General features: G+C 43.7%; 42 protein-coding genes (1 of these 42 only partly in view). 31 read left to right on the top strand and 11 right to left on the bottom strand.

Translation table 11 applies throughout. The features are described 5' to 3' along the window. The 7 genes from A8708_RS26565 to A8708_RS26535 form a co-directional block, all read left to right on the top strand. Window positions 1-2045: the 3' portion of a helix-turn-helix domain-containing protein gene (locus A8708_RS26565; protein WP_068668654.1), read on the top strand. It extends 271 nt beyond the left edge of the window; only the last 2045 of its 2316 coding nucleotides appear in the window; its start codon lies beyond the left edge, outside the window; the stop codon is at window positions 2043-2045. A 211-nt stretch (window positions 2046-2256) separates the two neighbouring features. After that, entirely contained in the window at window positions 2257-3894 is a 1638-nt protein-coding gene (locus A8708_RS26560; RefSeq protein ID WP_068668652.1) for an extracellular solute-binding protein, read from the top strand. A 94-nt stretch (window positions 3895-3988) separates the two neighbouring features. After that, complete coding sequence (locus A8708_RS26555; RefSeq protein ID WP_068668709.1) at window positions 3989-4945, top strand: ABC transporter permease; 957 nt, start codon at window positions 3989-3991, stop codon at window positions 4943-4945. A 16-nt stretch (window positions 4946-4961) separates the two neighbouring features. Then, complete coding sequence (locus tag A8708_RS26550) at window positions 4962-5840, top strand: carbohydrate ABC transporter permease (protein ID WP_068668650.1); 879 nt, start codon at window positions 4962-4964, stop codon at window positions 5838-5840. A 15-nt stretch (window positions 5841-5855) separates the two neighbouring features. Next, on the top strand, window positions 5856-8096 hold the full coding sequence (locus tag A8708_RS26545; RefSeq protein ID WP_239696860.1) for a glycosyl hydrolase family 95 catalytic domain-containing protein: 2241 nt from the start codon (window positions 5856-5858) through the stop codon (window positions 8094-8096). Window positions 8097-8366: 270 nt separating this feature from the next. Next, the gene (locus A8708_RS26540; protein ID WP_068668648.1) at window positions 8367-9593 is read left to right on the top strand and encodes a glycoside hydrolase family 130 protein; all 1227 of its coding nucleotides are present in this window, start codon (window positions 8367-8369) and stop codon (window positions 9591-9593) included. Window positions 9594-9677: 84 nt separating this feature from the next. Continuing rightward, entirely contained in the window at window positions 9678-10724 is a 1047-nt protein-coding gene (locus tag A8708_RS26535; RefSeq protein ID WP_068668646.1) for a LacI family DNA-binding transcriptional regulator, read from the top strand. A gap of 112 nt (window positions 10725-10836) precedes the next feature. Here the strand turns inward: A8708_RS26535 and A8708_RS26530 are convergent, their stop codons facing one another. Further along, window positions 10837-11736, bottom strand: a complete 900-nt coding sequence (locus tag A8708_RS26530; protein WP_068668644.1) for an AraC family transcriptional regulator — start codon at window positions 11734-11736, stop codon at window positions 10837-10839. 132 nt (window positions 11737-11868) lie between these two features. Here A8708_RS26530 and A8708_RS26525 point away from each other — a divergent pair, with 132 nt between their 5' ends. Then, complete coding sequence (locus A8708_RS26525; protein WP_239696859.1) at window positions 11869-14784, top strand: family 78 glycoside hydrolase catalytic domain; 2916 nt, start codon at window positions 11869-11871, stop codon at window positions 14782-14784. A gap of 139 nt (window positions 14785-14923) precedes the next feature. On the opposite strand, the gene A8708_RS26520 is transcribed toward A8708_RS26525, so the two are convergent. From A8708_RS26520 to A8708_RS26500, 4 genes are all read right to left on the bottom strand, one after another. Continuing rightward, on the bottom strand, window positions 14924-16009 hold the full coding sequence (locus tag A8708_RS26520) for a GerAB/ArcD/ProY family transporter (protein WP_068668642.1): 1086 nt from the start codon (window positions 16007-16009) through the stop codon (window positions 14924-14926). Between the two features lie 243 nt (window positions 16010-16252). Next, window positions 16253-17410 carry a Ger(x)C family spore germination protein gene (locus A8708_RS26510; protein WP_068668638.1) on the bottom strand — a complete coding sequence of 386 codons (1158 nt, stop codon included), beginning with the start codon at window positions 17408-17410 and terminating at the stop codon, window positions 16253-16255. Then, a complete protein-coding gene (locus tag A8708_RS26505) occupies window positions 17397-18914 on the bottom strand; it encodes a spore germination protein (protein ID WP_068668636.1) in 1518 nt (505 codons plus the stop codon). Before A8708_RS26505 ends, A8708_RS26510 begins: the two co-directional genes overlap by 14 nt. 110 nt (window positions 18915-19024) lie before the next feature. Next, window positions 19025-20419 carry an MFS transporter gene (locus A8708_RS26500; RefSeq protein ID WP_068668634.1) on the bottom strand — a complete coding sequence of 465 codons (1395 nt, stop codon included), beginning with the start codon at window positions 20417-20419 and terminating at the stop codon, window positions 19025-19027. A 117-nt stretch (window positions 20420-20536) separates the two neighbouring features. Here A8708_RS26500 and A8708_RS26495 point away from each other — a divergent pair, with 117 nt between their 5' ends. The 7 genes from A8708_RS26495 (at window position 20537) to A8708_RS26465 (ending at window position 25240) form a co-directional block, all read left to right on the top strand. After that, window positions 20537-21427 (top strand): LysR family transcriptional regulator, encoded by an 891-nt coding sequence (locus A8708_RS26495; RefSeq protein ID WP_068668633.1) that lies wholly within the window; start codon window positions 20537-20539, stop codon window positions 21425-21427. Window positions 21428-21519: 92 nt separating this feature from the next. Beyond that, complete coding sequence (locus tag A8708_RS26490; protein ID WP_068668632.1) at window positions 21520-22320, top strand: sporulation protein; 801 nt, start codon at window positions 21520-21522, stop codon at window positions 22318-22320. 132 nt (window positions 22321-22452) lie between these two features. Next, a complete protein-coding gene (locus A8708_RS26485) occupies window positions 22453-22932 on the top strand; it encodes a hypothetical protein (protein ID WP_239696858.1) in 480 nt (159 codons plus the stop codon). A gap of 110 nt (window positions 22933-23042) precedes the next feature. Further along, window positions 23043-23273: a hypothetical protein gene (locus tag A8708_RS26480; protein WP_068668630.1), complete on the top strand. Its 231-nt coding sequence runs from the start codon at window positions 23043-23045 to the stop codon at window positions 23271-23273. Between the two features lie 175 nt (window positions 23274-23448). Then, complete coding sequence (locus tag A8708_RS26475; RefSeq protein ID WP_068668628.1) at window positions 23449-24132, top strand: DUF1361 domain-containing protein; 684 nt, start codon at window positions 23449-23451, stop codon at window positions 24130-24132. 52 nt (window positions 24133-24184) lie between these two features. Next, complete coding sequence (locus A8708_RS26470) at window positions 24185-24520, top strand: DUF1801 domain-containing protein (protein ID WP_068668626.1); 336 nt, start codon at window positions 24185-24187, stop codon at window positions 24518-24520. 153 nt (window positions 24521-24673) lie between these two features. Further along, on the top strand, window positions 24674-25240 hold the full coding sequence (locus A8708_RS26465) for a dihydrofolate reductase family protein (protein WP_068668624.1): 567 nt from the start codon (window positions 24674-24676) through the stop codon (window positions 25238-25240). A 140-nt stretch (window positions 25241-25380) separates the two neighbouring features. On the opposite strand, the gene A8708_RS26460 is transcribed toward A8708_RS26465, so the two are convergent. Together A8708_RS26460 and A8708_RS26455 are read right to left on the bottom strand one after the other, a co-directional pair. Continuing rightward, a complete protein-coding gene (locus tag A8708_RS26460) occupies window positions 25381-25950 on the bottom strand; it encodes a hypothetical protein (RefSeq protein ID WP_157265057.1) in 570 nt (189 codons plus the stop codon). 196 nt (window positions 25951-26146) lie between these two features. Then, window positions 26147-28354 (bottom strand): heavy metal translocating P-type ATPase, encoded by a 2208-nt coding sequence (locus A8708_RS26455; protein WP_068668622.1) that lies wholly within the window; start codon window positions 28352-28354, stop codon window positions 26147-26149. Window positions 28355-28588: 234 nt separating this feature from the next. On the opposite strand from A8708_RS26455, the gene A8708_RS26450 reads away from it, so the two are divergent. The 4 genes from A8708_RS26450 to A8708_RS36895 all read left to right on the top strand — a co-directional run bounded on the left by A8708_RS26450 (window position 28589) and on the right by A8708_RS36895 (window position 32396). Next, window positions 28589-29974 (top strand): PepSY-associated TM helix domain-containing protein, encoded by a 1386-nt coding sequence (locus A8708_RS26450; protein ID WP_068668620.1) that lies wholly within the window; start codon window positions 28589-28591, stop codon window positions 29972-29974. An 18-nt stretch (window positions 29975-29992) separates the two neighbouring features. Then, window positions 29993-30475 (top strand): hypothetical protein, encoded by a 483-nt coding sequence (locus A8708_RS26445; RefSeq protein WP_068668618.1) that lies wholly within the window; start codon window positions 29993-29995, stop codon window positions 30473-30475. Between the two features lie 282 nt (window positions 30476-30757). Continuing rightward, entirely contained in the window at window positions 30758-31843 is a 1086-nt protein-coding gene (locus A8708_RS26440) for an alpha/beta hydrolase (protein ID WP_157265055.1), read from the top strand. 430 nt (window positions 31844-32273) lie between these two features. Next, on the top strand, window positions 32274-32396 hold the full coding sequence (locus A8708_RS36895) for a hypothetical protein (RefSeq protein ID WP_275667938.1): 123 nt from the start codon (window positions 32274-32276) through the stop codon (window positions 32394-32396). Between the two features lie 75 nt (window positions 32397-32471). Here the strand turns inward: A8708_RS36895 and A8708_RS26430 are convergent, their stop codons facing one another. Further along, window positions 32472-33821 (bottom strand): MATE family efflux transporter, encoded by a 1350-nt coding sequence (locus tag A8708_RS26430; protein ID WP_068668612.1) that lies wholly within the window; start codon window positions 33819-33821, stop codon window positions 32472-32474. Between the two features lie 311 nt (window positions 33822-34132). On the opposite strand from A8708_RS26430, the gene A8708_RS26425 reads away from it, so the two are divergent. Continuing rightward, window positions 34133-40684 (top strand): polysaccharide lyase family 8 super-sandwich domain-containing protein, encoded by a 6552-nt coding sequence (locus tag A8708_RS26425; protein WP_068668611.1) that lies wholly within the window; start codon window positions 34133-34135, stop codon window positions 40682-40684. 79 nt (window positions 40685-40763) lie between these two features. Here A8708_RS26425 and A8708_RS26420 read toward each other — a convergent pair whose 3' ends face one another. Next, window positions 40764-43478 (bottom strand): MGH1-like glycoside hydrolase domain-containing protein, encoded by a 2715-nt coding sequence (locus A8708_RS26420; protein WP_068668609.1) that lies wholly within the window; start codon window positions 43476-43478, stop codon window positions 40764-40766. 159 nt (window positions 43479-43637) lie between these two features. Between A8708_RS26420 and A8708_RS26415 the strand changes: the two genes are divergently transcribed. The 10 genes from A8708_RS26415 (at window position 43638) to A8708_RS26370 (ending at window position 55400) form a co-directional block, all read left to right on the top strand. Next, window positions 43638-44519 (top strand): helix-turn-helix domain-containing protein, encoded by an 882-nt coding sequence (locus tag A8708_RS26415; RefSeq protein WP_204787642.1) that lies wholly within the window; start codon window positions 43638-43640, stop codon window positions 44517-44519. Window positions 44520-44722: 203 nt separating this feature from the next. Further along, window positions 44723-45673 carry an ABC transporter permease gene (locus A8708_RS26410; RefSeq protein ID WP_068668605.1) on the top strand — a complete coding sequence of 317 codons (951 nt, stop codon included), beginning with the start codon at window positions 44723-44725 and terminating at the stop codon, window positions 45671-45673. A gap of 17 nt (window positions 45674-45690) precedes the next feature. Beyond that, window positions 45691-46560, top strand: coding sequence for a carbohydrate ABC transporter permease (locus tag A8708_RS26405; protein ID WP_068668702.1), 870 nt, complete (start codon window positions 45691-45693; stop codon window positions 46558-46560). A gap of 105 nt (window positions 46561-46665) precedes the next feature. Then, on the top strand, window positions 46666-48258 hold the full coding sequence (locus tag A8708_RS26400) for an extracellular solute-binding protein (protein ID WP_082927819.1): 1593 nt from the start codon (window positions 46666-46668) through the stop codon (window positions 48256-48258). A 154-nt stretch (window positions 48259-48412) separates the two neighbouring features. Next, window positions 48413-49849, top strand: coding sequence for a response regulator transcription factor (locus A8708_RS26395; RefSeq protein WP_068668604.1), 1437 nt, complete (start codon window positions 48413-48415; stop codon window positions 49847-49849). A 92-nt stretch (window positions 49850-49941) separates the two neighbouring features. Then, complete coding sequence (locus tag A8708_RS26390) at window positions 49942-51663, top strand: sensor histidine kinase (protein WP_239696857.1); 1722 nt, start codon at window positions 49942-49944, stop codon at window positions 51661-51663. A gap of 199 nt (window positions 51664-51862) precedes the next feature. Then, the gene (locus A8708_RS26385; RefSeq protein ID WP_068668602.1) at window positions 51863-53020 is read left to right on the top strand and encodes an acyltransferase domain-containing protein; all 1158 of its coding nucleotides are present in this window, start codon (window positions 51863-51865) and stop codon (window positions 53018-53020) included. A gap of 262 nt (window positions 53021-53282) precedes the next feature. Continuing rightward, window positions 53283-54620, top strand: a complete 1338-nt coding sequence (locus tag A8708_RS26380; protein WP_157265051.1) for a hypothetical protein — start codon at window positions 53283-53285, stop codon at window positions 54618-54620. Between the two features lie 13 nt (window positions 54621-54633). Further along, the gene (locus A8708_RS26375; protein ID WP_068668599.1) at window positions 54634-55164 is read left to right on the top strand and encodes a GrpB family protein; all 531 of its coding nucleotides are present in this window, start codon (window positions 54634-54636) and stop codon (window positions 55162-55164) included. Further along, entirely contained in the window at window positions 55161-55400 is a 240-nt protein-coding gene (locus A8708_RS26370; protein ID WP_068668598.1) for a hypothetical protein, read from the top strand. The genes A8708_RS26375 and A8708_RS26370 overlap by 4 nt, the downstream gene beginning before the upstream one ends. 56 nt (window positions 55401-55456) lie before the next feature. Here the strand turns inward: A8708_RS26370 and A8708_RS26365 are convergent, their stop codons facing one another. Next, window positions 55457-56458, bottom strand: a complete 1002-nt coding sequence (locus tag A8708_RS26365) for a helix-turn-helix transcriptional regulator (protein ID WP_068668594.1) — start codon at window positions 56456-56458, stop codon at window positions 55457-55459. Window positions 56459-56603: 145 nt separating this feature from the next. Here A8708_RS26365 and A8708_RS26360 point away from each other — a divergent pair, with 145 nt between their 5' ends. Continuing rightward, a complete protein-coding gene (locus tag A8708_RS26360; protein WP_068668589.1) occupies window positions 56604-57485 on the top strand; it encodes an SDR family oxidoreductase in 882 nt (293 codons plus the stop codon). Here A8708_RS26360 and A8708_RS36235 read toward each other — a convergent pair. Further along, window positions 57402-57671, bottom strand: a 270-nt coding sequence (locus A8708_RS36235; RefSeq protein WP_204787641.1) for a hypothetical protein, incomplete at its 5' end; no start/stop codon positions are given. The genes A8708_RS26360 and A8708_RS36235 overlap by 84 nt on opposite strands.

Genomic DNA, 57671 nt, shown 5'->3' with positions numbered 1-57671 from the left:
CCCTTACAGATAACGATTATTACGATTTAGTCAACATTTCGAATGATTTGCGCGTGTATCAGACGGCGAATGAGTTCATCGAACAAATCTATCTCTACTACAAGAATAGCGATACGGTCATATCCACACGCAACCGGACAGACAGCCGCCAATTATTTCAGATGCTAGATGGACAAACCCTGAAAGGGTACGATGCTTGGAAGTCGTTTCTGGATAATCGCTATGTCCATTCTTATATGCCAGTGACGATACAAGAGGGTGACAATGGCTACAAGGCTGTTTTATTTGCCAAATCCGTTTCATTGGCGAATCGTGATCAGCCAGGAGCCGTGCTCCTGTTTGTCATGAGGGATACGAAACTGCTGGCAAATCTTCCGCCATCTGAAGCGACATCTGTTGCGTTGCTGGATAAAGAAAATCGACTAGTCGCGACTAGCGGCCTTGAGCAAAGACCGGAATTTCTTACGTATGATAAGTTTACTGGTGAAAACGGTCTCTTCTACGGGGATGTCGCCGGTGAACAAGTCGCTGTTTCCTATACCACGTCAGCAAGGACAGGCTGGAAATACATGTCGATGATTCCTGCTGAGCGCTTTGATGATAAAATGAAGTATATGAAAAGGCTCGTCTATGCGAGCATTGGGCTGAGCCTACTGCTAGGCGGGGTAGTCACGTTCCTGTTCCTTCGCAAAAATTATAATCCAATCAATCTCCTCATTCGCAGCTTCTCGATGAAAGCAGGAATTTCATTTGCCGAAGGAACGAATGAGTATGGTTTCTTGCAAGATGCGCTGAATAACACTTTTGCAGAGAAAGAGCAGGTAGATCGTCGTTTGCATCAGCACCGAGATGCCATCCGCTCTCATTTTCTACAGGGGCTGCTGAAGGGGAATCTCGAGCAGGACATACCAGTCCATGAATCGCTCTCAGCGCACGATATACAATTGTCTTCGCCTCATTTTGCAGTTCTCTTGTTCCATATCGATCATTTTGGCAAGTTCCAAGATGATGTTACTGTAGATCCACAGAAAGTGAAATTGATGCAGTTCATACTAATGAATGTAGTGGAAGAAGTGATCGGCGGCCAGCATCGGGGCTTTGTAACTGAAATGGACGATATGCAGGCATGTATTTTCAATTTCAGCACGGGACAGGATCCGGAAGAGCTGCAACAAGTTGCCGATCAGGTGAAATTGTTCTTGCTAGACCATTTCCATGTCCATTTGACTGTTTCTATTAGCGGCATTCATACGGAATTGTTCGGGATTGCCGGGGCTTATCAGGAAGCGTTGTCGGCAATGGCTTATCGTCTTGTTGTAGGTGGTGGAGCGATCATTCGTTACGACGAATTACCGAGTTCCGAAGCGGCCCATCAGGCTGGCAACTATTATTACCCTTTGCATGTAGAGCAGCAATTGATCAATTTTGTCAAAACCGGTGATTATGAGAAGTCGAGCGCTATCATCGAGCAAATTATCGAAACGAACGCATCCAATGCAGTGTTATCCGTCCCACTCGGTAAGTGTCTCATGTTCGATCTTGCCAGTACAATGTTGAAAACGATGAATGAAATTGGCTCTCAAGGCAACAAAACGTCCTTTATCGAGCAGTTTCATCCTGTAGAGCGACTATTTGCCTGTGAAACGATGAAAGAGATGACAGGGGAAATTCTCTCCATTCTTGAGCAGGTGTGCCAATCCATCCAAGCTGAACGTAAACAGGAGCACAGTCCGCTTGGCGAACTAGTTATTTCATTTGTGAAAGCCAACTATGCAGAAGATAATTTGAACATTTCGATGATTGGAGAGAAGTTCGGAATCACACCGTCCTATTTATCCAAACAATTTAAGGCACAGACCGGCGATGCATTGCTTGATTTCATAAGTCGAACACGGTTGGAGGAAGCCAAAAAGCTGCTATCCGAACAATCGCTCTCCATTATGGAGATTGCGCGCAAGGTTGGGTATGCCGATATCAATACATTTAACCGAACTTTCAAGAAGTTTGAAGGCATTACGCCTGGGAAATACAAGGAATTAAAGTGATACAGTATCGGTTGTTGAGAGTCGTACAAGCTTGCTTGCGCGACTTTTCATGTTTTGCACAGTGACTTTGGATTCTGATGATTGCATTCTATGGATTTTAAAGAGGCATTTGCAGTTTTGACGATATTCAAAATGATGCTTAACCATCCATACTGAAGCTACAGTGCTGCAACGAAATCAATCGCACTAGAAGTTTATGAGGGGGATTCACATGAGCAGTCGTTCAAAAAGAAAATCCATTAGCCTGGCACTAAGCGTTGTCGTAGCTTCCAGTATGTTCGCCGCATGTTCCAATGAGTCAGCGAAGTCTTCAAGTGAAACGGGAAGTGCTACAACGAAGGCAACACCTACGGCTTCAGCAGGTCAATATCCGATTGCTACACAAGAGACGTTAACATCTTGGGAGCAAATTAACCCCAACTTGACTACCGTGTTTCCCAATATTGGGGATTCCCCATTTGGTAAGCAATTGGAGAGCGATACTGGCGTTAAGGTCAAGTATACGCATCCTGCAGACGGTCAATCCAAGGAGCAATTCAACTTGCTGATCGCTTCGAACAATTTGCCAGATGTTATTGAATACAACTGGGGCGGTGGCGGAACGGCTGCGTATCCAGGCGGACCGGAGAAGGCAATTGCAGACAAAGTGATTCTTCCTCTCAACGACTTGATTGACAAAAGTGCGCCAAATTTAAAGAAGCTGCTTCAAAATGACAAAGAGCTAGACAAAATGATTAAGACAGACAACGGCACATACTACGCGTTTCCAATGATTCGTCCAGACAATGGACTCGTATTCCGTGGACCGATGCTCCGCAAAGATTGGTTGGATGAACTGAACCTCCCAGTGCCTACAACAATTGATGAATGGTACACCGTATTGAAAGCGTTCAAGGAGAAAAAAGGGGCTTCCGCAGCTTTGACAGCTCAATACAGCAATGAATTGAATATTCAAGATGCTTTCATTGGCGCTTATCAAACAGCGAACCGTTTCTATATCGACAATCAAGGTAAAGTGAAATACGGGCCGATTGACCCGCAATTCAAAGATGCATTGACGTTGCTTCACAAATGGTATGCAGAAGGATTGCTAGATAAGGATTTCGCACTGAATACGGATTCCAAATCGCAGGATACGAGATTGCTCAGCGATGAATCCGGCGCGACAGTCGGATTGCTTAGCGCAGTAGGCAAATGGATGGATACGGGCAAGAAGAAAAACCCGAAATTCCAGCTTGTACCGGCACCATACCCAACGTTGAAGAAAGGCGAACGCGCTTTCATCGGTCAACGTGACTTTAAATACAACCCAGCTGTAAGTAAAGCGGTTGCGGGGGATTCCAAACATGCGGAGCTGGCTGTCAAGTGGATGGATTATGCGTTTGGCGAGAAAGGCAGCATGCTCTTCAATTTCGGTATTGTTGGTGAGAGCTATACGCTAGACAATGGCGTGCCTAAGTTTACCGATAAAATTACCAAAGATCCGAAACTAAGCTTACAACAAATGATTTCCCAGTATACCAAACCGAACGGTCCTTTCTTAGGCGACAGCCGCAAGAGCTTCAACACGTACAAAGAGCAGGATGATGCTGTTGGCATTTGGGAGCAAACAGATGCTGTTAAGCACGTTATGCCGCCTTTCTTGACACCAACTACAGAAGAAAGCAAAGAGTTGGCTAAATTGAGTACAGCAATTACGAGTTATAAAGAAGAAATGTTCGTTAAATTCGTGATGGGCAAAGAGCCAATCGATAAATTCGATGACTATGTAAAACGGATAAATGATATGGGAATTGACAAGGTAACACAAATTTATCAAAAAGCGCTAGATCGTTACAATAAGCGATAATTAGTTTACGGCACATCTTGCGGGGGCGGATCGAGTCGTCCCGACCACCCGCAGGAATGGGTCCGTGGCAGGAGAAGGTGATGCGATGAACACTATGATTTCCAAAACGAAGCCTGTTACAACCGTAGAAAACAAACGGAAATTATTCCATTTCGGGCTATTGCTGGATATACGTAAAAATAAACTGCTTTATGTCATGTTACTGCCTGTTCTACTGTATTATGTTGTCTTTCATTATGCACCCATGTATGGCGCGCTCATTGCTTTCAAGGATTACTCCCCAAGAATTGGAATTTGGGGGAGCGACTGGGTTGGATTCGAGCATTTTGTTAATTTCTTCAACGGTGCGTATTTCTGGAGAACGATTAAGAATACGGTTCTAATTAGCTTCTACCAGTTGTTGTTCGGGTTTCCGGCACCTATTATTTTGGCCCTTTTATTGAATGAATTAAGACATGCTATGTTTAAAAGAATGGTTCAGACCGTGACGTACATGCCGCATTTTATATCTTTGATTGTCATTTGCGGGATTTTGAAAGATTTTACAACGAGCGATGGCGTTATCAACGATATCATTGCCTTCTTCGGAGGGGAACGCTCCACGTTCTTGCTTGAACCAAGTCTGTTCCGTTCTGTCTATGTGTCTTCTGGGATCTGGCAAAATATCGGATGGGGAACGATCATTTTCTTGGCAGCATTAACCGGGATAGATCAAGAGCAGTACGAAGCAGCTAGAATCGATGGCGCTGGTCGCTGGAAACAAATGACACATGTTACGTTGCCAGGGATTATGCCCATCATCATCATTTTGCTTATTCTCGACATTGGTAAGATGATGAATGTCGGTTTCGAGAAAATCATATTGCTATACAATCCGGGTACCTATGAAACAGCAGATGTCATTTCTTCTTATGTGTATCGCGTTGGTCTTCAGGATTTCAATTATAGTTACAGTTCAGCGGTGGGCTTGTTTAACTCGGTCATCAACTTTGCCTTGCTCATTTCCTCCAACTGGTTGAGCCGCAAATTCAACGATACAAGCTTGTGGTAAAGGAGCGTGCAAGAGGATGGTAAACAAGAGAAGCTTTTCAGAGATATGTTTTGATACGATCAATGTTTTACTGTTGGTTTTAATGATGCTGCTTACCGTGTATCCACTTATATATGTATTATTTGCTTCCATTAGTGACGCAGGAAGCCTGATGGGGTACAAAGGCATGTTATGGCGTCCGCTCGGTTTCTCGCTTGATGCTTATACGAATGTATTCCGTAATCCCATGATAATAAAAGGTTACGGGAATACACTATTTGTCGTACTCATGGGCCTCGTGCTGAACATTACGCTCACTGCGTTCGGAGCATACGCCCTTTCACGCAAGAGCTTGCTCTATCGCAAGCCGCTTATGCTGTTTATTATTTTTACCATGTTCTTTAGCGGCGGGTTGATCCCCCTGTACTTGACGGTCAAAGGCGTTGGATTAATCGATTCCTTATGGTCGCTTATTATTCCGACTGCCATCAATACGTTTAATCTCATTCTGATGAAAACAGCATTCGAAGCGATTCCAGATGCGTTAGAGGAATCGGCCAAAATTGACGGAGCGAACGACTTCGTTATTCTATTCCGTATTGTGCTTCCGCTCTCGATGCCCGTTGTCGCAGTCATGTTGTTGTACTACGGCGTAGGTCATTGGAATTCTTGGTTTAATGCGATGATTTTCCTGCAGGAGCGTTCGCTCTATCCATTGCAACTCGTGTTGCGGGGAATTTTGCTCCAAGGGGAGGCAAGTGCCAATTCAGGTGCTTCCGACGACGATGCCGCTATGCTGGCTGCAACCTTGAAATATGCGACGATTATCGTAGCTACAGTCCCCATATTGTTCGTGTATCCGTTCTTGCAGAAATATTTCGTCAAAGGCGCGCTGATCGGAGCTGTCAAAGGCTAAAGGAGGTAGTTAGCGGTGAAAGATAGCAACAACTCGGCTGTGCATATGGATGTTGATTGGGAAACGTACATGGCCGCTAATGATATGGAGTGGGTCGTCAAGCCAGTTAGCTGGGACGAAGGAGCCTTCCTCGGCAATGGCTTGCTGGGCACAATGGTCTACGGTGAGGAACATGCGAGTAAGCGGCATGTGCTTCGCATGGTGACGGGGCGGAGCGATGTGACGGCAGTCCGAATGGATAAGCCAGGCTTCCCGCCTCGCGTTCAGCTTGGCGAACTGGATCTGGAATTAGAGGGGAAGATCTATCATCCCACACAGATGCGGATCAATTTGTGGAACGCTGAATTACTGGCAACGCTGACGACAACGAGCGGTGAAGTCAAGCTTCGCTCACTCGTTCACAGTCTGGACCCAGTAATCGCCATAGAGTTGGAGACAACAGAGGGGGAAAATGGCGCACGCTTTGCATGGTACCCCTTCCCGGACGTCGATCCAGTATTGAAGAACGCAGACGTGGTGAATTTAAATCAATATATACCTCAGACGGAAGTCGTCCATTCGGAAGATGAAGATGGCATTCGGGTATGTACACAGCGCTATTCCGGCGGAGATGGCTGTGTAACCGCATGGAAGGAAGTGCAGGTTTCACCGAATCGCCGGATCTGCTGGTTGTCCATTGCCAGGGGACATTCGGAATCGACCCAAGCGGAAGCTGTGGAGGCGGTGGCCCAGGCTTCGGCTGCGAATTTCGAGGAATGGGTGGAAGCCCACAGGAATTGGTGGCACCAGTACTACCAGCAAAGCTTCGTTTCGCTGCCAGATGGACGTTTGGAAAGCTTCTACTGGATACAAATGTACAAGCTAGCTTCAGCTACGCGAGTAGACAAACCCTTGATTGATAATCAAGGTCCTTGGCTTACATCGTCGCCTTGGCCAGGTGTCTGGTTCAATATGAATGTACAGATGAGTTATTCGCCTATATATACAGCCAATCGTTTGGAGATTGGGGAATCACTTGTTCGTTCCTTGCATGCGAATAGGGAACAGTTAATTCGCAATGTGCCTGAACCGTTCCAACACGATTCAGCTGGCTTAGGACGAAGCTGCTCATTTGACCTACAAGCAATTGTAGACGATGAGGTTGGTAATTTAACGTGGATCTGTCATAACGTATGGCGTCACTATCGATATACCATGGATGATGGCATGCTGGAGGAAGTGTTATATCCTATACTCAGGCGGAGTGTGAATTATTATATCCATCTGCTGGAAGAGGGAGAGGATGGATGTTTGCATCTGCCTCCGACGATTTCTCCCGAATATGGCTCATTCATGCGAACGACGGTTGCGGACTGTCACTATGACCTTGCCTTGCTGCGGTGGGGGTGCGAAACTTTGCTTGCGATATGCAAGCGGTTGAAGATAAGTGATTCACTCCGTTCGAAGTGGGAAGATATTCTGCTAAAATTAGTTCCACTGCCCGTTGATGAGACTGGCTTTATGGTCGGTCGCGATATGCCGCTCGCTTACGGGCACCGTCACTTTAGCCACTTGCTAGCCATTTTCCCATTGCATCTGATCAGTGGAGAAACAGAGGAAGAGCGGGCTTTAATTGCTACTTCGCTGCGTCACTGGTTGGCCAAAGAAGGCGACCTGCGCGGATTCAGCATGACGGGCGCGGCATCGATTGCCACTGTTCTCGGACAGGGGGATGAGGCGCTGCGGTTATTGCAATCGCTGCTGCATATCATCAAGCCGAATACGATGTACAAGGAAGCGGGACCGGTCATCGAAACGCCGCTGGCAGGTGCAGAATCCATTCAAGATATGCTGCTTCAGAGCTGGGGCGGCAAGCTGCGTGTATTTCCAGCTGTGCCAGAAGCGTGGACAGAGCTAGCCTTCCATAACTTGCGAGGGGAAGGGGCCTTCTTAGTGAGCGCAGTTCGCAAGGATGCTGTCACACAATGGATCCGAGTAAAGAGCTTGGCAGGAGAGCCATGTTTGGTTAAGACGGGTTGGCAAGGACGGATTCGATGGAACATCATCGGCGTGGATGGTACAGTACGATTATCTGGAGAAACGGTTGTTGAGGAAGAAGTCTCGCTGGCTTTGGAGAAAGGTGAAGAGGCTGTACTTTATTCCAGCGAAGAAGTTCCTGATCTCCGTGTGCGACCGGTCGGGGGGCGAAACAAAGTTGTACGCTACTTTGGCGGACATAAACCTTGGCGGTTGTATGGTTTTCATGGCGGTGAATAAGGAGATATATAGATAGCAAGACGTAGACCCCCAAAGATAGAGATGTGGGCCTACGTCTTTTTGTTGTGTTTTATTCACTAGGATGGGCTTCTAAACCAAGAAAGCCCGCCATAAATTCGACCTTACCTACGTTGTCAAAACGGTTTGAGCAGGACTGTCTTTCTATATTTATTTGTTTCATTAAACAGTTGAATAAACAATTAGGTTATGTTAAATTGATAGGGAAAGTACGCTCATAAGCTCTTCATAACTTACCTATCAGGAGGAAATATGAAACCACAATTTCGTTATTTGGACAAACCAGTACTTGAACCTGTTCCGGGGTGCGATTGGGCGGATAAAATGGTCTTAAACCCAGCAATTATTAAAGATCCTGATTCTAATCGCATACATATGTTATTTAGGGCTACTGGACCGTGGCCGCAAAAAAGAAGAGAAGGATGCCACGATCCCTATCCCATTTTCCTTGGATATGCAACGAGTGATGACTTGGGTGAAACGTGGGATGCAGATTTCTCAAGACCTGCGTTGGCGCCTGTCATGGGTTATGAGGAACATGAACTTTATACGATGGATATCAACGGTAATCGGGTAAGGAACTATGCGAATGGTTGCATAGAGGACCCGAGAATTTTTACAGTGGAAGATGAGTTGTATGTGACAGTAGCCTGTCGTTCATTTTCACCAGGGCCGTATTGGTTATTAGATCAAGATCCGCCGATTCAAACGAGATATGAGTATGTTCCTGATTGGATTCATAGTGCGAGCGATGAGGATCCGTTTATTAAAGCGGCGCGGGCCAACGAGACCGTGACTGTGTTATATAAGCTACATTTGGATAAGCTTAAAAATAGGTTGTATGAGGAAGTATTTGAGTATATGGGACCATTAACGGAAGGACATGTTAGCGATAATCGCGATGTTTTCCTTTTTCCGAATAAAATGAAGATCGATGGCAAAATGCAATACGTGATGTTGCACCGACCCATGAACGTATTACCTTTTGACCAAGGAGAAACGGTTAAGAAGCCCTCCATCTATCTAGCAGCGGCAGAGGCAATTGAAGATTTCGCAACGCCCAAAGCAACACATCGCTTATTTGCTTCAAGCATTTTTGATTGGGAAGAGAATCGGGTGGGAGCAAGTTGGCCGCCAATTCAGATTAATGAACAGGATTGGTTAGTTTCCTATCATGGGAAGAAGGATATTTACTTTGGATATACACAGTCTTTCATGATTGTTCGAGAGCAAGAGAATGATTTTCCAGTGGTCATCAATCGCTGTTCCGACCGTTTGATGTATGCAGAGAGAGCGTGGGAGATGCCATCGGATTATCCTACGCCATGTTTGTTTACAACGGGTGGAATTGTAATCAATGGGGAGTTAATCATGTCCTATGGCGCTGCCGACCAAAAAATAGGCATGTCCTGGGTCAATTTAGAGGAATTGATCGCATATGTACGTACATTTGATGAACATGGAAACAAGATCAGCTAGCGAGCACATATACAGGTGAGAATTGCTTTAGGTGTCCCCTGCAATTAAGATAAGAATAACGATAGGAACGGGGGGACACGGGTAGTGAAGAAGATAACGCTTCAAATGATTGCTGAAACAGTTGGGGTATCTAAAGCATTAGTCTCCAAAGCGCTGTCGAATGACCCTGCGGTTAAAAATGAAACTAAAGAGCTCATTTGGCAAACAGCTACAGAAATGGGATATCGGTTTGATAATCTCCGCAAATCGATTAGTTATAGCAAGACGGGAAATATCGCTGTATTGATGCCACAGGCTTATTTGGATGATATCGAGTATTGGGGCAAAATTATTCGGGGAATCGATCGTGAATTGGCGACCAATGAGTTGAGTATGATGCTATCCGGTGTTGATATTTCACAGGATCCTGAAGAGTCGTTGCCTCGAAGTATCCATGAGGGGAAAGTGGATGGCGCCTTGCTGTTGGGCCATATTCCCGAAGCTTTTATGGAAGCCTTGGAAGCCAAGGATGTCCCTTTCGTCTTGGTCGACGCCAACGTTCATAATGGCAAATATGATCATATACTCGCTAATAATTTTCTTGGCGCATACGATGCGACAAGCTATCTCTTGCATGCTGGTCATCGTCATATAGCATTCGTAGGAGATAGCGAAACGGCTTTGAGCTTTAGAGAGCGAGAACGTGGGTTTGAAGAAGCTATGAAGAACTTTAAGACGCAAACGGTGGAAGATGTCGAGAGCTATTGGGTTCGGGGTGTTGGAGTTAGTGGAAGAGGGAATTATGTGGATACCGCATTTCCGGACATATTGCGAGAGACGATTACCGCGAAGAAAGTGACGGGGTTCTTCTGTGCCAATGATCGGTTGGCGATCGAGACACTCCGATTATTGAATGATTGGCATTTAAAATGTCCAGAAGACTACTCCATTGTTGGATTTGATGACATCTCCTTATCCGAATTTGTCACTCCCATGCTGACGACCGTACGCGTACCCAAAGAAAGTATGGGCTCGCGAGCGGTCCAGTGCCTCCAAAAACGGATTCAGAATCACCAACTCGTTACGGAACAGGTGCTGCTGACGACGGAATTAGTTGAGCGTGATTCTGTTGGAACGACAAGTGATTTTTAAGTGAAAGCTTGAGGAGTAGGGAATGACAATCAGTTGTGAACGATGTGACAAGAGTGTCCCCAAGGCCATGCGTATGGCCTTGGGGACACTTTTTGTATTTGTATGAAGGAACTTAGGCTCTTGTCCAATCAGTGCTCGGATAAGATTGGCGGCGATATGCAGCAGGTGTTACTCCGGTACTCTCTTTAAACACACGATAAAACCTTTTGGGATCGTGAATTCCAACGGCTGCAGCGATATCGGTAATGGACAGCTCGCGGTTGAAGGGATCAGCCAATAGATGACAGCTGTGGTTGATACGCTCATGAGCTAGCAGCTCCGAAAAGGATTCACCACTATGTGCTGTAATCATTCGTTGTAATTGCCTTGTCCCAATCCCAACCTCTTTAGCTAGGCTAGCTAAGGTAATCTTGTCTCCTAGACGGCTTCGAATCGACCGCAACACGGCGTCCATTCTGTTTTGATTGGGTGAAGTTGGGGCTTCTTTGCGCTCTATGGCACGTTCCATGACGATGAGCAGCTGGAGAAGCAGTCCGCACATCATGGTTTCGTATCCAGTCCGTTTCTGTTGGAACTCTACGAATAGTGATGACATCACTTGTTCGAACTCCCCTGAATGTTCTCTTATTTGCAGCCATTGGCCACCATGTGAAACCAAATCGTTGAACCTGTACATGTGATAATGATCAGGCAGTATGGAGGTAAGAAAGTGAAATAATGAGGCGTCGAAGATGCAGTTGCCTATCCGCAGGGGCTTATTGGCATGGGGAGATGAGGGACGGAAGATATGTGAAATGCCAATTGGAATGAAAAATAAATCCCCTTTGCTTACTCGAATCGTCTGATCTCCGATATAGTGAAATCCGATCCCCTCCCACACATAGCTAATTTCATAGAAATCGTGTACATGTTCGGGAAGATCGAAATGTTCGTAAACCTTGTTGACGTATATGGAAAATCCATTCTCAAAAAACTCTTCGCCTTTCTCAACATGCATATCTGGTTTGCGCATAGGAACTCCCTTAATTGGTTTAGGATAATGTCATCATATACCTAGCGAATGTCGTAATCAACCAATAACTTTAGGGGATTCTTTTTTTATAATGAAAGAAGAGATAGGAATGCTAAGTAGGAGGCTAACGCGATGACAATGAGCAATTGGCAAGCCCAATGGATTTGGGGAGAAGGGGAAGAAAGTCCGCGGAATGCGTGGAGATGTTTTCGCAAATCGTTCGAGGTTCCCCATGGCGAGGGGATAAGTAATCCGACTGCTTCGCTAAGAATTACAGCGGATTCGAGATATGTTCTCACTGTTAATGGCACCCAGGTAGGGAGAGGACCAGTTCGGTCTTGGCCATTTGAATTAGCCTACGATACGTATGAAATCGGCCATCTGCTTAAGCCAGGCGAAATGAACACGGTAGCTGTTCTCGTCATGCATTTCGGGGTATCCACCTTTTACTATGTAAGGGGGCGTGGCGGCTTGTTAGCGGAAGTGAACGATTCCGAGGGACAAGTGCTCGCAGCAACGGATGCGACGTGGTTAACATCAGAGCATGAGGGACATCATCCACGTGCTTCGAGAGCGTCATGTCAGCATGGTTTTGCCGAATATATAGATGCGAGTCTCTGGGATTCGTCATGGATGCAGAGGAATTATAATCCGGTGAATTGGCTGCAAGCAGTTGTCCTTGGCCCGGTTGGTATGGCACCATGGACGGTGGTCAAACCGCGGGATATCCCACTCCTGACGGAAGAAATAATCACACCGGTTCGTGTAGAATCACTCGCCAAGATCAAGACATTCCAAGTCACAGCGACGTTAGACATCCGAAACGGTTGGATTGACGGAAGTGAGGTTCACGCGAATCGTATTCAATTCCTCGGATATGCAGCATCATCGCTTGTGTCCAGCAAAGCTGGGAAAGCGACGATTGGATTCTTCCAAGACAGAGAGTGTTTACAAGCCCTATCAGTAAATGGTGAGTGGATCGAGGAGCATCGAATTTACGGTTCAGCACCAGAACGGTATGTGGATGTTGAGCTTCAGGCTGGAGAGAATTTGCTCCTGATTGATGTGTCAAGCGCAATACATACAGGCAAATTACAGATAGGCCTATATGCAGAGGAAGATCTCGTTGTTTCCTTTGAGTCGCCAGCACATTACCGAGAACTTGCGGAATCAGCGTGGTTAAGAATTGGACCTTTCGATGCCGTTGAGCTAATCGATCACCAACGTGTTCGTGCCTTGGAGAGGGAGCATCCAGCCTACCACTCGTTGCACGACAATGTGAGAAGCATTGAAGATTTAAGCGCATATAAGGATTGGATCCAACCTGTAAATCCGAAGTATGTATCTGAGGCAGATGTATTTGCATTAAGTGTATGGAGAAAAGAAAACATTCGATACGCAGTCCCTCCCCAGCTGCAAAATGCCATTATTCCAAACGCGGAAGGGGCTAATGTGCCTGTATTTGAAGGATATGATACAGAGGTACTGTTCGACCTAGGGAAAGAGTACTCGGGCTACTTGGCCTTCGAGGTGGATGCTAATGAAGGCGATATTCTAGACTGGTATGGCTTCGAGTATATGTCAGGTGAGTACAGACAGGACATGTTTGGGCTTGATCATACACTCCGTTATGTGTGCAAGGCGGGGAGACAACGTTATGAAACACCGATTCGGCGAGGTTTCCGCTATGTTTCCATGACTGTACGTGGAGCTAAGCGGCCGATCAAACTCTACAATGTCACCATGATTCAGAGTAACTATCCTGTTGCAGAAGTCGGGCAGTTCACGTGTTCCGACGAACTCTTGAATGACATTTGGGAAATATCCCGCCACACAACGAAGGTTTGTATGGAGGACACTTTCGTAGATTGTCCCGCGTTCGAGCAGGTATTCTGGGTGGGAGATAGTCGTAATGAAGCGCTGGTAAGCAACTATGTATACGGCGTAGAAGATATTATTAAGCGCTGCTTAAGGCTTGTTCCGGGTTCTAAGCACCAAACCCCGTTATTCGCAGATCAAGTGCCTAGCGGCTGGAGCAGTGTCATCCCTAACTGGACGTTTTTCTGGGCGATTGCTTGTGCAGAGTACTACGATCAGACGGCGGATGAAGCATTTGCTACGGAGATGTACGAACATATCCGATTTACACTCCAACATTATTTGATGAACATTAATGAGCAGGGTCTCTTTGCTATCACAGGATGGAATTTACTGGACTGGTCGCCGATTGATCAGCCGAATGACGGCATCGTCACGCATCAGAATATGTTTCTGGTGCATACATTAAGAGTTGGCGCACGCATGGCGCTAATCTCGGGCGATCAGCAGGGAGTTGCCAGATTCGAAGATGCGGCAGTGCAACTAGAGACCGCCATCAATCATCATTTGTGGAATAAGGAGGCATTGGCGTATATCGATTGCATCCATGCGGATGGCAGACGCTCAAGCGTGCTGAGTATGCAAACGCAGGTTGTTGCCTCCTTGACTGGTGTTGCGAAAGGTGAGCGGAAAGAGCAGATTGACAGCTACCTGGTGAATCCACCGGCACATTTTGTGCAAATTGGCTCTCCATTCATGTCGTTCTTCTATTATGAAGCACTTGCGAAATTGGGGAAAGTGGATCATGTGCTCGCGGATATTCGCCATAACTATGGAATGATGATTCGCAATGGGGCAACAACCTGTTGGGAACAGTATCCGAATTTCTTCGAGAATCGTGCGAATCCGAACATGCTTACGCGCAGTCATTGTCATGCTTGGTCTTCCGCTCCGGCCTATTTCTTAGGCAGGGAAGTGTTGGGTGTGAGAAGCCTTGCACCAGGTTGGACAGAGGTTGAAGTTGCACCAGTACCAAGCGGCGTGTCATGGGCGAGAGGGAGTGTTCCTCATCCTGCTGGGGGACGAATCGATGTATCTTGGACGGTGAATGAAAGCAGCAAAACGATGGAACTTTCCGTCAGTTATCCAGCAAGTGTTTCTGTTCAAGTACGCATCCCTGAAGGCTATACGGGCAATGTGACAGAATTGAAACTGCAGCTTCTAGAATAGAGAAAAGCCTTGCCTGCTATGTGTAACGACATAGCGGGCAATTTCTATATGAACGAGTCCTGCACTATGCTTCTCACTAATAAAATTATGCTGAATTTCTAGATAAACGCTCCTGTCATTCAAAGGACGGCGTAGCCGTTTATTGGGGCTTGCGCTTTCTCATCCAAGTCAAAAAAACGAATAGGATGGGAATAATCGCAGTCGGAAGTAAGGAAGAAACAGGCGCAATGGTTGTGTTATAAATAGAAAGGTCACTTAAACGGATAAAGCTATTCTGAGACACAGCGAAAAATAGAAGCCCAACGGGGAGAATAAAATTTCGCGAGTTTTTGAGATGTAACATATGAGCAATCAATTTGATGAAAATATGTTGGAGAACGACAATTTCGAATAATGTAAAGATGGTCCAAATCCCAATTATCATAATTTCTATTCTTTCTAAATATTCCCCGAATTTCACCATTTGAATAACAGAGAAAAAGGGAAACATAATTGTCCCTGCCAAATCTATGCCGAGCGCTCCTAATGTTAAATAAGAGGCTAGCAATAAATAGAAGAATGAGAGAACTAACGCACACAAGCTGCTTGTGAATATCCTATCCAAATTTTTCACGCGATATAGGATAAAACAAAACACGATAGATTTTCCGAACGGAAAATAGAAGGAAAGCCACCCGCCATAAATGACTTCTGATAATCCATGCTGAAATTGGGGAAGTAGTGGATTCGTATCCATTTCTCTTAGAATAAAGAAACATATGATTCCGATTCCCATTATGAAGAAGGGGAGAATCACTTGGGAGGACCGAACGATAGTACTCAGACCAAGGAATGTAGCATAAGTCGTGCATAAGACGATAAAAAGGATGATTTGGTTAGAAGGCAAGCTTGGAAGAACAACCGTCGTATAAAAGAATGATAGGGCTCGACAAGCAGCGCCTTGAATTTCAAGAATGTAGAGCAGATAAATACAGATAAATAATTTGGCAAGTTTGGAACCTACTAACTTATCAAAAATTTCAACCATTTTTAAGGAAGGATACTGTTTCTGAATATAGCACATCAGCCTAATCATGCTAACCGCAATGACAGTCCCTAAGAGATAGGCAATCCAAACATCTTGTTTTAACAATTTAACTTCGTTTAAAAATAAAGTGGAGAAGCCTGACAAATAGCTGAACAATAAAAAACCAAACTGGATATAAGTTATTTTATTGGACTTCATGAATACTCCTTATTTACTTTTAATTGTTCTAGCATATAATCCGAGACCGATTTATACAATTTGGTATAGAAAGACTCTACTGTTGGCAGGGTGTAGTCTCCAAACGGCATACAGTAGCCCATAATAACTGCTGTGAGTAGAAGCATTACTATAGCATCGAGGTTATTCTTTTTCTTCCTTAAATGTAGGAATTGTTGGATACCATAACAGGCAGACAGTAGAAAGATGATACTATTCAACATATCAATTTTCTCCTAAATTTTGAATCAATCCTATTTTCTCAATTTCAACATGGGCATGGCTTTGAATTGGCATCGTTGGATAAACATCATTCCAGTTATTTTTTATCAGATTCCATTCATGCGGATGATGTTGCTTTAATCTTTCGGAGAAGCCTAAAACGTCTACTTTCAAATCCTTTTGGAGATGATTCACGCTCTTCTGGATTAATTTCTCCAAATGCTTGGACGCCTCTTGCTCAAGTTGGTTGATTGTATCTGGATTATTAAAAGGCAGCGGTCCCGTTATTTCTCCTATGGTAGAAGTCAATTGTATATAAATATCTAAGGAGGGTTTACCCTCAATAAATTTACTTTGAATGACCTGATTTTTTACTTTGAAAAATAATGTGACTTTATTGGATTGATAAGGTATTGTTTCAGTAAACATTTGGTTATTCCAATTTCTTTTTCCTCCCAATAAATGAACAACCAGCACATCTGTACCCTTCAACCAATCCGACATTCGATGTTTATTAATTACAGCACCACCGTTTAAGAACAGCACTTCTCTAGTAGTATTACTTTGTTTCGATATACTCAATCTGCCGACAACATAGCCTCTGTACGGATTAATGCTCCAATTAGCAACATCTTGTATAATCTGATTAATACTTTTTCCCCATTCCTTTTCATTTCGAATTTTACCCAGCAAGTCGTTGAAAAGTAAATCTCCAGTTTCAGATTTCATGTTCAGAATGCTTGCAGCCTCGCCATCGTTGATAAAAAGATAACTGGTAAGCCTAACCTGCCGATTCCTTGTTATGAAATCCAAAATTTCATACAAAGAATGACGAGCGGCATTTTCTCCAATGAGAATAAATTTATTGTGTTGCCAGATTAATGTTTTGCCTGCGTGGCTTCGTAGATTCCTAGCAGAATCCAAAACAGAGCTGCCGGTTGCACTGACTACCCACTCAGATAACCCTCCAACTTTATCGGTGCTTTTTGCTGCTGGAAGCAAACAATATGAAGTAAATACATACTTATTTTTCTCAAGGTCATAATCGATGCCTGTTGCTGTAACTAAAGCTATATCGCTAATTTCTGTTCTATCCTGTACACATCCCGTTAATAATAGGGTTATAGAACATAAAATGAAATATAACTTAGTCCTTTTCATAATTCTCCTCAATCTTGTCACTAGATAGTCCTTCATTATTGTGAGAAGCACCTGTCCTGTTTGTATGAACATTTGTATGGGGTCTGTATTTTACGGGAAGGAGTATGTACTTCATCACATTGTTTTTAAAGCTGCTGCCCGTATTGGATACTGCTAAAAAAGGGATACCGAATGTTTGAATAGAGCATAAATGTAAGATAAGTATGAACAAGGACAACGAGAGTCCAAACACGCCGCAGTATGCCGCAAAAAGCATAAGTGGGAAGCGAAGCATACGTATAGCGATAGCTGTGCTAAAAGATGGAATAGCAAAAGAGGCAATTCCTGTCATTGCAACGACAATTACCATGGGGCGGGATACGATGCCAGACTGAACAGCGGCCTCTCCAATGATAAGCGCACCGACAATACTAACGGATTGACCAACTGCTCGGGGAAGACGAAGGCTGGCTTCTCGCAGAAGCTCGAATGATGTTTCCATGAGGAGTGCTTCCACAAATGTCGGGAATGGGATACCTGCTTTTGAGGATATAAAAGTCATCATTAATGGAGTAGGAATCATCTCGAGATGAAAGGTTGTCAAGGCAATATATAGGGAAGGTCCGAACAAAGATAGGAACAGACTGATTAACCGAATAATCCGCAAAAAGTTTGCGAAATAGAACCGCTCATAAAGATCTTCGCTAGGGTGAAGCATTTCAAAAAAAGTGGTCGGGGTAATTAAAGCAATTGGTGTGCCATCCGTTACGATTGCTATTTTTCCCCTAGTTAGGGCTGTAGCCACTCTGTCTGGTCTTTCTGTTGTGAGCAACTGAGGAAAGGGGGAAAACGTACTCCCCTGAATCAACTCCTCAATTTGCGTGTTAGCAATTACAAAGTCCAATTGAATGGAGTCAAGTTTATGCTGTAAAGCATGAAGTTGCTCTAGATTAACTTGGCTTTCAAGATATAAAAGCATGACTTTGGTATTGCTTTTCTGCCCCATAACATACGATTTTGATTTCAAGTCTGATGTTTTTAGTTTCCTGTACACCATACTCAAATTTTTATGAAGATCTTCAGTAAAGCTTTCTCTTGGACCACGAACATTGATTTCGATTTTGGGTTCTTCAATTGGGCGAGTCTCATATCCTGGAAGTAACATTCCGAGAGCCTCAGTGTGGCCTTCAATGAATACGACAAAACCAGCATCAGTCATCAAACTAACGGCTTGTTCCATATGTGAGATTGACTGCATATTGCCTAGTGAATAAATGGCTTCATGCATGGATTCATAACTAAATTCTGACATGTGAAGCACGTCTTCATTAATTTTACGGATCATATGGTGATTCAAACTTTTTTCATCGATAAGAATATCTAAATAGACAATAGAAGCGAGTAAAGTGCCGTTTTCTCCTGTGAAATTACGTATAACGAAAGACTCATTATGGGTGAAGATTTGTTGGATTTTGTGTAAGTTCATGCTTACCGAAGAGTTAATGCTGTCTAACTGTAGTTCCATAAACAAGCCCTCCGTAAACCCTAAGGCACTTTTTAAATGAACCGAATAAGATGAGAAGCAAACGTTTCTCACTAATTATCACCTTGCAGCACCCAAAATATACCATGCGTTTAGTGGGAGTGATCTGTATTTGGGAGCGAAGATGGCGAGCGTTTTCGATTCATAAATATTAAGTACAGGGCAATCACTGTGAGGATCATCCCAAGTATTCGCAAACCACCTGTGTCGAACGTATCTCCCATGACGATGCTAATCAATAAGGAAGAGAGAATGGTGCCCAGATATCTGGAAGTATTAAATAAACCAGAGGCTACTCCAATGATGTCTTTCGGTGAGTGTTGGAACAGCGCGGCTTGCATGCCAACATTGTTCAACCCATTGCTAACCCCGAACGCGGCTAAAGCCAAACATACACTGATCATCGGAGAAGTTGGCTGCCATGTCACGATCCAGAGAGATCCAAGAGTCATCAGAATTGCAGATAGCAGCAGGGCTGGTTGAGGTCCTGATTTATCTATCCATCGACCAGCTAGAGGAGATACGACAAGTGAACATAAGCCCAGGCTTAGCATGAGAAGCCCCGTGTGGAACTCGCTGAGATGACGTACCGTCTGTAAGTAAGTCGGCAATCCGAAAAAGAGTGAGTAATAGAGTGTGTTAACGAGCATGTAGGCGATATTGACCCTTGTCATTGCAGGATATTTGGCAAATGTTCGCAAGGGAATGAAGGGCGTCTGTGTTTTTAACTCATACCGTACGAAGGCCCCCAATGAGACAAGCCCAATCAGACTGACGATAACAATCTTGATGGAGAGATGTCCATAGGATTTGCTTGATAGTAATCCAACGAGCAGTCCGACCAGCCCCACTGTGAAAAGTAGAATCCCGGGCGCATCGATTAATGCTAACCATTTTCGTAGGGATAATTGGCGTGTAAGAGAGGTTGGCTGTTGAACATTGGGGATGAACCTCCATGCTAATACATAGCTCGCCACGATGAAAGGAATGTTTACGATGAAGATCGCCTGCCAATCCCACCAGTGAATCAAGATCCCGCCAATGAAAGGACCAAGTGCAGCAGCTCCGGATAGGAATATCGACATAACCGATAGTGCAGTCGCTTGTTTTTCCGTAATATGAATCCGCACGATCGCCATGCCTACCGCAACCAGCATACTTGTTCCTATCGCTTGCAGAATACGAAACACAAGAAGTAACCCAAAGTACGGCGAAAGTGGAGCTAATAAGGAAGCAATGAAGGCGATAACGAGCCCAGCAAGAAATATTTTCTTGAGACCGAATAAATCACTAGCTTTTCCCATGACAGGTTGTGCAACAGCACTCGCCAAGTAGAATACGAAAATAACCCAAGACACCTCTGTGTAGGCAAGGTGGTATACCTGTTGCATTCTTGCGATTGCAACAGCAATCATTGAAGAGTTCAGTGGATTCAGCAGTACGCCTAAACCGACTGAAATTAATAACCATTTGTTTCGAATATGCATGTCTGATACCCCCTATGTACTGATGTCATCGTACTTGAATTTCATTATTTATTCCAATGACTTCTATGGTATGATTTCATTGATTAGAAGGAATGAATCGAAGGGGGGCGGTACGCTATGGAACTACTTCAATTGCAATATTTCATCACGGTTGCTCGATTGGAACATATGACTGAGGCTGCAGAGAGCTTACATGTTACTCAATCCTCACTAAGTAAAACAATTCAACGCTTAGAGGCCGACCTAGGCGTTCCACTTTTCGACCGAATCGGAAGGAAGCTGCGATTGAATGAATTCGGCGGTAAATTCCTTCGGCGCGCAGAGAAGGCTTTGTTTGAATTGGATCAAGGCAAGCAGGAGATTAGCGACTTGGCGAGTCCGGAACATGGCGCGCTCGAATTGGCGGTAACCGCTGCAAGCGCCATGCCTAATATTCTTCGAGCGTTCAGACGGAAGCGTCCGCATCTCCAATTTCATGTTCAAATGCTGTCTACGCAGGAAATGCTGGCGCTTCTCCATCGAGGAGAAGTCGATTTCTGCTTGTCATCACCCCCCGTTGAAGGCGAAGACATTGTTTGTGAAATTGTGTGCAAGGATCCGATCCTCATAGCTGTTCCTATAGGTCATCGACTGGCAGGCAGAAGCAGTGTTTCCTTAAGCGAACTTAAGAATGAATGGTTTGTTGGAGTTAAGAAAGGCTATGGTACCCGCGATTTAGTAGACAACGTGTGCCATTCGGTCGGATTTGAACCCAAGTATGTGTATGAAGGAAATGAACCTGCAAGATTGAGCGCCCTTGTGGAAGCTGAGATTGGCATCGCCTTCTTACCAAACTCTGCAAGAAACTCGCGAGAACAGATTGCCTATCTCCACATCGAAGATCATGCATTGGTGCGGGAAATTGCTTTAGTATGGCACAAGAGTCGATACATTTCCCGTGCCGCACAGGAATTTCGAGAAGTTGTAGTCTCCTATTTTCAGGAAAGGGCTTTACAAACGAACACATAGTCGTTACTGTGAATATGGGTGGATTTCCCATTGAATGGCTATGTAATTGGTTTCGGTTCGGGGAATATATTGAATAGAGGAGCGGAATTATTATGTCTTTTTTTAAGAAAATGATGGCTAAAGTAGGGATCGGGAATCTGGATATTGATACTCAGTTCCATACGGAGGACTTCATCCCAGGCGAGTTGGTAGAGGGTGTTATTATTGCCAAGGGTGGCAGTATAGAGCAAAAAGTAGACAAAATTTATTTTCAAATTATGACGGAGTACCGCAAGCCCTCGCCCACTCAGAGTGATCCGAATTTTACGGTGAGAGAAACCGTTGTAATAGCCAACATCCTGTTGGGGGAAAGTTTTGTTTTTGAACCAGGTGAATCCATCGAAATTCCTTTTCAATTTGTGCTGCCGCATGAGACGCCGATGTCAATTGGCGTAAGCAAGATCTGGATTCGTACAGGCATGGATATTGACAACGCGGTTGATCCATCAGATCGTGATAATATTGACGTATTGGCACATCCGCACACCGCTGTTATTTTCGAAGCATTGGCGGAATTGGGCTTTCATTTACATGAAGCAGAAAATGAATACTACCCGCAACGCAATTATTACTTGCCATTTATTCAAAACTTTGAGTTCGTTCCCTATCAAAACAGTGCATATCGCAGCTCCGTGGATGAGATAGAGCTTGTGTTCTACCCGAATGAGAACGGAGTTGAGGTTCTCCTAGAATTTGATCGCAAAGCGCGTGGGTTTAACGGACTCTTAGCAGAAATGCTGGATAGGGATGAATCTCATCACCGTTACTTTTTCAGCCGCGAAGAGCTGGAAGAAGGTATTGAAGCAGTTGCATATCAGTTCCGAGGTATTTTTAACGATTTACTGGATAGGTAACGTGATCGTCGAATACAAGGAAATGGATACTTCAAAGTCGCGCCTTAGCGGCTTTTTTGCATAGAAATAGAAAGAGACTTTATAATTGAAGCGTAACGACATACAGAACTTATCCAAGATAGGAGTGAAGAGTTGAATTCCAACAAAAAACGAATGAGTTTAGCGAAGTTTTGTTTATTCATGTTCACTTTTCTGCTTATCAGTGCGTGTAGTCAAGCCGATAAAAATGAAACCATTGAGGTTTTTGCATTGGAAACATTTCAAGATATTCAGAATGACAAAGGACTCTATGTAAAGACGGGTTACAAGATCGTGAATGCCATAACCACGGTTGAGGAAAGCAAAACCCATTTGAAATCGGATATTAAATCTGTTGAAGACTTTTATGATGGGAATGGTACTTATATACAAACGGAAATAATCCATACCTATGCAAACAAATCTAAGCTGTTGCTCACTGAAGAGGGAAATACGCACAGCGCACAACTTCAAGAACCCTCCACAATCCTTACCCCCTCTAATCCTGCTGACAATTTTAAATTAAGCGATATGTCTTCGGAAGAAAAAAAACAGGTGAGAGAACATGTGCTAGCTTTGATGGAGAAGCTATAATGTCAAAGTGATGGCCTGTAGATGAGCACATCGTGTATAATTGTCTTGTAAAGATTATAGCCATATATATCTTGGTATAATGCTGATTTTAATGAATAAAGGGGATATACATGAACGAAGAGGATGTTAAGCAACGTATTAAAGATTATCAGCAAGCAGAAGGAGTGCATCCTCTTACATGCGTCAACAACAGTAAACATGAGAAATTATACCCCAAGGTGCTTGAACAAGGATTAGTACTTCTGTGCCCTAATTGTAATTACAAGCAGACATATATTCCCGATCTCTTTTATGATGAAGGTTTCTATGAGTGGTTGAGGGGCATGAAGAGCTTATTGTAAGTCGAAAGAAATAACGATATCATTAGCAAAATAATTCCAAGAAGCCTCGCAATGTGGTCAAACACGGCAGGCTTTTTTTTGTCCAAATAAGAACATGAATGATGAAATCTATAATTGTATGGTAAAATATAGGGAATTGGGGATTATAGATCTCGTATGGTCTAAGGGGGTTATAATGAAGGAGCTAAACGATAGGAATCTATTCATCTTGCTAGTCATTCTTACTACTGTAAACGTTGTTGTTTATATGATTTGCAGGAATAAAACCTATTTTGATTTCTTGATTTGGAATGTATTTCTGGCATGGATTCCATTTGTTCTGTCTAGTTTGATTGTTTTTATTTACAAATATAGCAAAGCGAAATCAATTGTTCTAGTTGTTTTAGGGATACCGTGGTTGCTTTTCTTCCCGAATTCCCCGTACGTTATCACGGACCTCATCCATCTCACTATAAAGAAAGATTTGTATGTGAATAATGAGAATTTTACGTTCTCGTACTGGGTTGATTTTATAGTAATTAACCTGTTTTCCTGGACTAGCTTGTTACTTGGGGCGATCTCTACCTATCACATGCAATACATTGTATTGCGTATATATAACAAGGTCATCTCATGGTGTTTTGTTAGTATAGCTTCATTTGCAGCTGGATATGGAATTTTGTTGGGAAGAGAATATCGATTGAATAGCTGGGAAGCCATAACGGATTGGGAGAAAGTAACTGGCATTATCAAAGGCAGCTTGACCAGTCAGTCAATTTTCTTTTGTTTGTTATTTGGCTTATTTATTGGGATTGTGTATGTAACGATTTATTTCTTAATTAACGGTGTAAGCAGGACAGTACAGGGAAGCAAGAGTTAAAGCGGAACGATCATAGGCAAAGATCTTATACCAAAATTGGAGGGATTAAAGAATGAATCAGGAAGTTACGGCATACATAGAAAATTTACCAAAATGGCAAGCGGATATCAGTTCGACCCTACGGAACCTGGTACATGAGACGATTATGGGAGTCGAAGAACGCATTCAGTACAAGAAACCGCACTTTCTGAAAAATGGACATTATGCTGCAGTGATTTCGCCTTCCAAAGACGCGATTGCCTTTATGATCATGAATGCAAACGGAATTGACTTTCCGAAAGAATTCGATGGGCCCCCCGAACGAAAGTGGATTAAATTAAAAGAGGGGCATTCTCCTGATATCTTGACTCTATCCGATCTTTTGAAACAAGCCTCTGCCACGTTATAAAAGATGTGAGCATACATTCATGTGCAAGTTTAAAATTTCCCTCTTGAACCTTACGTAACGTAATGATTTATAGTGAACGTATCAACAGGACTACTCACGAGACAACGGCCAACAAATGGAACAAGATAAATTCGAAATCAGAGGAGAAATGACATGAGAAAGCTCGTATTGTTTATGCATGTGTCGATGGATGGATATGCATCAGATTTGAACGGAGCACTAGATTGGATTCCATACAACGGGGAATTACAGAAATATGCGGAAGAGGTAGTAGCCGAAGTCGGTTCTCCCGTTTATGGACGTACAACGTATCAAATGATGGAGGGCTATTGGCCGGGGGTGCTGAAAGATCCGAATTCGTCGAGTCACGAAATCGAACATGCTAAATGGGTGCAGGATGTTAAGAAGATCGTCATCTCCGGAACGCTGGACAAGGCAGAATGGAACAATACGATGTTGATTAAGAACCAAATCGCAGAGGAATTCAAGCTGCTCAAAGAGCAGTCTGGCAAGGATCTCGTCATCTTCGGCAGCCCCGGTGCCGCGAAGACGCTGCTTGAGCTAGGCCTGATCGACGAATTCCTATTGACGATTTGTCCAGTTGTCTTGGGCAGCGGGAAATCGGTGTTCGAAGGCGTCGAGAAAATTAAACTCAAACTATTGTCCAGCCGAACGTTCGAGTCGGGCATTATCGCTACTCGATATGCGCTCGAGAAATAGCCGTGCTGTGTAACATGTTCCATTCTATGTGGAACGATAATTCAGGGAGCAGATTGCTAAGGCAGCCGCTCCCTTTTTGCATGCAATCAACGGACAGGTTATTGTGATGATATCTGCTGAATTTTGCTGGATTATTATACCTATATGGAAGGGTTCCTAATAAGCCGATTCAGAATTCCGAGAGCTAGCAGCATGATCGCGTCTAAGAACAAGATCATGATGACAGGATGATCCTGCGCAATCATAACACCAAGCATAGCTCCCATCATTCCGCTCATCACACCGGACAACATGCCATCGAGTGCAGCTAGCCAACTATGGGCTTGACCTGCAACCATCCCCGCAGCCATGCCAATCGTTACTCCAATGACTGTAGAATAGAACAAGGATTGCAGCCAGATTCCGAATACCGTTCCGCCAATTAGCCCGGTCATCATTGCGACGGCCATAGCTGCCATCATTGCGTTCATTGGACTCAGAGTGCTGCTGTTGGCTCGGATACGCACGATCAAAATTGCCGCCGCAATGCCCATCATTAGGGCGGATATTGCCCCGACACTGATTAATCCCGTAGCAATTCCTAGATTGCTGACGGCAGCTTCGGTTCCTTGACCATGATCATGGTCCGCTGCCAAAGCGAATGGAGCTGGAATTAACATACCAGTCATAACCAACATGCATAATTCTGTCTTTACTCGGCACTTGTTCAATCCTCTACACCTCCGTATCCATCTGCTTCATTCCAAAAGCTATTCTCTCTATCATAATCGCGTACGGGTAAATTAGTCTGACTCCTTAGAGTCATTTTTCATGGGCAAATCCAAAGATTTATTAACAAATAGGCTAGCCCATTCCTTCTGGAATGAGCTGGCCTGTTAGGTTAATTATGCAGCATAATCGAGGGTGTCATCTTGGGGATCTTTTCTGTAGTCGGAGCGCATTAACAACAACCGAAACGGAGCTTAACGCCATAGCAGCGCCTGCGATCCACGGTGTCAGCAAACCCATAAATGCCAATGGAATAGCCAGTACATTGTACACCAAGGCAAAAGTTAGGTTCTGCCGGATGTTGCGCATGGTAGCGCGACTGATGCGAAAAGCCTCAGCAACGCTGCGTAAATCGCCGTGAAGTAAATTGATGTCGGCGGTTTCTTTAGCCACGTCCGTACCTGTACCGACAGCGATGCCGATGTCCGCAGCGGCAAGTGCCGGCGCATCATTCATTCCGTCGCCGACGACAGCTACCTTCTTGCCCTGTTGCTGCAGCTTCTTCACAACTTGCAACTTATCTGTAGGCTTCATGTCCGCGTAGATGACTCGTATGCCCGTCTGTCTAGCAACGGCTTCAGCCGTCCGCTGTTGATCGCCTGTAAGCATGGCTACGTCTAATCGTTGCTTATTCAATTGGCGCACCGCTTGAGGGGAGGTAGGTTTCAGCGTATCGGACACCACGAACACCCCAGCATATTCGCTGTCTATGACAGCATGAAGCACTGATTTCCCTTCACGCATACACTGATCTGTCAATTCGTTATACGCTGCATGGCGAATATGGTGCAGCTTCATGAAGTCACTTGAGCCTACAAGTACCTCGTGTCCTTCCACAGAGGCGCTCACGCCGAAACCTGGCATAGAATGATAAGTGTCAGGCTCTCGTAAGGCTACATGCTGACGAGCAGCTTCCCGTAAAATAGCCCCTGCGAATGGATGCTTAGATTTCATTTCTGCGGAAGCTACCAACCGCAGTAGTCTCATCGTTTGGTCGGTTACCGAATGTATTCCCATGACAGACGGTGTGCCGAAGGTTATTGTTCCTGTTTTGTCCAACAGAACAACATCGATTTCCGCCATTTGCTCCACATACTTGCCTTCCCGAAAGAGGATGCCTGCCTGCAATGCCTTGCTTGTGCCAACTAGAATCGATATTGGTGTTGCAAGGCCGAGTGCACAGGGGCATGCAATGACTAATACAGCGATAGCTTTAAACATGGCTCCCTTGGCATCGCCGGGCGAAAGCACATAGATCCAGCATACGAATGTGATAATGGCCAACATGATCACGGTCGGCACGAAGAATGCTGTCATTCGGTCTGCATAGCGTTGTATGTCAGCCTTCGAACCTTGCGCTTCTTCAATGAAGCGGACAACCTTGGCGAGTGTCGTTTCCCCTTTTGCAGCAGTGACTTGCAAGTCTATTGTGCCTTCAATATTGCGAGATCCTCCCGATACGCTATCATGGGTCTTCTTAGGAACGGGGATCGCTTCTCCAGTCAGATGAGCTTCGTCCACCGTCGTATGCCCCTGCAGTACGATGCCGTCGAGAGGAATCAACTCGCCTTCCTGAACGATGAGGATGTCACCGACGCGGACCGTCTCCAAAGCAACAGACTTCGAAATTCCATCTTTCAGTATCCGCGCCGCTTCCGGTTCGAGCTTGCGCAGTAGATGAATTGCCTGTAGACTTCTCCGCTTAGCAGAAGCTTCCAGCCTCTTACCAAGGAGAACAACCGTGATCATCATGGCGCTGGATTCGAAATAGATGCCATGCGGATCGGGCATTCCCGTCTTCAGCGCATGCAGCGTCATATAGTGGCTGTACATGTAGGCGCAAGTAGTGCTGAGGACAACGAGTACATCCATATTAGCCGTTTTGTTTCTAAGCGATTTAAAGGCATTGGCGTAAAAAGGGCCGCCGATGACAAATTGAATCGGCGTGGCAAGCAGCCACTGGAACCAAGGGGCTAGGAAAAGCTCTGGTATCCAGATTCCCGACGTCCAGCCATAGTGTCGCACCATCGCCCACATGATGGGAAGTGTCAATACCGACGATAGGATTAACCTACTACCAAGGCTACTATCAGCTTCATTGCGTATACCATGCTCCTCATACGTTTTGGCCCCATAGCCCAATTGTTGAATGCGCTCAATAATATAGCTTTCGTTGGCAGCAGCAGGCTCAAGCTGCAAAGTTGCACGTCCTAATGGCAAATTAACTGCAATTGTCTGCACGCCGGACAGTTTGCCAATGACCTTCTCGATTCGTGCAGAGCAGGCTGAACAGGTCATTCCGTCGATTTCCAACGTAACTTTCTTGGGAACCGTCGTTTTACTCAATGAATACGCCTCCCTTGTACAAGTGTGTTCTATTTGCAACTATATGGAATCCATAAGTTGAACATGCTTTTATTTTGAAAAATACCTCTAAAGTGCCATGATAATTCACAAGTGAATCTTTGATATATCATATTTTGATCACATATATAGCTCGACTGAGTCATTCTAAAGTAATCTTCTGTACGATATATTTAGCAGAGATATGGAATCTATTGAAGGAAGAGGTTTAAGGAAATGAATCCTGAGGAACGAACAAAAGGGGATAAACAATCAGGTTTAAGCAAGGCAATTTTCCAATCCGTGTGGAGATGGCACTTTTATGCCGGAATTATTTTCGCTCCTTTTTTAATTATTTTAGCTATTAGTGGCGCTGTGTATTTGTTTAAACCGCAGATCGAGGGGTATCTGTACAAAGATATGATGATCACACGCCAGGTTGGGACAACCCCGATGTCTCCAGCAACACTTATTGAGAAGTCTGAAAAAGAATTTCCTGGGTTAAAGGTGTCATCCATTACACTACCGGATACGATAGACGCCAGTTATAAAATGTCCGTTAACCTAAATGGAACGCCAACTACCGTATTTGTGGATCCCTATAATGGAGAGATACTTGGCAAGTTAAATAGCGACAAGACTTTCTCGGCATTCTTCAAAAAACTTCATAGTGAGCTCGTTGTCGGAGGGACATTTGCGAATCGTCTTGTTGAATTGGCAGCGTGTTGGGCTGTCATATTGTTATTAACGGGCTTATATTTATGGTGGCCGCGTAATAAATCTTCCATTTGGGGGACGGTTCTCCCAAGGCTTAGTAAACCGGGAAGTCGGATATTCTGGCGCGATTTGCATGCTGTACCCGCATTCTGGCTCTCTCTTGTGTTACTCGTCATAATCGCTAGCGGATTATCCTGGTCGGGAGTTATGGGAGAACAGATTAATAAACTAGCTAATGCAACGAATACGAACACTCCTCCTTTTGCCTATAGCTTCGCTGAGAAGCCTAGCTCAGTCACTGTTGCAAAAGATATTGCCGAAGACTTGCCATGGGCAGCAGAAAATCTTCCCGTACCTAAGTCCGCCGCTGGCGGATACGTTCCGATAGGCGTCGATGATATTATGGCAATAGTTCATGATAAAAGCATCGCTAAGCCATATACAATCACTACGCCCATAGACAAGGCAGGCGTGTTTACTGTCTCAACTGCACTTGTTAAACCAGGCAATGATGCTACCCTTCATTTAGATCAATACAGTGGTGCAGTCCTAACAGATGTCCGCTTTGCGGATTACGGAATTATGGCAAAAGTCATTTCATATGGCATCGCCTTCCATGAAGGCAGACTTTTCGGTCTAGCCAATCAACTTCTGGGTTTGGCGGCGTGTTTAGGTCTTATTATGATAGCAGTAAGCTCCTATGTCATGTGGCGTAAACGAAAACCGAAAGGACTGGGAGCTCCGAGCAAACCAGATAATACCAAAGTTACAGTAGGTGTAATCCTTATCATGCTTGTTTGTGGGGCTATTATGCCGCTTGTTGGACTATCTATTCTCATTGTTCTGTTGCTCGAAATTCTTATTATTCGCAGAATACAACCATTACGCAATTGGCTTTCGGTATAAGGGGTGAATATACAAGGTATGAATAAACGGTTACAACGTGTGATGCTTTGGGGATTTATATTGCTTTGGAGTGCTGTATTACCTGGGTGTACGGCTAAGATTGCTGAAACTGGTGAAAACGGACTTCGAGCTCATCTCACGGTAGATATGCATCTTCCCAAACAACTTGAGTTGAACACTAAGAGAGACTACTCCATTGAGATATTGAAGAACAATGAACCTCAAAAAAATGCAGAACAAGCCGAATTTGTTTTTTGGCCAGAAGGGAATAAAGAAGCTGCTATAACGTTGAAAGCTACTGAAACGGCTCCTGGCATGTATTCAGTCTCACATTCTATCGAAAAAGAAGGCATCTATCTTGTTCAATCTAGAGTAAGCGTAAAGAATGAAAAAGTTTATCCGATCAAGAGGTTTGCCGTTGGTGCAACAGCTGTGGAACAGCTCATTCAGATGGAAAGTGCGAAAGAATCTAGTGAAGATTCCCACAGCGGACATCATTAATGTTTATACTGGAAGTGCCAATGAAAGTAGGTTAGAGCCATAGAATCGGAATCAGGCAAGGGGGACTTCCCCTTGCCTTTTTCTGTTTAGGCGAGAGGAGTAAATGCAAATGGAAACAAGTATGCGATAAAGGTTGATGAATGAAAATCAGGTCAATTCTTTAGTAGTATAGGTAAAATTAGTTCATTCAATTTCCAATATATAGCATATAAAATCAATGTTATAACATTTACTTTTCAGGATGGAGGGTTAAATTTGAGGATTAACAAGAGAACATTGTATATGTTTAATAGTATTTCTGCTTTGTTGGCTGTTCTGGGGATAACAGTATTTATTATCTCATGCAAAGTTACTTCTTGGGCTAAGACTATAGAGCAAATAAAGCTAGGGGATTTAGAAATATTCAAGGTACATACACTTACAATTAATATCTTCGCAGGTTGTTCCATTATTCTTTTTATACTTACAACTCTTTTGTTATTAAGAACAGTTCGAAGAAATTCAACAAAAGTAATAACCGTACTATCCTTAATTTTATCTATATTAATTGGCACATATGTAATCCTTTTTCTCTTTTTATACCAAAATCTCGACGAACTTATTAGAATTAATCATCTTGTTTACCAGCCTAAACAGATAGATCAATCTACTGCTGAAAAGATTAAGTTACTTTACACTGATGTTGAAGAAATTAAAATCAACACACCTGACAATACAAACTTGTACGGATGGCTTATAAAGAATTCGAGTGTTAAAGAAGCACCGCTTCTTATCTATTTTGGCGGATCTAGCGAAGAAGTGTCTGATATGATATCGATTGTTGACGATTTAGATGGATGGTCTGTAGCACTAATTAATTATAGATCGTATGGACTGAGTGAAGGACAACCAAGTATGCGAAGTCTTTACAATGATGCCAATTCTATTTATGATTATTTTTCAAAAAGAAGTGATATTGATACTAAGAAAATTGTCTCGATGGGATACAGTCTAGGAACGGGAGTCGCTGTGAATTTGTCAAGTGAACGCTCAACTGTAGGAACAATCCTAGTTTCCCCGTATGATAATTATTCGAAGTTAAAGGGTAAATCACTATCAAACGCTTTACAGCTACATAATATGTTTCCGTTGTCTTATTTTATTGGAGAATCTTATCATTCTATCCAAAAGGCTTCTTTAATTAGAACTCCATTGCTATGTTTAGCAGGTGACTTAGATAAAAATATACCAATAGCATATTCTAAAAACCTTGTAGCGAACTGGGGAGGAGAGAAGACAATGAAGACAATGTATCGTGATGATCACTACTTCATATTTAGGAGCGGAGAAGCATGGAATGAAATTAAGAGCTTCCTTAAGGTACTATAATGTAACCTGCATGGAAGTTGGAAGCCTTCCGGATTAAAGTCTAGGAGGAATATGGAAACAAAACGGCGAATAAAGATGGATCTGTAATTAATTGTATAAAAAGGAGGGTTTTGTGGATTGTGGATCATCACAAAAATTTGCTATATGGCGTTTTAGCCGGAGTAATTCTTATATGTTTGAATAATCCGATCGCACTTCATACCATACAAAGTCTCTTCGAAAGCATGTCGATCGCTTATATAACAGTTAGAGGCATACTCTATATTTTATCTTTTATTGGTATTCTAACAGTAGCGTATTGCACAATTGAATTAATTATAGTAGTGCATAAATTTAGAAAGCAGAGATGATCGTTAATCAGATGAAAGAAAAGTTTTTAACATATCGGTGAATATTGCTTTATGAAATGAGGGTTTCTATTGCACTTTGAATGGAGTACCGCAATTTTCCAACTGTTATCAGTGGCAATCATTATTCTTATTTTTATATTGATATTCAAATTATCCAGAAAAAAGAAATCGTAGCTGTTATTGCGCCAACGCTCATGTTCTGATCATAAATAAACGTAATGAGACTGCCGTGAAATCGAACGGCAGTCTCATTGCGTTATCGGGAGAATATGTCCTATCTAAGCCATTTCCTCCTTGCTCACCAATACTTTTTTCTCCCATGCTCTGCTTCGCCAACGCAATAATAACAGCAGCCCTCTGACACCTTCATCCATGATGAACACGCACCACATTCCTACCAATCCGTACCCCAGATGGACACCCACCCAATAGGTTAGCGGAACGCACAGCCCCAACATGACACATGAACCGATTAGCAGAATGAATCTCGCGTCACCAGTAGCACGCAGTGCTTCTCCAATCACAATATTTAAACACCGAACAGGCTCTAGGAGGAAACCGTAGGTCAATAAAAAGGCCCCTAATGCAATGATTTCAACGTTATCCGTGAACATACCGATCAGTGGTTTTCTGAACAAAACAGTTAACGTAACCGCGGCTAGTGAAAGAAATAGACTCAGTCGTAAGCTACGAAATAATTGTCGGTACGCTTCTTCCTTTTCACCTGCACCAACTAATCGACCTATGATGATTTGCGTCCCACGTCCCAGTGAAATGGCTAGCACCATGATGAACGTCATTATGTTTTGCGTATAAATACGCGTGGAAAGCATCTCTGCACCCAGCTGTGTAATAAAATATGTCGTCATCAATTGACTGATGGAATATATAAGCTGGCTCCCGGCAGTGGGAATACCGATGGTTAATATCTTTTTAATTTCTGCAAATCTCGCTTTATAAAAGTCGCTAAAGGATAAGTTCAATCGTACGATCTTTGTTAGAATCATGCTATAAATAACCAGTCCAAGTAATTGACTGAATACGGCCGATATGGCGACACCAGGGACGCCGAGCTTTGGAAAGCCGAATGGACCGAATATAAATAAAATGCTGCCGGTCAAATTCACAAGGTTGATTCCCAAGCTAACCGCCATGGTATATCTGGTGTAACCGTGCACTTGCGTTATGGCGGCGATGGTCAGATTAATAGCTTGAATAAATAGGGCACTTCCAACAATCGACAGGAATATTCGTGCCTGCTCCAACGTTTCTGGTTCCAAACCGAAGGGTTGCAGCAACTGTTTACTGAAGCAAACAATACACACACTGATGAAGAAGCCGAATATGCAATTGAGCGAGATGGCGCCAGCGGCAAATTTTTTGACATCTTTGGTTTTATTGGCACCCAAATATTGAGAGATAACGATAGCTGAACCAGTTGATATGACTTGAAGCAACAAAAAAAGAAAAATGATGAGTTGATTGCTGACGCCAACGGCGGCAACAGCTTGATCCGACACATGACTGACGATGAAGGTATCAGAGGTTCTCATAAACACGAGAAGAGACGATTCAATAAATAAAGGCCATGTAATGGCAAACAAACCTAGCTTCTTCCGATTGGTCATGGGGATAGAACTCCTTTAATACGCCTCGATATCGATCTCTTCTTTATTGTGGAGGAAAGTGGAATCGTTTTCATTGCGAAATGTGTACAAATGATTGCTTATATTGATGAAGTTCATTCCTAGATGACATTCACAACCAAAGCGCTACGTATAAACGCTCTAATTACAAGCGTGTTAATCAAACGAAGAATTGTTAATTGTTTATGTTAATCATTCTAAAAAGTGTATATTGCGGGCTGGGATAAATCGAATTAAGGTTGTCTAGGTATCAGGAAGTATGCAAATAAAATGTGCAAACAAGGAGGTAAATGATGAGTAGAAAGCGTTTACGTAAAACGGGAATATGGGCGATGGTGCTGCTCTTGTGCTTAATGTTAGTTCCTAATTATTCCAATGCAGCAGAGCCAGATGAGTTCGATGTCTTGAGACAGAGACTATTTGATTTTATCACAGGTGGATCCTCATATGATCCAGAGGATACGGATATTCGCCCCAAGATTGATATCATCACGGCAAACGCTCAAAACGCATGGGCTACGATGGCTAGAAGCACAGATAGAACTTATTTATGGAGTGACTTAGCTTCTTCCAAAGATACGGTGGATGATCCGAATACAGCTGAAATTGAAAAGCCAGTTTCCGCTCACGTTTCCGGCAGCTTCCAGCGGCTTGAAAGTATGGCTGTCGCCTACAGCACAAGGGGGTCAAGTTTACAAGGAAACTCGGAGCTGTTGGGGGATATTCAAAGCGGACTCCAATGGATGTATGCCAACCGTTACAATGAAAGTTTTCCAACGCGAACACAGCGGTATGACAACTGGTTTGATTGGGAAATCGCTTCTCCGACAAGCTTAGATAACATTGGTGTTGTGCTGTATGACGAGCTTTCACCTGAGGTGCTTGCTATTATTGTGAAGCAAGTCAAGTTTATGCTCCCTGATCTGAACAATCCGGCTTCAACGGGTGCAAATCAAATTTCGTTCTGTAATATTACGATGATTCATGGTGTGATTAGTAAAAATTCTACGGTGCTGTTCTCTGCTAGAAATGGTGTGAGCAGAGTGCTAGCGGATGTAAAGACTGACGATGGTTTCTACTCGGACGGTTCCTTTATTCAACATCACACATACGCCTATAACGGTGGTTACGGCATCAGTATGCTCGATAATCTTTCGAAGATGATCTACATACTAAGCCAGTCGACATGGGAGATCATTGATCCGAATTTAGCCGTTTTTTATAAACATGTGTCTGACGGTTTCGAGCCGCTCGTTTATGACGGCGAAATGATGGACATGGTCAGAGGCAGATATATATCGAGAGGAAATGGGCACGCAGGACATAATGTCATCGGCTCCCTGGTAAGATTAGCACTCCTTGCTCCTGCTGAAGAAGCGGCAACGTACAGAAGTATGGTGAAATACTGGGTTGAACAAGACACGTATGATGATATTTACCCAACACTGTCCTCGATTTCACTTATTGTTGAACTCAAGAAGCTGATGCAGGACAATACGGTACATCCTAGAGGCGAGCTTATTATGCAAAAGCAGTATCCTAGTATGGATCGAACCGTGCATTTGGGCAATGGCTACGGATTCGGCATTAGCATGTTTTCAAACCGTATAGCGAATTATGAATCCATTAATGGTGAAAATTTGAAAGGTTGGCACACCGGCGATGGCATGACCTACCTCTACAATGCGGATGCTAGTCAATATGATGATGATTTCTGGCCGACAGTGAACAGCTACCGTCTTCCAGGAACAACAGTAAACCATGACTCGGAAAGTGCATCAGGTCAGTTAAGTCCGTATAACTGGGTGGGTGGAACAGAAATTTCGGGTCTGTACGGTGTATCTGGCATGCAGTTCAAGAGTCCAGGAGCAACACTCGAGGCCAAGAAGTCCTGGTTTATGTTCGATGATGAAATCGTTGCACTCGGAGCGGGTATTTCATCCAGCGACGATAAGGAAGTTGAGACGATCATTGAGAATCGTAAGTTGAATGAGAATGGCGATAATCTGTTTACGGTAAACGGTCAACAACACTCAGAGAATCTGGGTGTGAGTGAAACGTTGACAGATGTGAGCTGGGCTCATTTGCAAGGTAAAGTGCCGGGTTCAGATGTGGGGTACTTCTTCCCCAATGCGGGTTCTGTTAAAGCATTGCGTGAAAGCCGCACAGATCAATGGTTCAGTACGAATGTGGGTGGAAGTAAAGGTAATTCCACTCGTTCCTACTTGAATTTGTGGTGGGATCACGGTACGAATCCTAATAATGGGACGTATTCCTATGTGCTCCTACCGGGCAAATCAAGCGAGGACGTAGAAGCTTATTCTACGCATCCCGATATCGAGGTCATTGAGAATTCTCCCGACGCGCAAGCAGTTAAAGAAACGAAATTAGGGATTACAGGGATTAATTTCTGGAGAGATGGATTAACGACTGTCGAGCAGGTTACAAGTAACAAAAAAGCTTCGGTTATGATTAAGAAAACGGATAAGGATATGGAAATATCCGTCTCTGATCCTACAATGGCTAATGTGGGGACAATTGATCTTCTTTTAGATACGGATTTCGGGGATATTGTTTCAGTTGATCCTGGCGTTTCTTTGAACCATGCAGATGGTAAAGCCAAGATTTCCGTGAATGTCAAGGATGCGAAAGGAAAGACATTTCAAGCTAAATTCCGCTTGCCAGGCGTGAAAGAGGAGCTTGCTGCTCCGACAGGTCTGACGGTCACGCAAGACGGTGAGAAGGGCGTTCAATTATCTTGGCATGCCGTAGACAAAGCAGATGCTCCTCTAACTGCTCCTACGAATCTAACGATCAGCGGTCATACAGTGAATAGCCTTACGGTTAATTGGGATAGGGTAGAAGATTCAACGGGATACAGGCTGTATCGCTCTAACTCGGAGGATGGCGATTATTACTCTATTCTAGATCTTCAACCTGGAGCTACGACCTATACAGACACCAATTTAGGCAGTGGCAGTCAGTACTGGTATAAAGTCGTAGCTGTAAACAAGAAAGGGATATCTGCTTATTCAGAAATCCATTCAGCTTGGACCGTTCCTTTACCGCCAAATGGATTGAAAGTCATAACGAATATGGGGACCTCGCTTACGCTAGTTTGGAATGAAGTGCCGGGGACTACGGAGTACAAGATCTATCGGTCATCTTCATTAACAGGTAATTTCGAACCAGTAACAGGTGTGGGAACAAGTATTACAGGTGCCAGTTATACCGATTCCGGTTTGGAAGAAGGGATGAATTACTACTACAAGATTGCTTCCGTAAACCCAGGAGGGGAGTCGGCAGCTACCGCACCGCTTTCGACAATCTTTAACGTGTCAGCGAATGTTGTTGAAGATAATTTCGATGACTTCACACGAGGTGAATTGACCGGCCAACATAATTGGATAACAACGCTTCCAACAGGAACAGAGGCAACGGTAGAGGAAGAGACGCCTAATAGCGCTTATGTTTATCTAAAGAAATATAGTAATTATCAAGGGGATCCTTCCATTAGCCACGCAATGAGTATTCCTGCCGGTGCCATTGTGACAGCGGAAGTTACGGTGAAAGCAGATGATATTCAGTACAAGACCGTACTTGATCTTCGAGATAGCGCAACGAACAAACGCGCCGTTAACATTATTATGCAGAGCAACAAGATATGGGGGTACAGTGGGTCTTCCAAAGTTGATCTGTTGAATCCAATGGATTTGAGTAAGTCATACAAATTAAAAGCCGTTGTAAATATGGCAACGAAGAAATTTGATATGTACGTCGATGATCAGCTTGTAGGCAATCAGTGGTCATTCCGGGAAAGCCCGGTTAATAAACTCGACACAGTTATATTTGCTTTGGGTGGGACTGCTAGTTCCATGAAGCTGGATCAAGTCAAGATTTCCTATGTGCCGCTAGCTCCGACAAATGTAACTGCAAGCGAACAAACAGGTACTAGTCTGAAATTATCATGGACGCCGGTTACTGAGGCTACTAGTTATCGGATTTATCGTTCCCTATCGGCAGATACAGGATTTAAACTGGCGGCCGAGGTGCCCGCTAGCAGTTCTTATACGGACAGTGGTTTAGTTGCCAAAACTAGCTATTACTATAAAATGGTGGCATTAAGTGGTAGCGCTATTTCGGCCGAATCAAGTCTGCTGACAACGACAACCAAAAATGCATCTGGCTTGAGTGTACCTACTACACCAGAAGCGCTGTTAGCAAGCGATAACACAGGGACTTCAATCAAGCTAAGCTGGAAGGCGAGCAAGGATGCTGCGAGCTACTCCGTGTTCAGATCCACAGCAAACGGCAATCAATTCGAATTGCTTGGTACAACAAATAGTCCATCCTTTCAAGACAACAGTCTTGACGGAATCACAAGCTACTCGTACAAGGTCGTTGCCGTTAACGAAGAGGGAGATTCAGCGGATTCCAACGTCGTTTCATCTTCGTTCAATGTTGTGCAAACACTGATCAACGACAATTTCGATACCGATGCGCTCGGGGGAGATCCTGCAGGCTGGACGATTGTGGAAGATACAAACAGACCAGTGACGGTTGTGAATGCTACTTATGCTGCAGCACCTGGTCATGCAGTTAGACTAACTGGTGGGAATGCGCTTGAGACAAGTGCAATAAGAAGTTTTGGTGATGCTCAAGGCGTTCAAGGAATCGTAACAATAGAAACAGATGTATTGCCAACCAATGCGAATTGGAAAAACATACCTGTTATAATTACGCCTGCTGGAGCTGGAGCGGTGCATACTTATTTTAGTGCTAGCCAAATATTTGCCTATAAGTCGTCCAGCAGCAGTTCCAAGACGTCGGTATTCTCTCCGGTTGTCTTCGATGGCACATGGTATACGACAAAAATTGTTCTAAATACGAGTACGAATAAATTTGACTTATTTGTTAATGGTTCATCAACGGCATCTGCGAGTCAATTTGGCTTTAGAACAGCGACAACAGCCGTTTACGGCGTGAAGGTAGCCGCTGATAATGTGAGCAGCTTGGACTTTGATAATGTCAAAGCGTATTTTAAGCCTGTAGCACCAACTTCTCTGACAGCAAGCGTGAATACAGCTTCAAGTATCAAATTGACTTGGGGTGGGGTTACCGGAGCTGCCGGTTATAAGCTTTACCGTTCCCTTAGTCCAGACCAAGGTTACATGCAAGTGTATGCGGGGCCAGATCTGACTTTTACCGATAATGGACTTACGGGTGAAACAACTTACTACTATAAAGTCGCTGCGGTGAAAGGAGGGGCTGCTTCTGACGCATCCAATCGGGTGACGACTTCTACGAGCGGTACACCTGTCGCAGTGATAGAATCTAGTATGATGAAAAAACGGAACAATCCTGTTAGCATTCTCTCTGCAGAACGAGCGAGTCAACAATTAACAGAAGTAGACCCTGGGCAAGTGGGTTACATCGTGTATCGGGACGGTTTGGAAGTCGGCAGCACCTATATGACTACCTTTACGGAGAGTGAGCTGGTACCTGGCAAAACATATCGTTACACGATTGTCGCCTATGATAACTTGGGGCATCAATCCAATGCGAGTGAAACGGTGACGTATACAGTACCAGCCGGCAATACGCCAGTGCCAGACAATGATGACGATGATTCACCTAGTAATTCACCGGGTCATGGTTCAACGCCAGGAACATCGCCAAGTGACTCCATCATACAGAAGTCGACGCTTGACACGAAAACTGGTGAAGCGAAGATCACGATAGATTCGAGTGTCCTTCTGAAAGAGTTGGAGCAGATAAAGGGAGATACCACGGGAACGAAACGTATTTCGATCAATATGCCGAAGGTGGAAGGTGCTAATGCTTACACCTTTGTTCTCCCGTCAGCTGTACTTACAGAAGAACAATCAGCTCAGCAACTTGAGTTTATTACAGACGCGGCGAATGTCAGAGTTCCTACCGACATGTTTGCGAATGTCAGTACAGCTGGTGTGAAAGAAATTGGGTTGACAATCGGCTTTGCAGATCCTTCTACACTGCCTGATGCTGTGAAGGCACAGACGGGAGACAGACCAGTCATTGAGCTTCATGCTACAGCAGATGGGAAGCACATAGCTTTTAACAATCCCGATGCGGCGGTAGAGGTATCCATTCCTTACACACCTTCTGCCGAAGAACTGAAACATCCTGAGCACCTCGTGATTTGGTACATAGACGGTGCTGGGAAAGCGGTGGCCGTTCCGACTGCCCGATACAACGCAGTAACGGGGACGATCAGCTTTACTACGACACATTTTAGCTTATATGCCGTAGCGTATGCATTCAAGAAATTTGACGATCTTGCCCAATATGGCTGGGCCCAAGATGCCATTGAAGTATTGGCGGCAAAAGGGATCGTTAGCGGAACAAGCGAGAAGTCATTTGAGCCCGCTAGAAACATATCTCGAGCAGACTTCTTGTTGCTCTTGATGAAGTCGTTAGGCTTGTCGACGAAGAGCGATGCTAATTTTGAGGATGTCAGCAAGGCTGCGTACTATTACGACGCTGTGGCAAGTGCCAAGCAACTCGGCATTACACAGGGAAGTGGCGGTAACCAGTTTAACCCGAATACGGCAATCTCCAGACAGGATATGATGGTTATTGCGGCTAGAGCGATGCGAGCAGCGAAGAAGCTGACTACGGTCGGTGCAAGCGCTGATCTCAATGCTTTTACAGATAAATCCGATGTATCTGCGTATGCCATTGAGGATGTTGCGACAATGAGCAAGGAAGGCATTATTCAAGGAAACGAAAGTTTGTTGAATCCGCTTGGTTATGCAACAAGAGCCGAAGCCGCCTTGATCATTTATAGAATTTATAATAAATAAGTTAGGTAATTCGAGTGCAATACAGGGATATGTTTAGCCAAGGTCCATACTTCGGTATGGACTTTTTGGTCTTGCCTGACTATGAACATTCAATAGGTTGAATCGAGATTGCCGCCCGAGGTGAGCAGTCAGTTAGTATCAACGCCAATCCTCCGCTAGTTTGAAGCGAGATGTGTACGTTACAATTCGTGCCATCAACCTTATACAATATTCCTTCAGTAAGATTGACCAACATGCTAAATGCTTGTTCAGCTTCCCCAACATAGTGAAATTCTGCTTGGTATTCCGTGAATTCTGTATTGAAATTTTGTTGCAGCATCCACACATTGAAACCAGTTGTAACTTTGCCTAGCTGATAATAAGAAGCAAACCAATTGACGACTGGGGCTGATAAGCCACCAAAATGATGCCATCCTGCGCCACGTCCTGTCGCTACGATAAAATGCTCGTAACAATTGTAAGTAGCCTCGGTCTCGCGTTTCCATAGTTCTAGCGCGGTATTGGCTATGCGATAAGCATGGTCATGGAAGCCCAAGTCGAGCATTGTTTTCCAGAAAAACCACTGATGTGACATCCAAACTGCACCATTCCAATACCCGTCCGCTCGATAATAAGGGGCACTTTGGTCAACGGTTGATAACCCAATGGATGTCCAAAAGCGTGCCTCATCAAACAGCGCTGTAACCAAACGGTCTGCACGTTCGCTATCGCAGACACCGGCAAGCAATGGGTAGAGCCCATCCATTCCCATGTTGTAATTGGCTCCGGAGGCATGATGCAGATGGCCCACAGACTCCCCCTGCTCATTATGGACAACATAGCCATAGTAGCCAGCCTTATCATCCCAAGCATGGGCTTCCAACGCTTCGCTCCATTGCTCAATATCCTCCTCATATTCTTGAATATCCATGTGCCATTCCTCAGATATGGTTGCTGCCATCTTTAGAATTTTGGCGATTCGAATCGCCTGACTTGTTGTAATGATAGGAGCGACTGTTGCTTCCAAGTTCTGCTCATGCACGTATTTCTGAGGTGGATAGTCGTCCCAACCCCCTGAATTATAGAAATAATCCCATGTTTTTAATAAGCCTGTACGAAGTGTATTGGTCGTTGAACTGCTGGCTTTTCCTGCGAAAAACAAGTAATATTGCCGCAATCGCGGGTAGAAATGTTGCAGAAAATCAAGAGATTGTCCGCGATTCCACAACTCTTGGAACAGATAATGCTGTACTGGTACAGGGCTGCCGTGATGAATGAAAGCGGCTTGGGGGTCACCAGGCTCCGTCATGTACGCATTCAAGCAATCGATTGCTCGCCGAGTGTCGATATCGGAGAAGCCGAGCCCAATAAATCCAGAATCCCACGTATACAGTGAATCCCACCACCGACCAGGTGTACTGTGTCTTATGTAGGTTCGTTTCGTGTAGACGGGATAGACGGTATTCGTTAGCAGAGTTGCACGCATGAGCTGCTGGCTGAACGCATAGCGATCGCCAGATGGATAGGAAGGAGGCGGGTTCAACTTGGTTCGTTCAGCTTGATAGATAGACTCGCACTTCTCGTAGTGTAGTGTGAAATTGGACAAAGCGCCAAGCACTTCCTCATAAGTCCCGAAGCAAACCATGCCGTGCAGGATCGTGGTTGAATCCCGGTGTAGATGAATAGGGCGCATAAACACATTGGTGTAATGACCTTTCCCATTACCTTGCAGGATATCATCGACATGATTATGCACGGTATGGCGGGCAAATCGATCTAACTCATGGTGTCGAATCTGCCGAATTTGAACATCATCATAATTCCACAGGAGACCATAATAGCAAGGATTGTCGGGATATTGAAGAATAAGGCTTCCTGGAACAGGACCTGGCAGTAATTCAGGCTCAATCTGCCAAGGACGATCGATGAAAGCGACATCTTGGCATGCGCTGTGCTCTAGTAGGGTGAATCCATCAATAATCATTGGACTTGAGCCTACAGTATTGTGCAAGCGAAGTGTGACGTTGCCAGCAGAAAGAATTCCCACAGGAAGCTCTGTAACGATCACTGTGTTTGAGGGCTCTAAGAGAAGTCGATGTCGCTGCCCTCCAAGTTCAATCTCAAGCTCCCCGCCTTGCGCTGCTTGATAGCGCAGAAGAAACACACCATCCTGCAAGGGAGTTGGGACATGAACCTCATAATGCAGCATGTCACCAACATCCTCTCCGAAATGGCATCCGATTGCCGATCCGCCTGTGTAATGCTGTCCACGAACCTCTCCGCGTGCAAATCCGTCATAGACTAATCCATCGGAAGGGCGTGGTCTTGCATATGTCAATTCACTGTAATCTAACGCATCTACCCACGTTACACCATCTGGGAGCTGAGCATCCGCGTATACGTGAACTTCACCATGACCCGGAAGCCGAGGCGGTTGAAGGGAAGCCATCCAATGGAGCACAAGATTCTGTGAATGTTCCGTTCGATTAACGAGTTCCGCTCGGATGAGTCGGCTCTGCTCGTCAATACGACTGAACGAAATGTCGGCGTAGACACGATCCTTCCACTCCAGCTCATGACGGTGGGCGAAGAAGCTGTAATCTGGTGTAGCTTCCCACGGATGATAGCCAGATTCCCACAAGACACTTGGAATATCAATTTTTCTTCGATAGAAGCCTGGCATGAAACTTAGGTCAAATCGTAATCCTCTCGCGGGATCGCTAATATGAGAGATGCCCATATATTGTTTGGTATAGGGTCCCCAAGCAGGAAGATTAAGATCATGAGTAGTCGTCAGGTTGTCAAATTCGTGCATGAATATCGCTCCTTTAACATTGGATCTATTCTCTTCATTTTAAAGTAAGCCAAGGATCAAAGCCTCTTGATAGCGGACTAATTTATCTTGAAAACGGATATTCGTGATATGATAGAGAGAGTTCATGAAAGAAAGGACCAGCACCTCATGGCCATCAACTTGACTGCGTATGATAACGAACAAGTCGATTATGAAGACCCGAATTTCCGGATTAAAATATGGACCATCAGTCACCCACCTCAAGCGAACATCCAATACGGTCCTTGGCATTACCATGAAGAAGTGGAATGGATCACGGTTCTGAAAGGGATGATGATCATTGAGACGACACAGCAAACCTATACGCTGCAAGCGGGCGATGTGGTGATGCTAGGCTCAAACGAGCTGCATCGGTCCCACAAATACGGGCAATCTCCTTTGATATACATCGTTTGCCATGCCGATATGTCCGCATTCATGGACCCCTCGTTGCTGTCTTATCTTGCTGCATTTACCGGGAGATCAGCCAACTTAACAGGGCTGAATGACACGTTGAGGAAATATCCGTTATGTATTCAACAGATCCATGAACTCCTTCATGAGATGCTTCGAGACATGACGGATAAAGGGAGAGGCTACGAGCTTGCCGTCAATGCTAGTTTGAAAAGGCTCCTATACCTACTCATACAAATTGACGATGAACAGATGATTGAACCCATGGAACATCAACTAGCCCAGAAATTGCGCCCGGCATTAGCCTATATTGAGGGGCAATTGGATTCACCTTGTCAAATTTCTGATATCAGTTCTAAGTTGAACTACAATAGCAGTTATTTTGCCAAGCTGTTTAAGAAAGGAATGGGGATGACGTTTACGTCCTATGTCCAGATGCGCAGAATGAAACGAGCGGAACAGCTCCTGTTGACAGAGACATGGTCAGTAACAGAAATAAGCGGTAGAGTTGGGTTTACCAGCCCTGCCCAGTTTTATCACTTGTTTAGAAGGCATTTCGGCTGCACCCCGAGACAGTTCATTGAGCAAAGAAATACCCATAAAATGTAAATTGTAATCATCCTATATGACGTCCCTCATCAAGGCAACTTGGTGGGGGCTTTTTGTGTCAAAAGTTAATTTATTACAAAATTAATTTAAATTAATACATTTTATTAAAAATTCTCGCGCGTATAATTCTTTACATGAGTGATCCTCAATTCAAATGCAAATGTACTTGCGCAAACAACTTTGTAGTAGGAGGGATGATATAGTTGAAAGCGGTTTTAGGGAAGTATGGGGACAACATCCATCTTAGAAAGAAGAACAGTATCGTACATTATTTAAAAAGAGATTTTCTACTATATGTGCTCTTACTGTTACCCATGGCTTATTTAATCATTTTTAGATATGCGCCTATTTATGGTGTGTTGATGGCTTTTCAGGACTATAACATCTTTGAGGGAATTAATGGTAGCGAGTGGGTGGGCTTGGATGTCTTCAAATTCATTTTCGAGCAAAATAGTTTCTACCGTGCACTAAAGAATACGCTTATTCTAAACTTTCTGGATCTGATCGCAGGTTTCCCAGCACCTATTATTTTAGCCATTTTGTTAAACGAAATTCGGCATGTAAGGTTTAAAAAAGTAACCCAAACGATTCTATATTTACCGCATTTCTTATCCTGGGTCATTATAGGTGGTATGGTCTACCTGATGTTTTCTTCGGGCGGGATGGCGAATAGTGTCTTATCTAGCATTGGCATTGGTAATATTGAGTTTCTTTCTCAGAAAACCAACTGGTTGATCATGTATCTGGCTATTGGGGTGTGGCAAAGTGCAGGATGGGGGACCATCATTTACCTAGCATCCATCATTGGTATTAATAAGGAGTTATATGAGGCTGCGGATATGGATGGGTGCAGTAGACTTCGGAAAATATGGCATATTACATTGCCTGGTATAAAGCCGACCATTATTATTTTACTTATTTTGCAAATTGGAAGAATGCTCTCCATTGGGTTCGATCGTCCATTTGTCATGGGGAATTCCTTGGTCAGTGAATACTCGGATGTTATTAGTACATTTGTCTATCGGATCGGGATTGGGTCTGGGGATTTCTCGCAAGCAACAGCCGTTGGATTATTTCAATCGATTGTAGGATTAGTGTTTTTATTGGGGGCTAATTATATAGCTAAGAAGATTGGTGAGCAGGGAATTTGGTAGGGAGTGTGAGCTTGTTGATTAGGAAGCAGAGAATAAATTTCGTTGATGTAGCTATTATCGTATTCATTATTGCTGTAGCCATTACTTGTCTTGTTCCATTTCTATATATGATTGCGCTTTCTCTAAGTTCAAATAGTGCGATTACTTCACAGAAGGTGACGTTATGGCCGGTAGAATTCACACTGGAAACTTATAAAACGATCTTAAGCGATGTCGAGATGATCTATACGCTGGGGTACTCTATTGTGCTTACCATTGTGTATACACTCGTTTGTATGTTTTTAACCATTTGTGCAGCGTATCCGCTTACAAAGAAGAGATTGAAGGGAAGAAGCTTTTTCTTATCCCTGCTGGTCATTACCATGTACTTTAGCGGCGGTTTAATTCCAAGTTATATGTTGGTGAAAAATTTAGGCATGATGAATTCCATCTGGAGTTTAATTTTGCCTGGTGCGATGAGCGTGTTCAACTTAATTATTCTAAAAACATTCTTCTCATCCCTTCCAGAAAGTTTGGAAGAATCGGCATCTATAGATGGCTGTAATGAACTGGGGATACTATTCCGAATTGTTCTTCCACTTTCTTTGCCGTCCATCGCAACGTTAAGTCTCTTTTACGCGGTGGACAGATGGAACGGATTCCAAGATGCACTCTTCTATATAACTGATAAGAATTTGTATCCTATGCAATTAAAGCTGTACCAAATCATTACGGCCAATCAACAGTTAGATACCCAGCAAGGTGAAGGAAGTGTCGGTGCTTATATTGTTCCGGAGTCATTGAAAGCGGCAAGTGTCATGTTTGCAACAGTTCCGATCTTAGTCGTTTACCCTAAGCTTCAGAAATATTTTGTTGATGGTGTTATGACGGGGGCTATTAAGGGCTGAGAATCGTAAGCATGAAAGGTGGTGATTCTGTTACCGTTAGGCTAGGATTAGATCATGATGTGAACACGAAGCGAAATGACTATAAGATAAAGGTGAGGTTGAACGATGAAAATAAAAAAAATGATGGTTATACTGCCAGCGTTAACACTTCTAGCTAGTAGCTTAGCGGGATGCAGCAGCGGTAATAATAATGAAAGCCAAGCAACGTCAGCAGCAACGACAACTGGAACGGCATCTGCGAAGCCTTCAGGACCACCGACTACACTCACGGTTGAAATATTCGACAGAGGTATTCAGGGCCAACCTGATCTGAACAATAATACGTGGACGAGATACATCAATGATAATTTTGGTAAGCCCAATAATGCCATTGTTAAATTTGTTCCGGTTCCAAGGTCACAGGAAATAGATAAACTCAATGTATTGATGGCAGCTAATGAGGCGCCTGATATTTCATTTACCTATGACAGCCCGACGATCTCAAGATATTCGAAAGTGAATGGCATTCTTCAATTAGATGATTTGTTGGCTAAGCATGGTAAAGAGTTAACGAATTATTTAGGCAAAACCGTACTTTCTTATGGACTCTTTAATGGAAAACAGATGGCGATCCCTGCCAAAAGAACTTCGCTTGCATGGGGTGGCATGTTTATTAGAAAGGATTGGCTGGATAAACTGGGGATGCCGATTCCGACTACGAAGGACGAATTATATAATACGTTAATTGCGTTCCGAGATAAAAATCCTGGCGGTGTGAACGGTGTTATTCCATGGGGATTGGCGGCAACAGGTTTTAATTATAACACTGGCAATCTAAGTGAATCTTATTGGGAAAAACAGACGGAGGAAGAATTCGTTACAGCTCCGAACTGGTTAAAACCTGGAAATAAGGATGCGCTAAAGTTTCTTAACAAGCTTTATAATGAGAAATTAATCAGCCCTGATTTTGCATTAGACAAAACAGCCAAGCAAGCAGATGCAGATGTGACCAACGGTAAAGTCGGATTCTTTAGTGCTAACTGGGATTATCCATTACGTCAAAATATCAGTGTGCCCTTGAAGACGAATGTGCCTAGTGCTAACTTTGTACCTGTAGATGTGTTCAAGAATTACGAAGGTAAATATAAGAAAATTGCCTACAACGAAAATGGCGTGAATGTGTTTATTCCTAAGAGCTCTAAGAATGCCGAGTTGGCTATTAAATATTTAAACTGGATGTCCGATCCTAAGGTATTATTCTTCTTGCAATACGGTCTTGAGGGTGTCAATCATAAAATGGTTGATGGTATTCCGCAAGTGATCAATCAAACAGGCGACAATATGCAAACCAGCTATCTAAATCTTGATCTTACATTGGTTGTGAATGGTGTTGAGCTTGGTGATCAGCAGAAGAATATCAAAGCATTAGCTGCATCGGCACCAGGACTTGAAGCTGTAGCCGAACAATCTTATAAAATAAACACGACAGACACGTACACGGGTTACTTCTTCGATACGCCAAGTGAATCCAATATTAAGTTTGGTAAAACGCTCGGGGATATGAACAAACAAATGACAGATAAACTTATCGTTTGTAAGCCGGCTGAATTCGATGCTTTGTACGATAAGCTAGTTGCCGAGTATATGGCGGCAGGTGGGCAGGCTGTTATGGACGAGAACTTGAAAATCTATAAGGCCATGCAAGCAAATAAGAAGTAGTACATTAGCTTTATCGCATACAAGGCCTATGGACATAACGACGTTATATCCATAGGCTCTTATCATGAAGTGCCCATTGACAACAACTTGTTATCTTTCGAGCAAAGCGTTAAAATTCTGATTACGATTAAATAAGCTGACACAGGGGGTACTTATGCATCGTGTAATTATTGTAGATGATGAACCATGGGCAATAAAAGGAATCCGTAATGCATTTAACTGGCATAAATACGGGTTTGAAATAACAGGTCAATTTACAAGTGTTCATAAAGCGATTGCGTATATCTGTGAAGAGAGTCCTGATCTGGTGTTTACAGACATTCGAATGCCTGAGATCTCTGGCCTTGATCTGATGAAAAAGACCAAAGACATGGGATTAGATGTAGACTTTGTTGTTGTAAGCGGTTTCGCTGAGTTTGCGTATGCGCAGGAGGCACTGCGATATGGCGCGCTGGATTATTGCCTCAAACCATTGGATATTGAGATGGCAGATCCATTAATAGAAAAGCTGGCCGTGCACTTTGCTAATAAGCGAAGTGTTAGAAATAACCTGATTTTAGAGGCACTAACCTCATCGGATAAAAGTGAACTGAATCGTTTAACTCAAGTTTTTAATGGTTCCATGGATGCTTACTATCGTATAGTTATCACGCATGCCAATGGTGAGAAGACCCGTGACCATAACCGAAAGGCTTTCCATATTAAACCTACATTGGAAGTTGATTTGGGATCCAGGAAGACACTATATATTCTCAAGAGTGACAATAGAACAGATTTGGATGTTAATTTTGATTCAACCGCATTCATTGATTTAGATCTACAAGCCGTAGGCATCAGCTCCATGTCCAATCAATATGATCAGATGGCAAAGCTTATTAAAGAAGCAGATATCGCAGCCTCAACCGTATTTATAAAAGAAGCCAAAGGTATCTATGAGTATGAACAGAAGCTTAATTTGGTTAAGCCGTATATCGATGGTATTTCTACGATTATCCAAGAGAAAAAGTTTGAAGACATGGATGACATTATGGAAGGGCTCATCGCTTTCTTTCATCAAAATAAGCTAGGGATGGGTGAGGTTGTTTACTTATGGAATCAAGTGGTAAGCAACTTGGTAGGCAGTTATTATGAAGAGCTGCAGGACATGGAACTTGATTTCCTCAATTATTCCGAATTGAAGGAACGGTTTGAATCCTTTGAGTCCTTGTGCAGTTTCTTGAAGGACATCTTGACTTACATCAAACAACTAAATTATCAGTCTGTGAATGAAGCGGATCGGAACTCCTATTTTACCCAAATGGTGAAATATATTGATAATAACTATCAGAGCGAGTTGTACTTGAAAGACTTATCCGTGAAATTCTTAATTAACCAAGTCTATTGTTGTCAGCTTTTCAAAAAAAATCTGGGCAAAACCTTTACGGAATATGTCACAGATTTACGAATTAAAAAAGCATGTGAACTTCTGAAAAATACGGAATTGTCCATTGATGAAATTGCAGCAAAAGTAGGCTATATGGATTATTATTATTTCAATAAAGTATTTAAGAAACAAAGTGGGATCACACCTACGAAATTCAGAAAGAGTTGAGGGTTGGGGTGGGGAATTTGCAGATAAGTAGACTGAAACTAAAACATCAGATTCTACTGATATTTTTATTTTCGGTTATTATTTTTACAATAATGGAATTTTATTCCTATTATAGTTTCTCTAATCTGACGCAGAACAGAGCTGCCAATTATGGCAGTAAGATTATTGAGCAAACAAGCCAGAAGATCAATTCTGTACTTAACGATATAAAAGTCAGTACCAACATAGCTGTTGATAATAAAAAGGTACAAGAGTTTACGATTGTCGATGATGATTATAAGCGGAGTTTTGATATAGGTACCTATGTCATTGAACTGATGGAATATATGAGATCCTTTAATTCCTATGTGAATGGCATCGTGATTAATGATAATTATGGACGGCGCGTTCATAGTAATGGGAACAATGATATTTTTTATTCCAATCAATACGAAGCGTTTATCCGTACATATAAATATAATTTGGACGCTGTTAAAAAAGGGCAGTTTACAAGTCTCTTAAAAGACGAAAAAACAGGAAGTGAATATTTCTTTTACATAGCACCCATAATTGAAGCAATTGGCGGGGTTCAATTTTCAGAGAAGACAGGCTATTGTTCCATTATGGTGAATACAGAGAAGCTGAAGGAGCTTGTCGAGAATACGGAATTAACACCTAACTCTACGTTGTACATTTTAAATAGCCAAAATGAGGTTATTGTATCCAACAATGCTAATTTCCGCGGTATTTTGTACGAGGATATCCTCCCAGTTGATCGGAGCCGTTTAACGAATGGCGTAAAAACGACGATCAATAACGAAGAAGTGATTGTACAGGAAAAAGATTTGGAGCAGGCAGACGGCTGGCGGATCGTAAGTATTATTCCCGTGCAAGAATTGACAACGGATATGCATGCCATTAAAAACATTAGTATTATAGCTGGAATTGGTATTATCGTCAGTATGCTTATTCTGGGGTATTTTTTCTTGAATAACCTAACGCGGCCAGTCATGGGGCTGATTGCAGATATGAAGAAAATTGGCAAGCGAGATGTAGGCTTCAGAGTGAAGGTACGTTCAACCAATGAAGTCGGCGTGTTGGCATATGATATCAATAGCATGATTGATAAAATGGAAGAGATGACAAGCAATATATTTCATACACAAGCAAGGTTATATGAGTCAGAACTCAGCAAAAAACAAGCCGAATTCTCTGCTTTACAAAGTCAAATCAATCCGCATTTCCTGTATAACACGTTAAATTGCATCAGCTCGATCGGCCTCGAATATGGCAGCAAAGAAATAGCGCTGATTACGTCATCCATGTCTAAGATTTTCCGATATAGTATTAAAAAAGACGAGCTTGTCATGATTAGTGAAGAAATTCAATGTATTCAAGCCTATTTGAAGATTATCTCCATCCGTTATGAAAACAAGTTTGATATGGAAATAGATGTAGATGACAAGATTATGGGAATGAAAACTCCTAAAATGATCTTGCAACCCATCGTTGAAAATTCCGTTTATCACGGGCTTGAAAGTATGGACGCCGGAGGAAAACTTCGCGTGAGTGGACATGTAGATGAGAATGGCGATGTCTGTTTTCACATCTGGGATTCCGGAAAAGGGATAGGGAAAGATGAGCTTGATAAGATGAAAGCGAAACTGAATATGGCCTTTCCCGAACGCGTGGAAAACAGCTTTGTCGGCAACAGTATCGGGATTTCCAATATTAATAACAGGATACAGCTGTTGTTCGGGGAAGGGTATGGGGTAGGGATCGAAAGTGAGATTGGTTATGGGACGACGGTGATCGTTAAGATTCCGAGTATGTGAGGGGCTTCCGTGACAATGTTAAATCGATTAGTAGCGACTCGCGGCACATAGCCCTAGATGAGATTACTCTCTTTCAAGATAATAGGTTATAATGGGAGACATTATGGTCATGCATTTGAACGCGAGCGAATCCTAGGCGCACGTTGTAACCGACGTATGGCGAAGGTCACCCCTTGTTTAATTTGAAAGGAGTACAGGAATGGAATTGTTGTTATTAAATAAAGAGGTTACAGGGCAGTATTGTCGGAAAATATTGATGCCCGAAGGTGCTACCGAGATCTTGATGAACATCGTTGATCACTTGCATAATGATCCCAAACTGTTGGGTATTTATAAGGATTTCTATAAAAATAATATTGAAAGTGGCTATTGGACAACGGTATGGGAACCATTAGCTATAGATGCTTATGTGGAAGAAGTTCTCGGAAACTCGGCTTCCTTGCTATATCTGCATGCAGCACTTCAACGACTGCCACTTGCCGAGCAGAAGTACGCCGAAAGAGGACTAAGTGAAGAGTTATTCGTAGAAACGTTACGGGATATCGGTGTATGGGTTCAAAATGCTTACAATCTAGTCGGTCATTATGCCATTCGGAATTTCAGCTGGATCTGGCGGCATCTAGAGGCTAGAATGTTCAGGATTAGTGGTATGCAGTTCATCGCTGTCAATTTTTCTGGCATCGTTAAAGGTTTTTACAATGCGAAAGAAGATCGTATATTGTTCTTAGGCAGCGCAGGTATGGAGTTAAGGGCAAATGGTGATAAGCAAGGCGTGTGCAATAAAGAGAAAACAACCGATGGTTTTGTGACGGAATATGAAGAAACGGAAGATTATTTCATTGGAAATCCCATTACACCTGAGGGTAAAGGTTTGAACGACCTTGTGAAGCTTAAGAAGGGTGAATGGGAGAAAGTACTGGACAAAGATGATACGTTGCTTGAAATTCATATCCCGCGAGATACGGCTTTTGATATGGAACAAATTAAAGATACGTACAAGCAAGCCAAGGCATTCTATGCCACCTATTTTCCAGAAGTCCCGTATAAAGGCATGGCCTGCCACACCTGGCTGTTCACGCCTCAACTCAAGGAAATGTTACCGCCTACCAGCAATATTGTCAGGTTCCAAGAGCAGTTCTATCTCTATCCGACAGCAGGTTCGGTGCGTTTTCTATGGAATTTTGTATTCAATGAATTGACCGAAGTCAAGGATGCGAAACCGGACACATCGTTGCGGAGAAAGGTTCTCGCTTATTTAGAAGAGGATAAAGAGATCTTCGATATGAATGGCGTATTTCTCGATATTTGCGGGAACTTCGGAGCGGTATCTTATTACAAGGAAGATCAGACTGTTTAATATGGAACACTACCAAGAAATGATAGTGGAGGGGCTTGCCACGCGGCAATGCTCCTTTTTATTTTAACACGTGTAAACGTGGTGCGTAGTTTGAGGAGGTTTTTACCAATTCATATCGAAATAGTGAGAAATATGATAGTTTTCCTTTAAATCTAAGAAGAAGGATCGTGATACTTTGCCTGCCTTTGAATCGAAATCATCCCATAATCGGCATATACAGCTGAAGGATACTATTTCGGCAAATGCCACCGGGATGCTGCACATGCAACAAAATTTGAGCAAACCAACCTTACCTTCATCGAACATCGTGCAACTCCAGCAAGCATACGGAAATCGCGCAACGGAACAATGGGTAAAATCTCGCTATCAGTCTGATCAGTCGATTCAAAGAAAAATATCTCAAGAGAATAGGATGGGGATGCCATCCAACGTCGTGCAGCTGCGCGGAGAGAATCCCCATGAACAAGCTGGTTCGCACGGAGGGTGGGAGTTAACCGCGCATCATATTGTGGCGCACTCTAAATTAGAGAAAGCTTTGGAGAAGCTAAGGTTAAAAGAAGAAGCTGGAGATGGTACTCCGTTTACCGATGTTTTGGTGCATGCTGTTCCCGATAAGCTTACGAAAAGTATGCTGGAAAAACTGAAAGTCGATGTACCTGATTCCGATGAGAAGCGAGAGGCATATCGACAGATGTTGCTAGATAAAAGCAAGAAGTTCGACGATACCGAATACAATGTGAGGATTGGCGAGGTTCGGAAATCATTTTACGAATGGCAGGGCGGCAATCAATATATGGGACCGAATACATCTATTCGAGCGGAACCAACGAGTAATAAAGATGATATTGATTTCGATGGGAAATATTTTGGCAATTTGTCCAAGGACAAGTTTAATCAATTGACTGCTTTAGGAGGAAAGCTGGAAGAAGAAGGTGAACAGGGGAACATCGCTGCCAATCTGAAAGCCATTTTGGATATAACCAAAAATGAAACTCCTAATGTGTTTGACGGCACCAAATGGAAAGAAATCGATTCTCTCGATAACTTAATTTCTTTATTCAATAATACGGATCTGGATCGAAAACACATTCTTAAGTATTCTTATTTTAAAATGGGATTGGATGAAATTGGAGCAGGTAATAAGTATGCTGACATCACGTATTCTTCTGCAGATGGGCATAAATACAAAGGATTGCCTATCGAGATGCAAGTTAAAGGCACTTCTGGCTTTACACCTGTAGCCAAATCGCAAGAAGTTGTTCCGAAAGAAGAGACGTCCAAACTGCTCGCCCCATTGCTAACGGGTGATCTAGGAGTGGCTCTGACGGTGTCAGGTAATAACTACGTAATTCCTGTAGACGATGATAAAATTAAAGTCGAAGGTAAGAAATTCAAAGTCAAGGGCTATGATGACATGATTCCATTCCTCAAAACAGGAGCGGGTACGATAGAAGCAGCCAAGGGAATGGTAGATAACAAACAAATGAAAGTCGTTACAACGTTAGATTCGTTGTATACCTACTTCGAGAAAGCGGGAACCTCAACTTCCAGCTATTTGCCAATGGAGTTATATGATGTATTGATGGCTAAGAAGGTTTAGAGGAGTAAATGAAATGAAGAGACAATGGACGATTGTACCCTGGACACCAGACTGGAAGCTGCAATTTGAGCGGGAGTCTCAAGTTTTACAAGATATTATGCAAACAGAAATGATTGAGATCCATCATGTTGGAAGTACCTCGGTGCCCACAATTGGCTATGCAAAACCCATAATAGACATGTTGATAATCGTCAGGGATATTGAGCGAGTGGATCAGCATAATGAACAAATGGTTAGCGCGGGGTACAGAATTAGAGGGGAGAACGGAATTCCAAATAGAAGATACTTCTCCAAAGGGGACATACAACGAACACATCATGTTCATATGTACCAAATGGGAGATTCAAGAATATTTACCTATTTGGATTTTAAAGCATACTTGTTGCAACATCCTAATGAAGCTGCAAAATACGGTCAATTAAAGCTGGATATTGTTGCGTCCTATCCGAACGATCAATACCAAGAGGTGAAAGAAAATCGTATCAATCACTTGGTTGAGAAAGCTCTGCGATGGGGAGAAGAAGAAAGGAAACGAATGGAATGAGCAGGAAGAACCTAGTTGCCGGGATACTTGTATCCTTGATTGTGCCAATTGTGGTGTATCTCGCACTTGCTGCAAGTATTCATCTCATTCGCTTGCAGGAGCCGTCAGACGATTTTCAATATCATGATTCATACTTTACTGTGATGCACATAGATCCTTACTTGTTTCCTTTACTTGCGGTGATAACTTTCACGATCTATGGGGCAATTTCCTGGTTCGTGCGATACATGAAGTGAAGGGCATAGAGGGAGAACACGGCAAGCATATTTGGCACGTGAGAATAATGCTTGAACTACTTGCCGCTATACATAAAAGCAATATTGTTCGCTGCCTCTAGGAGTGCTTCACGAAGCGCTAATGGTTCCAAGACACGGACCATCGTTCCAAAGCCAAGCAGAATTTCGCATGCGGAGCTCAGCGTGTTGAACGCCAGCTCTGCTTTGCGCCAAACGATAGGATCATTGGCGTTTGCCGAGCTGCTTTCGTCTTCGTGTGCCTCGTGCCATGCTGTTACACGAACGAAGCGGGTCTGCTCCAGCCGAGTAGCGACGCTCGGATGCACAAGTGTTTGAGCTGCATAATGGGGAAGTCCGCTGCGGAACAGGTCGACCGAACGCTGCCAATATGCAGCGAGGTTGAAGTGATCCGGTCGGATCACCGGTTCATCTAACAAGGCAGCATCTTGGATGCGCGAAACACGGTAGGTGCGGGGTTCCTCCTCGAGCCCAGATGCTGCAATGAGATACCAAAGTGAACCCTTGAGGACAAGCCCAAGCGGGTTCACCATGCGTTCACTTGCCCCAGAGTCACCACTCGAGGCATAGAGTATCCACAGTTTGCGGTCTTCCCATACGGCTTCCTGCAGGAGGGACAACCAAGGTAATTCTTCGATAGTTTGGTGCCAGCCGGCAGCATCGACATAAACCCGTTGGCGCATATATTCGGCATCGCGCCGCAAAGTGGGCGAGAGTGAAGCGAGTACTTTCAATACCGCCGCCTCATAAGCATCTCCGAAGCCCAGATCGGTTAAATGTCGATGGGGCTCAGCGGCCAGTAATGCTAGTAGCTCGTCTTTGTGTAGCCCGGCCCAATCTGCTTGATACCCCTCCATTAGCCGCCATCCACCGGCAGCTCCGCGTTCCGCATAGACGGGAACTCCCGCTGTGCTCAGCGCTTCCATATCCCGATGAATGGTTCGTTCTGATACTTCCAGTCTCGCGGCTAACGCTCTCGTCGTCATGCCGCCGCGTGTTTGCAGCATCATCATAATTTGCAATAATCGATCCGCTCTCATCTGCATCCCCCTCATGTAAGTTGATTGTAACATACATATATGACAACAGGTGTCATGATACTAAAGGTAAGATGATACAAGAACAAGACACCACTTAAGTTAACCACATACAGTCCACTATCTGATATTGAGAGGAGTTGATTCCATGACAACGGAAAATCGACCATTACGCCATCAAATCGCAGTAGTCGCAGGAGCGACGCGTGGAGCGGGACGCGCGATTGCGATCGAACTCGGTCGCGCTGGAGCGACAGTTTATGTAACAGGACGTTCCACGAGAGCGAAGCGCTCGCCGATGAACCGACCGGAAACCATTGAAGAAACTGCTGAACTTGTGACGCAAGCTGGGGGCCACGGCATCGCAGTCTGCATGGATCATACAAGTGAAGAAGAGGTTGTGGCGCTGTTCAATCAAATTAAGATCGAGCAACAGGGGCGGCTGGACATTCTGGTTAATGATCTCTGGGGTGGTGACCCGCTTACCGAATGGGGCAAAGGCTTTTGGGAAACTCCGCTTGCAAACGGGTTGCTAATCCAACGACAAGCGGTCCACTCTCATATAATGACGGCTTATTATGCTGCTCCATTAATGGTCGAGCGCAAAGCTGGGCTTATTGTTGAAATTACAGATGGCGTCGGCTATCACTATCGGGGGAACTTGTATTATAGTTTGGCCAAAATCGGAGTTTCCCACTTGGCGCAGGGGATGGCGGCGGATCTGAAACCTCACGGCGTGACAGCACTTGCCGTAACGCCTGGTTTCCTGCGTTCAGAAGCGATGTTGGATTATTTCGGGGTGCAAGAGAAGAATTGGCAAGACGCTGCGGAGCAGGACATTCATTTCCTGCAGTCCGAGACGCCTCATTTCGTTGCTCAGGGGATAGCCGCACTAGCTGCAGATCCGAGAATGGCTGAGAAATCAGGGCAACTTCTCAGTTCCTGGTCATTGTCCGATGACTACGGTATCATCGATATCGATGGGCGCAGTCCCCATTGGGGGAAGTACGCTGAGGCGAATGGATTCTGAGTCATAAGTGTTAACATCTCGCGGCCCGAGGCAGCGACGCGCAGAAGCTGTAAGTCGAAATAATCGACTTACAGCCGCGAATCGGTGTCGCTGAGAAGCTGTAAGTCGAAATAATCGACTTACAGCCCGAACCGGTGTCGCCAAGAAGCTGTAAGTCGAAATAATCGACTTACAGCCGCGAATCTG

Source organism: Paenibacillus oryzisoli (assembly GCF_001653565.1).
Lineage (GTDB): Bacteria > Bacillota > Bacilli > Paenibacillales > NBRC-103111 > Paenibacillus_E > Paenibacillus_E oryzisoli.
Note: the sequence above shows the minus strand (reverse complement) of the source record. Positions and strands in the feature narration are given on the sequence as shown.

Excerpts from the sequence above, each read along its gene's own strand:
- A8708_RS26560 (WP_068668652.1), top strand. The coding sequence starts at position 2,257 with ATGAGCAGTCGTTCAAAAAGAAAATCCATTAGCCTGGCACTAAGCGTT.
- A8708_RS26555 (WP_068668709.1), top strand. The coding sequence starts at position 3,989 with ATGATTTCCAAAACGAAGCCTGTTACAACCGTAGAAAACAAACGGAAA.
- A8708_RS26550 (WP_068668650.1), top strand. The coding sequence starts at position 4,962 with ATGGTAAACAAGAGAAGCTTTTCAGAGATATGTTTTGATACGATCAAT.
- A8708_RS26540 (WP_068668648.1), top strand. The coding sequence starts at position 8,367 with ATGAAACCACAATTTCGTTATTTGGACAAACCAGTACTTGAACCTGTT.
- A8708_RS26530 (WP_068668644.1), bottom strand. The coding sequence starts at position 11,736 with ATGCGCAAACCAGATATGCATGTTGAGAAAGGCGAAGAGTTTTTTGAG.
- A8708_RS26525 (WP_239696859.1), top strand. The coding sequence starts at position 11,869 with ATGACAATGAGCAATTGGCAAGCCCAATGGATTTGGGGAGAAGGGGAA.
- A8708_RS26520 (WP_068668642.1), bottom strand. The coding sequence starts at position 16,009 with ATGAAGTCCAATAAAATAACTTATATCCAGTTTGGTTTTTTATTGTTC.
- A8708_RS26510 (WP_068668638.1), bottom strand. The coding sequence starts at position 17,410 with ATGAAAAGGACTAAGTTATATTTCATTTTATGTTCTATAACCCTATTA.
- A8708_RS26505 (WP_068668636.1), bottom strand. The coding sequence starts at position 18,914 with ATGGAACTACAGTTAGACAGCATTAACTCTTCGGTAAGCATGAACTTA.
- A8708_RS26500 (WP_068668634.1), bottom strand. The coding sequence starts at position 20,419 with ATGCATATTCGAAACAAATGGTTATTAATTTCAGTCGGTTTAGGCGTA.
- A8708_RS26495 (WP_068668633.1), top strand. The coding sequence starts at position 20,537 with ATGGAACTACTTCAATTGCAATATTTCATCACGGTTGCTCGATTGGAA.
- A8708_RS26490 (WP_068668632.1), top strand. The coding sequence starts at position 21,520 with ATGTCTTTTTTTAAGAAAATGATGGCTAAAGTAGGGATCGGGAATCTG.
- A8708_RS26480 (WP_068668630.1), top strand. The coding sequence starts at position 23,043 with ATGAACGAAGAGGATGTTAAGCAACGTATTAAAGATTATCAGCAAGCA.
- A8708_RS26475 (WP_068668628.1), top strand. The coding sequence starts at position 23,449 with ATGAAGGAGCTAAACGATAGGAATCTATTCATCTTGCTAGTCATTCTT.
- A8708_RS26470 (WP_068668626.1), top strand. The coding sequence starts at position 24,185 with ATGAATCAGGAAGTTACGGCATACATAGAAAATTTACCAAAATGGCAA.
- A8708_RS26465 (WP_068668624.1), top strand. The coding sequence starts at position 24,674 with ATGAGAAAGCTCGTATTGTTTATGCATGTGTCGATGGATGGATATGCA.
- A8708_RS26450 (WP_068668620.1), top strand. The coding sequence starts at position 28,589 with ATGAATCCTGAGGAACGAACAAAAGGGGATAAACAATCAGGTTTAAGC.
- A8708_RS26445 (WP_068668618.1), top strand. The coding sequence starts at position 29,993 with ATGAATAAACGGTTACAACGTGTGATGCTTTGGGGATTTATATTGCTT.
- A8708_RS26440 (WP_157265055.1), top strand. The coding sequence starts at position 30,758 with ATGTTTAATAGTATTTCTGCTTTGTTGGCTGTTCTGGGGATAACAGTA.
- A8708_RS36895 (WP_275667938.1), top strand. The coding sequence starts at position 32,274 with ATGGAGTACCGCAATTTTCCAACTGTTATCAGTGGCAATCATTATTCT.
- A8708_RS26430 (WP_068668612.1), bottom strand. The coding sequence starts at position 33,821 with ATGACCAATCGGAAGAAGCTAGGTTTGTTTGCCATTACATGGCCTTTA.
- A8708_RS26425 (WP_068668611.1), top strand. The coding sequence starts at position 34,133 with ATGAGTAGAAAGCGTTTACGTAAAACGGGAATATGGGCGATGGTGCTG.
- A8708_RS26420 (WP_068668609.1), bottom strand. The coding sequence starts at position 43,478 with ATGCACGAATTTGACAACCTGACGACTACTCATGATCTTAATCTTCCT.
- A8708_RS26400 (WP_082927819.1), top strand. The coding sequence starts at position 46,666 with ATGAAAATAAAAAAAATGATGGTTATACTGCCAGCGTTAACACTTCTA.
- A8708_RS26395 (WP_068668604.1), top strand. The coding sequence starts at position 48,413 with ATGCATCGTGTAATTATTGTAGATGATGAACCATGGGCAATAAAAGGA.
- A8708_RS26390 (WP_239696857.1), top strand. The coding sequence starts at position 49,942 with ATGGAATTTTATTCCTATTATAGTTTCTCTAATCTGACGCAGAACAGA.
- A8708_RS26385 (WP_068668602.1), top strand. The coding sequence starts at position 51,863 with ATGGAATTGTTGTTATTAAATAAAGAGGTTACAGGGCAGTATTGTCGG.
- A8708_RS26380 (WP_157265051.1), top strand. The coding sequence starts at position 53,283 with ATGCAACAAAATTTGAGCAAACCAACCTTACCTTCATCGAACATCGTG.
- A8708_RS26375 (WP_068668599.1), top strand. The coding sequence starts at position 54,634 with ATGAAGAGACAATGGACGATTGTACCCTGGACACCAGACTGGAAGCTG.
- A8708_RS26370 (WP_068668598.1), top strand. The coding sequence starts at position 55,161 with ATGAGCAGGAAGAACCTAGTTGCCGGGATACTTGTATCCTTGATTGTG.
- A8708_RS26365 (WP_068668594.1), bottom strand. The coding sequence starts at position 56,458 with ATGAGAGCGGATCGATTATTGCAAATTATGATGATGCTGCAAACACGC.
- A8708_RS26360 (WP_068668589.1), top strand. The coding sequence starts at position 56,604 with ATGACAACGGAAAATCGACCATTACGCCATCAAATCGCAGTAGTCGCA.